This window comes from Micromonospora sp. WMMA1947, from assembly GCF_027497355.1.
In the GTDB taxonomy this organism is placed as follows: domain Bacteria; phylum Actinomycetota; class Actinomycetes; order Mycobacteriales; family Micromonosporaceae; genus Micromonospora.
The window spans coordinates 5,866,098-5,907,500 of the sequence record NZ_CP114909.1; the positions used below are offsets into that span (position 1 = coordinate 5,866,098).

34 protein-coding genes, 1 tRNA gene and 2 rRNA genes are annotated in these 41,403 nt (G+C 72.6%); 7 read left to right on the top strand and 30 right to left on the bottom strand.

All coding sequences use genetic code 11. The annotated features are described in order from the left end of the window. Window positions 1-384: 384 nt before the first annotated feature. Window positions 385-978 (bottom strand): hypothetical protein, encoded by a 594-nt coding sequence (locus O7604_RS27500; RefSeq protein ID WP_281578284.1) that lies wholly within the window; start codon window positions 976-978, stop codon window positions 385-387. Between the two features lie 78 nt (window positions 979-1,056). On the opposite strand from O7604_RS27500, the gene O7604_RS27505 reads away from it, so the two are divergent. After that, complete coding sequence (locus O7604_RS27505) at window positions 1,057-1,299, top strand: hypothetical protein (protein WP_281578285.1); 243 nt, start codon at window positions 1,057-1,059, stop codon at window positions 1,297-1,299. 273 nt (window positions 1,300-1,572) lie between these two features. On the opposite strand, the gene O7604_RS27510 is transcribed toward O7604_RS27505, so the two are convergent. Next, window positions 1,573-1,752 carry a hypothetical protein gene (locus tag O7604_RS27510; protein ID WP_281578286.1) on the bottom strand — a complete coding sequence of 60 codons (180 nt, stop codon included), beginning with the start codon at window positions 1,750-1,752 and terminating at the stop codon, window positions 1,573-1,575. Between the two features lie 200 nt (window positions 1,753-1,952). On the opposite strand from O7604_RS27510, the gene O7604_RS27515 reads away from it, so the two are divergent. After that, entirely contained in the window at window positions 1,953-2,204 is a 252-nt protein-coding gene (locus O7604_RS27515) for a helix-turn-helix domain-containing protein (RefSeq protein WP_088947537.1), read from the top strand. Here the strand turns inward: O7604_RS27515 and O7604_RS27520 are convergent, their stop codons facing one another. Further along, complete coding sequence (locus tag O7604_RS27520; RefSeq protein ID WP_281578287.1) at window positions 2,205-2,432, bottom strand: hypothetical protein; 228 nt, start codon at window positions 2,430-2,432, stop codon at window positions 2,205-2,207. A 208-nt stretch (window positions 2,433-2,640) separates the two neighbouring features. Between O7604_RS27520 and O7604_RS27525 the strand changes: the two genes are divergently transcribed. Further along, window positions 2,641-3,822 (top strand): site-specific integrase, encoded by a 1,182-nt coding sequence (locus O7604_RS27525; protein WP_281578288.1) that lies wholly within the window; start codon window positions 2,641-2,643, stop codon window positions 3,820-3,822. Between the two features lie 114 nt (window positions 3,823-3,936). Here O7604_RS27525 and O7604_RS27530 read toward each other — a convergent pair. From O7604_RS27530 to ald, 9 genes are all read right to left on the bottom strand, one after another. Beyond that, window positions 3,937-4,010, bottom strand: a tRNA-Pro gene (locus O7604_RS27530). 155 nt (window positions 4,011-4,165) lie between these two features. Continuing rightward, window positions 4,166-5,575, bottom strand: a complete 1,410-nt coding sequence (gene der, locus O7604_RS27535) for a ribosome biogenesis GTPase Der (RefSeq protein WP_281578289.1) — start codon at window positions 5,573-5,575, stop codon at window positions 4,166-4,168. Between the two features lie 46 nt (window positions 5,576-5,621). Next, the gene (gene cmk, locus O7604_RS27540; RefSeq protein WP_269700365.1) at window positions 5,622-6,302 is read right to left on the bottom strand and encodes a (d)CMP kinase; all 681 of its coding nucleotides are present in this window, start codon (window positions 6,300-6,302) and stop codon (window positions 5,622-5,624) included. 173 nt (window positions 6,303-6,475) lie between these two features. Further along, a complete protein-coding gene (locus O7604_RS27545) occupies window positions 6,476-7,246 on the bottom strand; it encodes a pseudouridine synthase (protein ID WP_281578290.1) in 771 nt (256 codons plus the stop codon). Continuing rightward, window positions 7,233-8,240: an SMC-Scp complex subunit ScpB gene (gene scpB / locus O7604_RS27550; RefSeq protein WP_269700367.1), complete on the bottom strand. Its 1,008-nt coding sequence runs from the start codon at window positions 8,238-8,240 to the stop codon at window positions 7,233-7,235. The genes O7604_RS27545 and scpB overlap by 14 nt, the downstream gene beginning before the upstream one ends. 4 nt (window positions 8,241-8,244) lie before the next feature. Beyond that, window positions 8,245-9,255 carry a ScpA family protein gene (locus O7604_RS27555; RefSeq protein ID WP_269700369.1) on the bottom strand — a complete coding sequence of 337 codons (1,011 nt, stop codon included), beginning with the start codon at window positions 9,253-9,255 and terminating at the stop codon, window positions 8,245-8,247. A gap of 41 nt (window positions 9,256-9,296) precedes the next feature. Next, window positions 9,297-10,220: an AAA family ATPase gene (locus tag O7604_RS27560; protein WP_013285595.1), complete on the bottom strand. Its 924-nt coding sequence runs from the start codon at window positions 10,218-10,220 to the stop codon at window positions 9,297-9,299. 194 nt (window positions 10,221-10,414) lie between these two features. Next, window positions 10,415-11,386, bottom strand: a complete 972-nt coding sequence (locus O7604_RS27565; protein WP_269700371.1) for a tyrosine recombinase — start codon at window positions 11,384-11,386, stop codon at window positions 10,415-10,417. A gap of 11 nt (window positions 11,387-11,397) precedes the next feature. Then, a complete protein-coding gene (gene ald, locus O7604_RS27570; RefSeq protein ID WP_260032712.1) occupies window positions 11,398-12,513 on the bottom strand; it encodes an alanine dehydrogenase in 1,116 nt (371 codons plus the stop codon). 171 nt (window positions 12,514-12,684) lie between these two features. Here ald and O7604_RS27575 point away from each other — a divergent pair, with 171 nt between their 5' ends. After that, a complete protein-coding gene (locus tag O7604_RS27575) occupies window positions 12,685-13,056 on the top strand; it encodes a TM2 domain-containing protein (protein ID WP_332367293.1) in 372 nt (123 codons plus the stop codon). Window positions 13,057-13,123: 67 nt separating this feature from the next. Here the strand turns inward: O7604_RS27575 and O7604_RS27580 are convergent, their stop codons facing one another. The 9 genes from O7604_RS27580 to recN all read right to left on the bottom strand — a co-directional run bounded on the left by O7604_RS27580 (window position 13,124) and on the right by recN (window position 25,863). Beyond that, a complete protein-coding gene (locus O7604_RS27580) occupies window positions 13,124-13,729 on the bottom strand; it encodes an NUDIX hydrolase (RefSeq protein WP_269700373.1) in 606 nt (201 codons plus the stop codon). Then, on the bottom strand, window positions 13,726-15,456 hold the full coding sequence (locus tag O7604_RS27585; RefSeq protein ID WP_269700375.1) for a CTP synthase: 1,731 nt from the start codon (window positions 15,454-15,456) through the stop codon (window positions 13,726-13,728). Before O7604_RS27585 ends, O7604_RS27580 begins: the two co-directional genes overlap by 4 nt. 256 nt (window positions 15,457-15,712) lie before the next feature. Continuing rightward, window positions 15,713-18,091 (bottom strand): hypothetical protein, encoded by a 2,379-nt coding sequence (locus O7604_RS27590; protein WP_269700377.1) that lies wholly within the window; start codon window positions 18,089-18,091, stop codon window positions 15,713-15,715. Next, complete coding sequence (locus tag O7604_RS27595) at window positions 18,091-19,224, bottom strand: glycosyltransferase family 4 protein (protein ID WP_281578291.1); 1,134 nt, start codon at window positions 19,222-19,224, stop codon at window positions 18,091-18,093. Before O7604_RS27595 ends, O7604_RS27590 begins: the two co-directional genes overlap by 1 nt. Continuing rightward, on the bottom strand, window positions 19,221-20,918 hold the full coding sequence (locus O7604_RS27600; RefSeq protein WP_281578292.1) for a lipid II flippase MurJ: 1,698 nt from the start codon (window positions 20,916-20,918) through the stop codon (window positions 19,221-19,223). The genes O7604_RS27595 and O7604_RS27600 overlap by 4 nt, the downstream gene beginning before the upstream one ends. Window position 20,919: 1 nt before the next feature. Then, window positions 20,920-21,783 carry a hypothetical protein gene (locus O7604_RS27605; protein ID WP_047894135.1) on the bottom strand — a complete coding sequence of 288 codons (864 nt, stop codon included), beginning with the start codon at window positions 21,781-21,783 and terminating at the stop codon, window positions 20,920-20,922. 59 nt (window positions 21,784-21,842) lie between these two features. Beyond that, the gene (locus O7604_RS27610; protein WP_269700383.1) at window positions 21,843-22,784 is read right to left on the bottom strand and encodes a copper transporter; all 942 of its coding nucleotides are present in this window, start codon (window positions 22,782-22,784) and stop codon (window positions 21,843-21,845) included. A gap of 27 nt (window positions 22,785-22,811) precedes the next feature. Next, window positions 22,812-23,990, bottom strand: coding sequence for a putative cytokinetic ring protein SteA (gene steA / locus O7604_RS27615; RefSeq protein WP_269700385.1), 1,179 nt, complete (start codon window positions 23,988-23,990; stop codon window positions 22,812-22,814). A 118-nt stretch (window positions 23,991-24,108) separates the two neighbouring features. Further along, complete coding sequence (gene recN, locus O7604_RS27620) at window positions 24,109-25,863, bottom strand: DNA repair protein RecN (RefSeq protein ID WP_269700387.1); 1,755 nt, start codon at window positions 25,861-25,863, stop codon at window positions 24,109-24,111. 79 nt (window positions 25,864-25,942) lie between these two features. Between recN and O7604_RS27625 the strand changes: the two genes are divergently transcribed. Further along, a complete protein-coding gene (locus O7604_RS27625) occupies window positions 25,943-26,917 on the top strand; it encodes a helix-turn-helix domain-containing protein (protein WP_269700389.1) in 975 nt (324 codons plus the stop codon). A 46-nt stretch (window positions 26,918-26,963) separates the two neighbouring features. Here O7604_RS27625 and O7604_RS27630 read toward each other — a convergent pair whose 3' ends face one another. The 5 genes from O7604_RS27630 to O7604_RS27650 all read right to left on the bottom strand — a co-directional run bounded on the left by O7604_RS27630 (window position 26,964) and on the right by O7604_RS27650 (window position 33,716). Continuing rightward, window positions 26,964-30,692 carry a S8 family serine peptidase gene (locus O7604_RS27630; protein ID WP_281578293.1) on the bottom strand — a complete coding sequence of 1,243 codons (3,729 nt, stop codon included), beginning with the start codon at window positions 30,690-30,692 and terminating at the stop codon, window positions 26,964-26,966. Window positions 30,693-31,159: 467 nt separating this feature from the next. Further along, window positions 31,160-32,044: an NAD kinase gene (locus O7604_RS27635; RefSeq protein ID WP_269700393.1), complete on the bottom strand. Its 885-nt coding sequence runs from the start codon at window positions 32,042-32,044 to the stop codon at window positions 31,160-31,162. Then, entirely contained in the window at window positions 32,041-32,889 is an 849-nt protein-coding gene (locus tag O7604_RS27640) for a TlyA family RNA methyltransferase (protein WP_269700394.1), read from the bottom strand. The genes O7604_RS27635 and O7604_RS27640 overlap by 4 nt, the downstream gene beginning before the upstream one ends. Before the next feature lie 21 nt (window positions 32,890-32,910). Continuing rightward, complete coding sequence (locus O7604_RS27645) at window positions 32,911-33,138, bottom strand: hypothetical protein (RefSeq protein ID WP_194799848.1); 228 nt, start codon at window positions 33,136-33,138, stop codon at window positions 32,911-32,913. Beyond that, a complete protein-coding gene (locus O7604_RS27650) occupies window positions 33,135-33,716 on the bottom strand; it encodes a hypothetical protein (protein ID WP_281578294.1) in 582 nt (193 codons plus the stop codon). Before O7604_RS27650 ends, O7604_RS27645 begins: the two co-directional genes overlap by 4 nt. Before the next feature lie 111 nt (window positions 33,717-33,827). On the opposite strand from O7604_RS27650, the gene O7604_RS27655 reads away from it, so the two are divergent. Continuing rightward, window positions 33,828-34,163 (top strand): SCP2 sterol-binding domain-containing protein, encoded by a 336-nt coding sequence (locus O7604_RS27655; protein WP_269700399.1) that lies wholly within the window; start codon window positions 33,828-33,830, stop codon window positions 34,161-34,163. Window positions 34,164-34,176: 13 nt separating this feature from the next. Here the strand turns inward: O7604_RS27655 and O7604_RS27660 are convergent, their stop codons facing one another. Together O7604_RS27660 and O7604_RS27665 are read right to left on the bottom strand one after the other, a co-directional pair. Next, entirely contained in the window at window positions 34,177-35,244 is a 1,068-nt protein-coding gene (locus O7604_RS27660) for an HAD-IIA family hydrolase (protein WP_269700401.1), read from the bottom strand. Beyond that, on the bottom strand, window positions 35,241-36,203 hold the full coding sequence (locus tag O7604_RS27665; protein WP_281578295.1) for a Replicase polyprotein 1ab: 963 nt from the start codon (window positions 36,201-36,203) through the stop codon (window positions 35,241-35,243). Before O7604_RS27665 ends, O7604_RS27660 begins: the two co-directional genes overlap by 4 nt. Between O7604_RS27665 and O7604_RS27670 the strand changes: the two genes are divergently transcribed. Beyond that, a complete protein-coding gene (locus tag O7604_RS27670; RefSeq protein ID WP_281578296.1) occupies window positions 36,180-37,772 on the top strand; it encodes a hypothetical protein in 1,593 nt (530 codons plus the stop codon). The genes O7604_RS27665 and O7604_RS27670 overlap by 24 nt on opposite strands. Before the next feature lie 94 nt (window positions 37,773-37,866). Here the strand turns inward: O7604_RS27670 and rrf are convergent. Continuing rightward, window positions 37,867-37,983, bottom strand: a 5S ribosomal RNA gene (rrf, locus tag O7604_RS27675). 75 nt (window positions 37,984-38,058) lie between these two features. Then, window positions 38,059-41,168: ribosomal RNA gene (locus O7604_RS27680) — 23S ribosomal RNA — on the bottom strand. Window positions 41,169-41,403 lie beyond the last annotated feature (235 nt).

The following is a 41,403-nucleotide window of genomic DNA, read 5'->3' on the forward strand; positions in this document are numbered from 1 at the left end:
CCCCGACACCCTGACCACCCGCCACAACCTCGCTTACTGACGCGGCATGGCGAAGAGGTCCGATCACAATCTGTAACAGCGGCTGGCTGATAGCGGAGAACTCGCACAGAACGAATACGCAACCCTGCCAGTCCGCACCGACGCCGGTGGTAGCCGACGCGCTCGGCTACCACCAGACCAGCACCGCCCGCCAGGTCGCCAACGCAGGCGGCACGTGGAGCCGCTAGGCACTCGATCGAGCCGGGCCAGATAGAGGCCTGGGTCTCGGGTCAGCTCCCGGCGGTAGCGGTGCACCCGGCTCCTGAGCGAGCCCGGTACGCACTCTGCCGGCAGGGGATGGACCATGTCTACTTCTCGCCCGGCCTCCCGGAGCGGCTCGCTGACCTAATCCGCCTCGACGCCGCCTGACAACCCGTCCACGGCGCCCGGCTCGCAGGGGTCTTTGTCCGATTTCCTCAGCACCTTATCCTTGATATTCTTCAGCCCAGGTACGACCCTTTCGTCCAGCAGCTTCTTGGCGTGGGGAGCCGCCTTGTAGATTCCATAGGCCGAACCCGCCAGAACGGCAAGGCCAGCGGCCGCGACACCAGCCTTTTTCCCGCTGGATGTCGCATTCGCGGCATTGTCGACGACGGTATCCGCATCGACGCCGATGTCGTTGGCAACCGTCTTGGCCACTCGCTTCGCCGCCCTCGCCGCGGAGACCGCCTCCTGGGCCTTGCGCTTGAGGTCGTCGGTGACGTGCAGTTCGTCGACGATCGCGTCATCCCAAGTTCTGGTCGTCCAGTCCCGGTTGTACCAGCTATAGCCGCCGGGGCCGCGGTGATAGTCCTTCTCGAACGCGTATTTCGCCCCCTTTTCGGTCACTCCGTAGGCGCCCGGAGCACCTTCCAGGTAGCCCAGCTCCTTCAGGATCACGTTCATTACCTGGCTGGTCACTCCATAGAGCTGTCCCAGTGCAGTGGCAGATTTACTCACGTTCGAAGATGTTACTGACGGCGCTCAATGCGGGCGGCAGACAGCCGAACCAGCTCGGGCCTGGCGCACGGCGCGGTGATGGCCAGCCGCCTGGTGGAGGCCTTCCACGAACGGTCGAAGGTGGCGGCGGAGACGGTGCTCGGTGTCCCGGTCCAGCGACTCACGACGGCGATCAGCCGGGCGGTGCTGCTACCCGATGAAGCCGTCACCACCGCCGCCACGGACCTCGGCGTCGTCGCGATGGAGGCGATGGGCGCGTACGCGGCAGACAGCTTGTACCGGCCGAAGGAGGTGCCGCACGGCCCTGACCGGGGGCGCTGAGCGCCAGGGCCAACGGCCGGTCGCCAGCAACCAATGCGAATCCAGCAGCACCAGCAGGTCGCGACGGACCGCCCGCCGTGGGCAGCCACTCGCGACGATCGGCCGGCCGGTCGGCTTGGCTCTGACGCTGAAGCGCGCTGCCGGCATCGAGAGGCGTCGACCGGATGACGATCCCGCAGCCTGAAGGACCTATCCGGTAGCGGCCCGGTCGGATTCTTCGGCAACGCAGCGGACATCATCTCGGAAGCCGCTGCCTGGTATCCCGACACCTACTCACGGGAAGCCTCGGAACACCCCGTCCGGGTCCGCCGCGTCGGCGAACTCGAAGAAGTCCATGTTGCCGATCGAGAGGTTGTCCTCGACGCTCCACATCTCAGCCGGTAAGACCCGGAACCAGCGACCCGGCTCGTGGACCAGGTCCAGCGCGCAGGGCGTGTCCGGCAGGGTCAACATCGATGCAGTCTTGCAGCAGCGGGATGGGTTCCTCCGATCCGTGCCCAGCGCTACCGGTACTGCTGGTTGTCTGCTACCACGTCGGCGGTAGCGCGCCCGGAAATGGTCGGCCGGGATCGTCGTGTCAGGGCATGCCAATTGGTGCCTCGACAGCCGGTCGCCTCGGCGTCCACTCCCCTCACCCTGGAGGATTGGGCAAGATGATCACCAGCTCGCTGACCCACGAGGAACTGCTGCGACTCCCCGCGATTGTCGACCTGTCCACCGCTGCTCGCGCCCTGGGCGTCGGGCGGACGAAGGCCTACGAGCTCGCGAAGCAGGACGTGTTTCCGTGTCCGGTGCTTCGGATCGGGACGTCCTACCGCGTACGCACCGCAGACCTGCTGAGGCTGGTCGGCATCGACCGGCACGGCGCCGATCAGGAGGACTCATCGGACCGGACGCGCGGTTGATCAGTCGGTTTGCCCTGACTCCTGCGGCACAGCCCATCCCGGTCGATACCGCCCGGCGAGCACGTCGTCGACGAGCAGCGCGACAATCCCGGACGGCGTGAGATCGGGCCGCATCACCGCCAGCCTCTCCATCTCCGAAGGCGTGAGCCGGATCTTGACTTGCTGATCCCGCTTCTCGCGCGCCGGCAACGGCGGCAGGTTCTCGGCGACAGGACGCTGTCGCGGCATGCCTCAACTCCTCGGCGAACTCTCGAACGGCTAGATGACGAGTCGAGGTTCCCACATTCCACGTCGCCTATCACCAACCGCCATCTCACACACCAACCCGGGACCACATCTTGGTACCGCTTTTCGGTACCATTACAACAAGTGCGCAGTAGCTTCACGCACGGAAGCAGGGCTCAGCCCATCCCTCCCTAGAAGGAACAGGACCGACGTGAGCGCCTCGGACCCGATCAAGAAGATCACCCTTCGCAGCGGCAAGACCCGCTACCGCTTCGTCATCGACGTCGGGCGCAAGCCGGACGGACGTCGGGACCAGCGGACCTACACCTTCGACACCAGAAAGGAGGCTAAGGCGGAGTACGCGCGGATCAAGCACGAGACCGACCGAGGCACGTACGTCAAGCCCGGCAAGATCACCGTCGACGAGTTCCTCGACGAGTGGTTGACGTCGGCCACCCGCGATGTCGAGAAGGCCACCGCGGCGAACTACCGCGACGCACTCCTCCCGGTCCGGGCCCGTCTCGGTGGTAAGCCGCTCCAGGACATCACCGAGGCCGACATCGAGGCGCTGATCGACTGGATGTTGACGGAGGGCCGGCGCCGCGGCGGCAAGCCGGGAACGGGGCTGGGTGTCCGGTCGGTGCGTCTGACTCTCGGCCGGCTCCGGACGGCACTGAACGTCGCGGTTCGCCGCCAGCTCGTGGTGCGGAACGTCGCAGCGTTCGTGGCTATCCCGAGGGCAGCGGCGAAGGCTGCCATTGAGGCGCGGGCGGAGCGCAAGCCCTGGACCCAGGAGGAGGTGAAGGCGTTCCTGACCGGCATCACCGCCGAACGCCTCTACGCCCCCTGCCTGCTGTCGCTGATGGGCCTGCGGCCCGCTGAGGCATGTGGCCTCCGCTGGTCCGATGTCGACTTCGAGGCCGGCACGATCGCGGCCGGGGAGAACACGCGGACGCTCGTCGATGGCGAGGTCGAGGAGAAGGAGGCCAAGTCGGCGGCCGGCAAACGCGGCCTGCCGATGCCGGCGACGGTCGCCAAGGCGCTGAAGGCGTTCCAGACCCAGCAGAAGAAGGAACGACTGAAGGCGGGCGACGTCTACGTCGACAGCGGATATGTCCTGGTCGACGAACTCGGCCAACCGCAGCGCACCGACTGGCTTCGCCGCCGGCTGTATGAGCTGATGGCTAAGGTCGGAGTCCGTAGGGTCCGACCTTACGACGCCCGGCACGCCTGCCTGACCTACCTCGCTGGCGCCGGAGTACCGGACGTCGTGCTGGCGGCCTGGGCCGGTCACGCGGACGGCGGCACGCTGGCCAAGCGGGTCTACGTCCACCCGGACAGCAGCCACCTCAAGGTGGCGGCCGAGCACCTCGAATCGGGCCTGTTCGGCTGACTCCCGTGACACGAAACTCGGCAGTACGCGCGTACGTGATGAATTGTGAGACGGAACAGCAAGAAGGCCTCGACCCACCGAAGTGAATCAAGGCCCTGACCTGCTGTTTTACTGTCGGGACGGCCGGATTCGAACCGACGACCCCTTGACCCCCAGTCAAGTGCGCTACCAAGCTGCGCCACGTCCCGATGCCCCCGCCAGGTCTCCCCCGCGGCAGCCGGTACAGCTTAGCGCAGGATCTTCGTACCGTGCGCAGAGGCCCCTCCCGCGCCGCACGCCACACCCCCTAGAGCGTCCTAGGAGGGTGGGCGCGACAACGACAGGGCGGCCAGCAGGGAGCGGGTCAGCCGTGGGCCTTGCCCCGGCCGCCGGGGCCCAGCTTCTTGCGCGGGCGTACCGAGATCTCGATCGGGCTGCCCTCGAAGCCGAACTCCTCGCGGAGCTTGCGCTCGACGAAGCGCTGGTAGCCGGCGTCCAGCGGACCGGTGGTGAACAGCACGAAGCGCGGCGGGGCCGCCCCGGCCTGCGTGGCGAACAGGATGCGTGGTGCGCGTCCGCCGCGTACCGGGTGCGGGGTGGCCTGGACCAGCGCGGTGAGCCACTGGTTGAGCTGCGCGGTGGGGATGCGCGTCTCCCAGCTGGCGAGCGCCTTGCGCAGCGCGGGTGCGAGCTTGTCGACGGCGCGGCCGGTCTTCGCGGACAGGTTCAGCCGGATCGCCCAGGGGATGCGGCGCAGTTCCCGGTCGATTTCCTTGTCCAGGTAGTAGCGGCGGTCGCCGTCGACCAGGTCCCACTTGTTGAACGCGATGACCAGCGCCCGGCCCGACTCGACGACCATGGTGAGGATCCGCTGGTCCTGCTCGCTGATCACCTCGCTGGAGTCGAGCAGCACCACGGCGACCTCGGCCGCCTCGATCGCCGAGGCGGTACGAAGGCTGGCGTAGTACTCGGTGCCGCTGGCCTTGCCGACCCGCTTGCGCAGGCCGGCGGTGTCGACCAGCTGCCAGGTCTCGCCGCCGATCTCGACCAGGCTGTCGACCGGGTCGACTGTGGTGCCGGCGACCGAGTCGACCACTGCCCGCTCCTCGCCGGAGAACCGGTTGAGCAGGCTGGACTTGCCCACGTTGGGGCGGCCGACCAGTGCGACCCGGCGCGGGCCGCGCGGCCGGTTCTCCACGATCTTCGGCGCCTCGGGCAGCGCGTCCATGATGGCGTCGAGCAGGTCGCCGGAGCCGCGGCCGTGCAACGCCGAGACCGGGAACGGCTCACCGAGGCCGAGCGACCACAGCGAGGTGGCCTCCATCTCGATGGTGGTGTTGTCGGCCTTGTTCGCGATGAGGATGACCGGCTTGGCGCTGCGGCGCAGCATCTTCACCGCTGCTTCGTCCACGTCGGTGGCGCCGACCATGGCGTCCACCACGAACAGCACCACGTCGGCGGTGCCCACCGCGATCTCGGCCTGGGCGGCGATGGCCGCTGCCCGGTCCTTGGCGTCGGGCTCCCAGCCGCCGGTGTCCACCACGGTGAACGACCGGCCGTTCCACTGCGCGTCGTAGGGCACGCGGTCCCGGGTCACGCCGGGGATGTCCTCCACGACCGCTTGGCGGCGGCCGATGATGCGGTTGACCAGCGTGGACTTGCCGACGTTGGGGCGGCCGACCACTGCCACCACCGGCTGCGGACCGGCCGGCTCACCGGAGTCGACCTCCGGCTCGCGCAGCTCCACCCAGCCACCGAAATCGTCGTCACTCATGCCGAGCCGCCCTTCGTTCGCGTCTGCGGCACCTGCGAAAACCCGCTCACGCGACACCCCGCTCCGTGAGCATCTCCCGCAGTCGGGCCACGACCTCGTCGATGCCCAGCTCGGTGGTGTCCAGCACCACCGCGTCGGGGGCCTGCTGCAGCGGGTTGACCTTGCGGGTCGAGTCGAGGCGGTCCCGGCGGGCCAGGTCGGCGGCGGTCGCCGCGACGTCGGCGGCGTCCTCGGCGCTGCGCCGCTTCGCGCGCGCCGCCTCGGAGGCGGTCAGGTACACCTTCAGGTCCGCGTCCGGCGCGACCACCGTGCCGATGTCCCGGCCTTCGACCACGATCCGGCCCGCGTCGGCGATCACCCGCCGCTGCCGGTCCACCAGCAGCTCGCGTACGGCGGCGACGGCGGCCACCGCGGAGACGGCTGCGGTCACCTCGGAGCCGCGGATGGCGGTGGACACGTCGGTGCCGTCGACGGTCACGGCGTACCCCTGGGGGTCGGTGCCGATGCGGAGGTCGGCCTCGGCGGCGACCTTCGCGACCGACTCGGCGTCGGTGAGTTCCACGCCGGAGCGCAGGACCGCCCAGGTCAGCGCCCGGTACATGGCGCCGGTGTCGAGATAACGGGCGCCGAGGCCCGTCGCCAGTCGCCGCGACACGGTGGACTTCCCCGAACCGGACGGCCCGTCCACAGCGACCACGCATCGCCCGGCCGGTACGTTTTCCTCCACCGTTGTCCTCCTCAGCCCGTACCTCGCAGGTCGCCCGGTGTGTCCGGCGCCGTTGAGCGGATGGTTCTGTCGTCAATCATGCCCGCGCCGCGCGGGCGTCCCGCCGGGCCGGCGTGTGCCGGGCCCGCGGACCGCGTCGAAGCCTACCGGGAGCCGTACCCCGATCGTCGGGGTCAGTCACCCACCGTCTTGAACAGGGCGGCGACCTCCGCGTTGGTGAGCCGCCGCATCCGCCCGGTGCGCAGGTCGCCGAGCTTGATCGGACCGATCGAGGTACGGATCAGACGGCTCACCGGGTGTCCCACCTCGGCCATCAGGCGCCGGACGATGTGCTTGCGCCCCTCGTGCAGGGTCAGCTCCACCTGGGCGGTTTTGCCGAGCGTGTCGACCAGCTTGAACCCGTCGACCTTCACCGGCCCGTCCTCCAGCTCGACGCCGGCGGTCAGCCGCTTGCTCAGGTTGCGCGGGATCGGCCCGGCCACCTCGGCGAGGTAGGTCTTGAGGACCTCGTACGACGGGTGCATGAGCTTGTGGGCGAGGGTGCCGTCGTTGGTGAGCAGGAGCAGGCCCTCGCTGTCGGCGTCCAGCCGCCCGACGTGGTAGACCCGCTGCTCCAGCCGCGCGCCGATGAAGTCGGCGAGCTCGGTGCGGCCCTTCTCGTCGGCCATGGTGGTGACCACGCCGCGCGGCTTGTTCATCGCCACGTAGACCAGGCGGACGTCGGCCTGCAGCCGCTCCCCGTCGACGACGATCACGTCGCGGGCCGGGTCGGCCTTGTCGCCGAGCTGCGCCACCCGCCCGTTCACGGTGACCCGGCGCCGGAAGATCAGGTCTTCGCAGGCGCGCCGGGAACCCACCCCCGCGGCGGCGAGCACCTTCTGGAGGCGCTCGGCGCCCTCGTACACGGGGGCGTCGGGCTTCGGGGCACGGTCATCGCGTCGCATCGGCAAGCTCTTCTACGTCGTCGGGAAGGAACGGGGCGAGCGGCGGCAGGTCGTCCACCGAGTTCAGCCCCAGCTTCTCCAGGAACATGGTGGTGGTCCGGTAGAGGTAGGCCCCGCTGTCCGCTTCGGTGCCGCACTCCTCGACCAGGCCGCGACCCACCAGGGTACGGAGCACCCCGTCGCAGTTGACACCCCGGATGGCCGAGATGCGCGAACGGGTCACCGGCTGCCGGTAGGCGACCACCGCGAGGGTCTCCAGCGCGGCCTGGGTCAGCCGCACGGACTGCCCGTCCAGTACGAACCGCTCCACGTACGTCGCGTATTCCGGCCGGGTGTAGAGACGCCAGCCACCCGCCGCCCGGCGCAGGTCGAACCCGTGCCCGGCCGCGGTGTATCCGGCGGCGATCTCGTCGAGCATCGCGCCGACCCGCTCCGGGGCCTGTTCGAGGACCTCGGCCAGGACCATCTCGCTGACCGGCTGGTCCACCACGAGCAGGATGGCCTCCAGGGCGCCGCGCAGCTCCGCGTCGTCCAGGACCGGCGCGGGCGGCGGTTCCGGCGCGGCTCGCCGCCGTCCCCGCTTCGGGGGTACGCCGTCAGCCCCCGCTCCCCCGCTCACCCGGTCCCCCGGTTCCTGCGCAACCGCGTCGCCGTCCCGCCGGCCGTCGCCGCCGGCCCCGCTCTCCCCCGAGATCTTGGTACGGTCCCGCCCTCCGGAGGGCGCTCCCGTACCAAGATCCGCCCCGGCCGCTGCGATCTTGGGAGGAACGGGCCCCTCCGAGGGCCCTTCGCTTCCAAGATCCGCCGAGGAATCCGGTGTCGCGTCGAGATCCGCTTCCCGGGAGTCGGCGGTGTCCGGGGTCTCGGGTTCGGGCTGCTCGGCGGCCGTGTCGGAGTCGTCCGGGGCGGGCCTGGGTGGGGCGGGGCGCTCCCACGGGGGCACCCATGCGGCGGCCTGGTCGGCCAGGGAGTCGCGGCGTTCCTCGTCGCTCATCCGTTCACTCCTGCGTCGGTGCGGGTTCGTCCGCCGCCTCGGCGGGCACGGCGGCGTCGGATGCGTCGGCATCGCTCGGCGCGGCGGCGTCCGCGACGGGGGTGGACGTGGTCGTCGGTTCGGGGCTGCCGGCGTACTCGTCGACTGTCAGCTCGGCCTCGCCGTCGACCGGGCCGGTCCAGCGGACGGTCAGTTCCTCGAGCGCCTGCTCCTGCACGAAGGCGACGAGGCCCTGCCGGTACAGCTCCAGCAGCGCCAGGAACCGGGCCACCACCTCGAGCGTCATCTCGCAGTCGGCGCAGAGCAGCGAGAACGTGGCGACCCCGGCGCGGCGCAGCCGGTCGGCGATGATGCCGGCGTGTTCCCGGACGCTGACCCGGACCATGTGCACGTGCGCGATGGACACCTCGGGCACCGGCTTCGGGCTCATCGCCTTGACCGCGAGCGCGCGCAGCCGCTCCGGGCCGATGCCGAGCACCAGGTCGGGCAGCGCCTCGGCGTACCGCGGTTCGAGGGTGACCGCCCGCGGGTAGCGCCGGCCGCCGACCGCCTCCAGCTCGGCGATGTGCGCGGCGGCCTCCTTGTACGCCTTGTACTGCAGCAGCCGCGCGAACAGCAGATCCCGCGCCTCCAGTAGCGCCAGATCCTCCTCGTCCTCGACCTCGGCCGAGGGCAGCAGCCGGGCCGCCTTCAGGTCGAGCAGGGTGGCGGCGACGAGCAGGAACTCGCTGGTCTCGTCCAGGTCCCACTGGTCGCCCATGGCGCGCAGGTACGCGATGAACTCGTCGGTGACCTTGTGCAGCGCGACCTCGGTGACGTCCAGCTTGTGCTTGCTGATCAGCTGGAGCAGCAGGTCGAACGGGCCGGTGAAGTTGTCCAGCCGGACCGTGAAGCCACTCGTCTGTTCGCCGGTGCCCGGGTCGGCGGGCACCACACCGTCGACCTCGGCGGCCAGCTCCGCGGCGACGGCGGGGTCGCCGGGGCCGTGCGGCGGGTCGAGGGGCGGTGCGGTCACCGGGAAACCGTAGACGACGCGGCGGGCGGCCGGCGTGCGCCCTACCGGTCCGCCTGGGCGGCGATGACCTCCCGCGCGAGCTGCCGGTAGTTGCGCGCGCCGGAGGAGGCCGGGTCGAGGGTGGTGATCGGGGCACCGGCCACCGTGGACTCGGGGAACTTCACCGTCTTGGTGATGACGGTCTGGTAGACCTTGTCGCCGAACGCCTCGACCACGCGTTGCAGCACCTGGCGGCAGTGGGTGGTGCGGCTGTCGTACATGGTGGCGAGGATGCCTTCGAGTTCCAGGTCGAAGTTGAGCCGTTCCCGCACCTTGTCGATGGTGTCCAGCAGCAGCGCGACACCGCGCAGGCTGAAGAACTCGCACTCCAGCGGGATGAGTACGCCGTGCGCGACGGTCAGCGCGTTGATCGCCAGCAGGCCCAGCGAGGGCTGGCAATCGATCAGGATGAAGTCGTACTCCTTGCGGATGGTGCGCAGCACCCGCGCCAGGGCCATCTCCCGGGCGACCTCGTTGACGAGCTGGATCTCGGCGGCGGAGAGGTCGATGTTGGCGGGCAGCAGGTGCAGCCCGGCCACGTCGGTCTTGATGAGGACGTCCTCGGCGGTGACGTCGTCCTGCATCAGCAGGTTGTAGACCGACAGGTCCAGGTTGTGCGGGTTGACGCCCAGGCCGACGGAGAGGGCACCCTGCGGGTCGAAGTCGACGAGCAGCACCTTGCGGCCGTACTCGGCCAGCGCCGCACCCAGGTTGATGGTCGTCGTGGTCTTGCCGACGCCACCCTTCTGGTTGGCCATCGCGATGATCCGCGCGGGGCCGTGCCGGTCGGTCGGCATGGGTTCCGGGATCGGCTTGCGCATGGTGTACGCGGCCGGGTCGGCGGGGCCCAGATCGGCGCCGAGCGTCGCCTGCTGCTCACGGAGCTCCGACGTCCAGGTCTCGGCACGGTCACCGTTTCCTGCCATGTCCTCGTTGCCCCCTCCCGACGACCACCCGGCGTCGGAGCCGTCCGACGTCCCTCGCGGCGCCGCTGCGCACCTCCGGTCCGTCGCACCTGGAGGCCCGCGCCGATGCCGACTGTACGCCACCGGCCAGCAGCGCGTTCGGTAGCGGGTCGGCGTGTCGGCCGCCCGTCAGCCGGGCCTCACGACGCCGGCGCTCAGCGAGCCCGGGGGTGGGCGGTCGCGTACACCTCGCGCAGCCGCTCCACCGTCACCAGTGTGTAGACCTGGGTCGTGGTCACCGAGGCGTGGCCCAGGAGTTCCTGCACCACGCGCACGTCCGCGCCGCCGTCGAGCAGGTGGGTGGCATACGAGTGGCGCAGCGTGTGCGGGGAGACCGCGTCGGGTCCGTCGACCGGCAGGCCGGCCCGGGCGGCGGCGGTGCGCAGCACGACCCAGGCGCCCTGCCGGGTGAGCGGGCCGCCGCGCGCGTTGACGAACACCGCGTGGGTGCCGCGTCCGGCGGCGAGCAGCGCCGGGCGGCCCCGGACCAGCCAGGCGCGCAGCGCGTCGGCCGCGTACCCGCCGACCGGGACCAGCCGGGTGCGGCCGCCCTTGCCGCGCAGCAGCACGGTGCCGGCGTCCAGGTCGAGGTCGTCGACCGCCGCGCCGACCGCCTCGGAGATGCGCGCGCCGGTGCCGTACAGGAATTCCAGCAGCGCCCGGTCGCGCAGCGCGCGGGCGGCGGCGTCGCCGGTGGCGCCGGGCAGGCCGGCGGCGGCCAGCAGCCGCAGGACCGCGTCGACGGGCAGCGCCCGGGGCAACCGGCGCGGCGGCGCGGGCGGGCGGACGTCACGGCTGGGGTCGGCGCCCGTGAGTCCCTCGCGCAGCGCGAAACGGTGCAGGCCGCGTACCGCGCTGGCCGCGCGGGCGGCGGAGGAGACGGCGAGCGGCGGGTGGTCGTCGTCGCCCGCGCGCAGCCGGGCCAGGTGGGCCTCGACCTGCGCGGGCCCGGCCGCGGCCAGGTCGTCCACCCCGGCCGCGGCCAGGGTGGCGAGATAGCGGTCCAGGTCGCGGCGGTACGAGGCGAGCGTGTTCGCGGACAGGCCGCGTTCGACGGTGAGGTGGTCCAGGTAGGTCCGGACCGCACGGCGCAGGGCCGGCGCGGGTTCCGCGCCGGCCGCGCGCACGGCGGCGTCGGTCAGCTCAGCACCTCGTCCAGCGGCAGCACGTCCATGCCGTGCGCCTCGGCGACCGGGCCGTAGACGACCTTGCCGGCGTGGGTGTTCAGGCCCAGCGCCAGCGCCGGGTCGTTGCGCAGCGCCTGCTGCCAGCCCTGGTTGGCGAGTTCGAGGGCGTACGGCAGGGTGACGTTCGTCAGCGCGTAGGTGCTGGTGTTCGGCACCGCGCCGGGCATGTTCGCCACGCAGTAGAAGATCGAGTCGTGCACCTTGTAGGTCGGGTCGGCGTGCGTGGTCGGGCGCGAGTCCTCGAAGCAGCCGCCCTGGTCGATGGCGATGTCGACGAGCACGCTGCCCGGCTTCATCCGGGAGACCAGTTCGTTGGAGATGAGCTTCGGGGCCTTCGCGCCGGGCACCAGCACCGCGCCGATGACCAGGTCCGCGTCGAGGACGGCCCGCTCGATCTCGTACGCGTTCGAGGCGACGGTCTGCAGGTGACCGCGGTAGATGGCGTCGGCCTGGCGCAGCCGGGCCACGTTCTTGTCCAGCAGCAGCACCTCGGACTGCAGGCCCAGCGCGATGGCGGCGGCGTTGAGGCCGGACACGCCCGCGCCGATGACCACGGTCTTCGCGGCGTAGACGCCGGAGACGCCGCCGGGCAGCACGCCGCGCCCGCCGCCGGTGCGCATCATGTAGAAGGCGCCCACCTGCGGGGCGAGCCGGCCAGCCACCTCGGACATCGGGGCGAGCAGCGGCAGCGACCGGTCGGGCAGCTCGACGGTCTCGTACGCGATGCCGGTGACCTTGCGGTCGACGAGCGCGTCGGTGCACTCGCGGGAGGCGGCCAGGTGCAGGTAGGTGAAGAGCACCTGCCCCTCGCGCATCCGGTGGTACTCCTCGGCGATCGGCTCCTTGACCTTGAGGACCAGCTCGGCGGTGTCCCACACCTCGTCGGCGGTGGCCAGGATCTTCGCGCCGGCGGCGGCGAACTCGTCGTCGGTGATGCTGGAACCGACTCCGGCGCCGGCCTCCACGAAGACCTCGTGGCCGTGGCGGGTGAACTCGTTGACGCCCGCGGGCGTGATCGCCACCCGGTACTCGTGGTTCTTGACCTCGCGGGGGATTCCGACCTTCACGATGCAGACACCTTCCTCCGGGGCTGCTCACCCCCGACTGCGCGGCGCCGCGCCGGCTCCGTTGCCGGCGCGGTACACCGGTCCCGCCGGCGGCAGTCTAGAACCGTGGGAAGCCCACGGACGGCGACACTGTGACATCCGGTGCCCGCTGGTGCTGACGGTGTGTCAGGCATGCCGCAGGCTGGCCGGTGGAGACGCCATCAGCCGACAGGACAGAGTTCGGTAAATATCCTTCCACGACCGGGGTGCCGGGGCCGACAGGACGCGAGTGGATCACTATTGTGTCCGCTCATGACCACTCCTTACCAGCAGTACCCGCAGGGCGTCTCGGACAAGAGCAAGGTCGTCGCGGGTGTGCTCCAGATCCTCCTCGGCGGCTTCGGCATCGGCCGGTTCTACATGGGCGACACCAAGACCGGTGTCATCCAGCTCATCGTCACGCTCGTGACGTGCGGTATCGGCGCGATCTGGGGCCTCGTCGACGGCATCCTGATCCTCGTCAACGGTGGCGTCGACGGGCAGGGCCGCCCGCTGCGCGACTGAGCGCAGACACACGAAAGGGGCCGCGCGGTGCGTCGCACCGCGCGGCCCCTTCGTCGTCCGTCCCGGATCAGCGCGGCAGCGGCGCCTCGGGGCGGCGCAGCTCGCTGAAGCCGGTGTCCCGGGCGCGGGCGGCGGCGAGCAGCCCGGCCACGCAGGACGCGTTGGTGATCTCACCGGCCAGCACCATCCGCACCGCCTCGTCGAGGTCGACGCGGACCACCTGGAGGTCGGCCTCCTCGTCGTGCCGGTCGTGCCGCTGCTCGGCCGGCACGTCGGCCAGGTCGCGGGCCAGGAAGACCCGCACCACCTCGTCGGTGAACCCGGGCGAGCTGTGCAGGTCGACGAGCACGTCGACGCGCCCGGCGGTCAGGTCTGCCTCCTCGGCCAGCTCCCGCAGCGCGGCGGCGGCCAGGTCCTCGCCGCCGACGTCCATCAACCCGGCGGGCAGCTCCCACAGGTGCCGGCCGACCGGGTGCCGGTACTGGCGGATCAGCACCACCTGACCGGCCTCGTCCAGCGCCACCACGGCGACCGCGCCGACGTGCCGCACGTAGTCCCGGGTCGCGCTGCCGCCGCCGGGCATGGTGACGTCGTCGCTGACCACGGAGAAGATCCGGCCGGACCAGATCGCCCGGTGGCCGGTCACCTCGTACCGGTGCTCGACGCCGCTCACTTGGCCGGCGCCTTCGCGCCACCGCCGCGGCCGGGCTTCTTCGACGCGCCGTCCAGGTCCACCGGCAGCTGGTCGGCCTGCGAGTACGCCACGGCGGCGCCGACGAACGCGGCGAACAGCGGGTGCGGCCGGGTGGGACGGCTCTTGAGCTCCGGGTGCGCCTGGGTCGCCACGAAGAACGGGTGCAGGTTGCGGTCCAGCTCGACGAACTCGACCAGCCGCCCGTCCGGCGAGGTGCCGGAGATGGTCAGCCCGGCCTTGGTGAGCTGGTCCCGGTAGGCGTTGTTCACCTCGTACCGGTGCCGGTGCCGCTCGCTGACCTCGGTGCTGCCGTACGCCTCGGCGACGATCGAGCCCTCCGCCAGCTTCGCCGGGTACGCCCCGAGCCGCATGGTGCCGCCCAGGTCGCCGCGCCCGGCGACGATGTCCTCCTGGTCGGCCATGGTGGCGATGACCGGGTGCACGGCCTCCTCGTCGAACTCCAGCGAGTTCGCCCCGTCGAGGTTGGCCAGGTGGCGGGCCACCTCGATGGTCATGCACTGCAGGCCGAGGCAGAGGCCCAGCAGCGGGATGCCGTTCTCCCGCGCGTACCGGGCGGTGCCGACCTTGCCCTCGATGCCGCGGACGCCGAAACCGCCGGGGATCACGATGCCGTCGACGCCGGCCAGCGCGGCGGCGGCGCCCGCCGGGGTCACGCAGTCGTCGCTGGGCACCCACTTGAGCTGTACCCGGGCGCGGTGGCCGAACCCGGCCGCCCGGATCGCCTCGCTCACGGACAGGTACGCGTCGGGCAGGTCGACGTACTTGCCGACCAGCGCGACGGTGATCGTGTGCCGGGGCTGGTGCACCCGCTCCAGCAGGTCGTCCCAGCGGGTCCAGTCCACGTCGCGGAACGACAGGCCGAGCCGGCGCACCACGTACGCGTCGAGGCCCTCCCGGTGCAGCACCTTCGGGATGTCGTAGATGCTCGGCGCGTCCGGGGCGGCGGTGACCGCCTCCCGGTCGACGTCGCAGTACAGCGACAGCTTCTCCTTGACCTTGTCCGGGATCTCCCGGTCGCAGCGCAGGACCAGCGCGTCGGGCTGGATGCCGATGCTGCGCAGCTGCGCCACCGAGTGCTGGGTCGGCTTGGTCTTCAGCTCGCCCGACGGCGCCAGGTACGGCACCAGCGACACGTGCAGGTAGAAGCAGTTGTCCCGGCCCAGGTCGTGGCGGATCTGCCGGATCGACTCCAGGAACGGCAGCGACTCGATGTCGCCGACGGTGCCGCCGACCTCGGTGATCACCACGTCGGGTACCTGGCCGTCGGCGTCCGGGTCGGCCATGCCGCGGATGCGGGCCTTGATCTCGTTGGTGATGTGCGGGATGACCTGAACCGTGTCGCCGAGGTACTCCCCGCGCCGCTCCTTGGCGATCACCGCCGAGTAGATCTGGCCGGTGGTGACGTTGGCCTTGCCGGAGAGGTCCCGGTCGAGGAACCGCTCGTAGTGGCCGACGTCGAGGTCGGTCTCGGCGCCGTCCTCGGTGACGAAGACCTCGCCGTGCTGGAACGGGTTCATCGTGCCGGGGTCGACGTTCAGGTACGGGTCGAGCTTCTGCATCACCACGCGCAGTCCGCGCGCGGTGAGCAGACTGCCGAGGCTGGAGGCGGTGAGGCCCTTACCCAGCGAGGAGGCGACGCCCCCGGTGACGAAAATGTGCCTGGTCGTCCGTGCTGTAGGGGCCAAGGCCTGCTCCCGTGTCGTCCGTAGCGGTCGTGCGAACCGCCGTGCCGATCAGCAGAGTGATCACGCGATCCACGGGATTCCACGGTAACACCATCCGGACCGTGAGCCGGCGTCGCACTCGCTGTCGGCGCATGTGGGGCCGGTGCCGGCCCTTGATCGACCCCACCTCGCCGATGTGGTGCCTTCCGCCGGGCCTCGACCCCGCCACCTCCCCGAGCCGGCGGGGCGGCAGACCTGGCGGGCCGCGCGGGCGGGGTCAGCCGGCGGGGATCTCCGAGGACGCCGGGGTCGGCTGCGCGGGCACCCGCGCCCCGCGGGCCGTGCCGGCGGCGCGCGGCCCGTCCGGCGCCTCCGTGCCGGCGGAGTCCGCGCCGTCCGGTCCGACCGGCTCCCCGGCCTCCCCCGGGTCGCCGGCAGCCGGCCGACCACCACCCGCACCGTCGCCGGCCGGGGCGTCGCCGGCCGCGCCGCCCCTGGAGGACTTGTCCGGGCCGCCCGGTGGGACCGCGCCCGTCTCGCCGCCGCCACGCCCGCTGTCGGGCACCGTACGGTCGGTGGAGTGGTCGAGCACCCGCAGCGCCGCCAAGGCCGCCATCGGCACCACGAGCGCCGCCGCCGCGCCCGCCACGTCCAGCGCCGACCCGCCGAGGACACCGCCCAGCCCGACCGCCACGCCGGTGCCGGCCATCGCCGCCCGGATCGCCGGGTAGATGCCGAACAGCCGCAGCAGCCCGCCCCACGGCTGGAGCAGCGCGAGCCAGACCAGCGCGGCCCCGGCCAGGGCCAGCACTGTCAGCGGGCTGTTCACCAGCGTCTGGATGTTGGCGCTGCTGGACCGGTGCACGGTGAGCCCGCCGGTCCCGTCGCCCACAGCGGCCAGGAACCGGCCCAGGCTGCCCCGCTCGTCGGCCGGACGGCCGAGGTCGACCAGGGCGAAGCCGACGGTGACCGCCAGCGCGGCCATGGTGGCCCAGGCCAGCCGGCTCACGGTGAGCCAGCCGCCGCTGCAGATCGCGGCCGCGACGCTCACCCCGGCGGTGAGCGCGATCGCGCCGATCGAGTCGGCGCCCAGGTACGGGCTGCCCACGACCACCACGGCCAGCCCGCCGACAGTCACCATCACCATCGGCCGCCAGCCCTTGCGGAACCGCTGGGCGAGCCAGCCGCCGCACAGCAGCGCCCCGGCGATGAACACGCCCAGCCCGACGGTGCCGAGCCCGGCGTACCGGCCGCCCTCCAGCGCCGAGTAGCCGACCACGCCGTTGAGCTGCAACCGGGAGCCGGTGAGCACGTCCACGCCGACGACGAGCGTGGCCAGCCCGGCGACCGCGCCGAGCGGGCCGAGCGTGCGCTCGTGCCCCGGGCTGAACCGGACCAGGGCGGTGCCGCCGACGATCAGCAGCGCGGTCACCGAGGCGTACCAGAGCCCGGCGTGGTCCCCGCGCCACCAGGGCACGGCGTCGGCGAGCAGCGCCGCGGGCACGGCGAGCGCGGCGGCGATCAGCATCAGCTCCACCACGGCGACGATGCGCGGGGACACCGGTTCCGGCCCGTGCGGGCCGGCGAGGCGGCGGGCGCGGCGCAGCAGCGGCAGCACCGCCACCGCGAGGGCCAGCTGCGCGGCGGCCAGCAGCGTGAAGAACCAGCCGGCGACGCGGCGCTGGGCGGCGGCCTCCCGGTCCGCGTCGGCGGGCGCCTCGATCGCGGCCCGCAGGTCGTCCGGCCGGTCGTCGACGGTCACCGCGGGCCGCCCGAGGAACGCCCGTTCCGGCATCGGCTTGTCGAGCACGGCGAGCACCGTCGGGGCCAGGTCGATCAGTTGCAGGTAGCCGGACCGGGCGGTGCTGGGCGAGGTCAGCCAGCCGCCCTCCCAGCCCGGTCCGTCGGCGATCGCGACGTGCAGCCGCGCCGGGGATTCGGTGTCGGACACGCCCGCGACGAGCACCAGCGACCGCGGTGGCCGGGCGGCGAGCACCCGGGCCAGCCGGGCGTCGGCCTGCCGTGCCTGCGCGGCCCGTGCGGCCGGGTCGTCGTCGTCGACGGTGCCGACGTCGACGATGCTCAGCACGCAGGAGCCGAGCAGTTCCGCCGGGTTCTCGGGGAGCGTGGGCGCGTACCTGTCGACCCGGCCGAACGGGCGGGCGGCGGCCACGGCGGCGCCCGGCCCGACCGCCACCGAGCAGCGCACCGACTCGGCCAGCGCGCCGGGTGTGGCACCCCAGGACAGCTGCTCCTGGTTGTGCACGACCGCGCTGGGCTGGTCGGGCAGGTTCGCGCCGATGCCGTCGGGCCGTTCGACAGTGACAGCGGTGGCCGGGCAGCCGCCGCCCGGGCGGGTGCCGGGCCAGGCGGCGAAGTTCCCCGCGCCGAGCGTGAGCCAGCCGTCGACCGGGCAGGTGGGGCGGTGCGCGGAACGTACCGAGAGGGACCCGATCGCGCCCTGCTCGGCCATTCGCCACAGTGTCGGCGTGTTCTCCGGGTCGACGTCGTCCCACCGCAGGCCCGCCGCGCCGACGAGCACCACGTAGTCGGCGTTCGGCCGGGACGCGCCGTCGTCCGGGCGGGCGGACAGCGCGGTGATGCCCAGCGCCACCACGACCAGGGTCAGCAGCACCGGGGTCAGTCTGCGCAGCATCAGCGGTTCCCGGTGGAGAGCTGGGGTGTCAGCTCGGCGTAGAGGCCGGCGAGCGCGGCCACGGTGTCCGCCTCGGTGGGCCAGGTCGCGGCCCGCGCCGTGCCGCGACGGGCCAGGTCGTCCCGGCGTACGGGGTCGTCGAGCAGGTCGCGCACCGCCGCGTCGATCGCGTCCACGTCGCCGGGCGGCACCAGCACGGCCGCGTCTCCGACCAGGTCCGGCAGCCCGCCGACGGCGGTCGCGACGAGCGGTACGCCGGCCCGCAGCGCCTCCTGCGCGAACAGCTGGCGGGCCTCCCAGTCGCTCGTCACCACCGCCAGGTCGGCGCCGCCCAGCAGGTCCGCCACGTCGGTACGATGCCCGAGCAGCGTCACCGGCGCGCGGGCGGCCGAGATCCGGGCGGCCAGCGGCAGGTACGCCGGACCGCTGCCGGCGATCACGACGAGCGGGGCGGGGGTGCGGGTCCGCCAGCGGGCGGCGGCGTCGATCAGCACGTCGTACCGCTTCTGCGGGTGCAGCCGGCCCACCGAGAGGATCAGCGGACGGTCGGCGGCCACGTCGAACTCGGCGCGTACCGCCGCGCGGCGGCGGCGCGGCGCGGGCAGCGCCGGCGCGGCGACCGGGGCCAGGCGGGCGTCGGCGGCGCCGAGCGCGGCGGCGCGGTCGACCAGGTCGGCGGAGGCGCCCAGGGCGACCCGCACGGACCGGGCGACGACCCGCTCGACCAGCCGGGACACCGCGCCGCGCAGGCCACCGGCGAGGACCGCGTTGTGCCAGGTGACCACGAGCGGCGCGGCGGGCCGGGCGAGCGCGGCGACCAGGCCGGCGCGCAGCCCGTGCGCGTGCACCACGTCGACCGGTGTGTCCGCGAGCGCCCGGCGCAGCGCGGTGACCGCGCGCGCGTCGCCCGGCGTGGGGCTGGCCGGAATCTCCACCGGCGTGAACCGCGCTCCGGCCCCGGTGAAGTCGAACTGTTCCTCGGTGGCGGCCGGGCCGCAGACCAGCACGGACGCGCCGGCCTCCGTCAGCCCCCGGCTGATCGAGCGGACGTGCTGCCCGACCCCGCCGGTGCTGGAGGCGAGAACCAGGGCCACCGACCCGGGCCAGCGCGGTGCCGGCGAGGCGTCCGTCATGAGGAAACGGTCTCCCTTCCGTCACCCCGCTCGCCGGGGTGCTGCTGCGCCGGCGGGCCGTCGTCCCCGCCGGCCGGGCGTCGCCGGCGTAGCCGGCGGGTCACGGTCGCGAGCAGCGGCCGCAGGTCGCGAGCGTCGGTCAGCCAGGCGACGGCGAGGAACAGGACACCGACCACGACCCCGGACAGCATGCCCTGCGCGAGGGCCCACGGTGTCGTCGGGGTGCCGTCACCGAGCCCGGCGAGTCCCGCCGCGACGGCCGCCCCGCCGGCTGCGGCGACGACGGCGGCGAGCAGCCCGGCGGCGCCGGCCCGGCCGGCCCCGGCCAGCGCCTCGCCGCCGGCGGCCCGCCGGACCGCGGCGATCAGCAGCGCGCCGAGCAGCAGCATGCCGGCCGAGGTCGCCAGCGTCACCGCGAGCACCCGGTCGGCCAGCGGTGCCACCTGGGCGGCCACCACGGCCAGCGCGGGCACGCTGAGCCAGCCCAGCGCCGTGGCGACGGTGGCCGCGCGGGTCTCGCCCCGGGCGTACAGCGCGCGGGTGAGGACCGCGAACAGGCCGTAGCCGACCAGGCCGGGCGCGAACCCGGCGATCCCGGCCGCCGCGGTGCGCGCGTCCAGGGGATCGGAGAAGAAGAAGTGCCCGACCGGGATCGCGGTGCCGACGAGCGCGGCGGCGCCGAGCAGGCTGAGCAGCACGACCCCGCGTACCGCCGGGGCCAGCGTCTGCCGGTAGGCGCGCTCGTCGCCGGTGGCCCGCGCCGCCACGAGCGTCGGGTACGCGGCCACCGCGAGCGGCACCGCCAGCACCGCCCAGGGCAGGAAGTAGACGGTCTGCGCGAGGTTGTAGACGCTGACGTCGGCGGTGCGGCCGTACGTGACCTGGTTGAGCGCGACCACCAGGGCGATCTGCTGGGCGGCCACGGTGACCGCCCCGGCGACCACCAGACCGCCGACCCGGGCGCGGGCGTCGGCCGGGAAGCGGTAGCCCGGACGAATCCGCAGCCGCAGCCGGCGCACCGGGATCAGCAGCGACAGCGAGAGCACCACCACGCCGAGCGTGGTCCCGGCAGACAGCAGCAGCTCGCCGCCGCGACCGGCCTCCCCGATCGTGGCCAGCCGCCCCTCGGCAGCGGTGAAACCGAGGTAGACGGCGATGACCGTGACGCTGGACAGCAGCGGCGCGATCACCGGCCAGGCGAAGCGGCGGTGCGCCTGGAGCACGCCGGTCAGCACGATCCCCACGCCGTACAGCGGCAACTGCGGCGCGAACACCCGCAGCATCCGCGCGCCGGACGCCTGCTGGGCCTCGCTGAGACCGTTTCCGATCAGGCCGGGCAGCGGGTCGGCGGACACCGCCAGCAGCACCGCCAGCGGCACCAGCAGGCTCAGCGTCCAGGTCAGCAACGCGCCGGTGGTGGCGGCCACCGCGCGCCGGTCACCCGCCTCGACGGCGCCGGCCAGCAGCGGTACGACCAGACTGGCGAGCGCCCCGCCGGCGACGATCTCGAAGATGAAGTTCGGGACGTAGTTGGCCACCAGGTAGGCGCCGCCGAGATCGGTCGGGCCCAGCATCCAGGTGAACACGGCGGTACGGCCGAAGCCGGCGAGCCGGCTGAGCACGGTGAGGACGGCGATGAGGGCGGCCGCCCCGGCGACCCGGCCGGCGGCGGCGAGAGGAGCCGGTTTCGTCACGTCAGTCCGGGAGCCGGCCCAGCTCGTCGAGGTGCCGCAGCCCCGGCGTGGACGCGATGACCTGGGTGAAGCTGACCTTCTCGCTGGCCGCGGTGAGCGCGGCGAGCACGGCCAGCACACCGGCCCGGCCCAGCGGCCCGGTACGCGCGGCCAGGCTCACCCCGAGCAGCGCGCCGAGCGCGTTGGCGCCGCTGTCGCCGACCATCACCCGCTCACCGAGGTCGTCGCCGACCAGCGCGGCCGACGCTCCCACCGCGCCCGCCGCGACGCCGCCGTACGGGCCGGTGGTCAGCGGCGCGCCGAGCAGCATGCCGGACTTCAGCGCCCGGCCGGGCCGCAGGTCGAGCAGGTTGACCAGGTTGGCGGTGCCGGCCACCACGCCGGCGCCGAGCAGCACGTCGAGCCCTCGGCCGAACGCCCCGGCCCGCCGGCGGCGCGGGTGCGCGGCGACCCGCCGGTCGGCGGCGAGCAGCGCGGCGGCGCCCAGCCCGGCCACGCCCACCCCGGCGACCTTGACCATCCCGGCGGTGACCTGACCCTCGCGCAGCGCGGCGAGGTGCCCGGCGAACCCCTTGGCGGCCTTCTGCTCGGGGCGCGCGCCGACCACGTCGTCGTAGAGGCCGACAGCGCCCGCGCCGAGCCCGGCGACGAGTGCGGCGGCGCCGGCCGGGGCGCTACCGGCGCCGAGCGCGGCTCCGGTGGCCGCGCCGACGGCCAGGGCCGGACCGGCGGCCAGGGTCACGGTGCGGCCCCGGTAGTTGGTGCGCTCCAGCGCCGGCCCGCCCGGCGACGTGCGCGTCTGGCGCAGCACGTAGCGGGCGGCCAGCGCGCCCGCGCCCACAGCGAGCAGCCGACCCAGTCTCACGGGACCTCCTCGATCCGGACTTCGAACGCGACGCGGCACGGACCGGGCGGCCCGCAGGGTCACCGGGGCAGTGTAGGCACCCGGGAGGTGGCGTTGTCGCCCACGCCGTACTGGCCGGTCTTCTTGTCGGTGAGCTGCTGCGCCAGGGCGAGGCTGGTGCCCAGCTGGCCCTGCACGGTGTTGGCGTTGTCGACGGTGGAGATGGTCTGCGACAGCACCGGGTCGCCGCGGACCACGGAGACCAGGTTCCCGCCGGTCGAGCCCATGCCGGCGACCACGAGCGCGCCGGCCCGGTCGAACTGCTCGGCGATCTTCACCACCGACTCGTCCTTCTTCGCGGAGTCCTTGTCCACGTACGGCTGGCCGGTGACCATCACCACCGCCTCGGCGGCGGCGGAGATCTTGTCTGCCGGGGTGAGGTACCCGGCGGTGGCGTACTGCTCCAGCACGGCGCGCCGGTCGGCCTCGCTGACCGGCGGGCTTCCGGCCGGGCGGTCGACCAGGACGTTCGCCAGCAGGGCGCTGGAGGTCTCCACGCCGTGCCCGTTGCCGGGCAGGTTGCCGGTGGGGGCGCTGTTCGGCCGGGCCGCGGTGACCGCCAGTTCCAGCAGGTTGTTGTTGCTGTCCGGGTTGACGAACTTGTCCTGCACGTCGATGCGGCCGGTGACGTCGGCGCCGGCGGTCTGGAGCATCTTCACCACGCCGTCGGCCTGGTCCCGGCCGCTGGGCAGGGTGAGCACCAGCACCCGGCGGCCGGTCAGCTTGCCCGGCAGGACGAGCTGGGCCATCTCGGCGGCGAATTCCTCCTCGGTCTCCAGCTGCTTCTGCATGCTGTTGACCGACTGGCGCATCAACGAGTTGTCCTTGCGCAGGCCGTTGACGTTCTCCCGGAGCGAGTCGGCGACCGGGCCGTTGAGGGCGGCGGTGCCGACCACCAGGCCGATCGCCAGTGCCAGGAACACCGCGGTCAGGGACACCACGTGGTAGCGAAAGTTGATCACGCTTGCAGCCTCTTGATCGTCGGGGAGCTAAAAGAGCTGGCCGAGCTGGAACACGAAATTGTCCCACCATTCGGAGACCACGCCCAGATACGCCTTCCCGACGGTGGAGACCGCCACCGCGGAGGCCATCGCGGCCACCGCCGACAGGACCAGCAGCAGCAGCGACGACCCGGAGATGCTCTGCCGGTAGAGCCGGCTGACGCCCTTGGCGTCGACCAGCTTGCCGCCCACCTTCAACCGGGTCAGGAACGTCGACGCCATGCCGCCGCGCCCCTTGTCGAGGAACTCCACCAGGGTGGCGTGGGTGCCGACGGCCACCAGCAGCGAGGCGCCCTTCTCGTCGGCGAGCAGCATGGCCAGGTCCTCGCTGGTGGCCGCCGCCGGGAAGGTGATCGCCGGTACGCCGAGCCCGTTGACCCGGGCCAGGCCCGGCGCCCGCCCGTCCGGGTAGGCGTGCACGATCACCTCGGCGCCGCAGCGCAGCACGTCGTCGGTGACCGAGTCCATGTCGCCGATGATCATGTCGGGCGTGTAGCCCGCCTCGACCAGCGCGTCGGCCCCGCCGTCGACGCCGATCAGCACCGGCTTGAACTCCCTGATGTACGGGCGCAGCACGTCCAGGTCGGCCTTGTAGTCGTAGCCGCGCACCACGATCAGGCAGTGCCGGCCCTGGATGTGGGTCTGGATCTCCGGTACGCCGACGCCGTCGAGCAGCAGGTCGCGTTCCTGCCGCAGGTAGTCCATCGTGTTGGCGGCGAACGCCTCCAACTGCACCGACAGGCCCTCCCGGGCGTCGGCCATCGACTTGGCCACGGTTTCGGCGTCCTGCAACGTGCCGTGCGCGACCGGCTCCTCGCCGGCGAAGACGGTGTTGCCCTCGATGCGGACCCGGTCGCCCTCGCGGACCTGCTCGAAGACGCTCTCACCGAGATCGTCCAGCAGCGGGATGCCGGCCGAGATCAGCACCTCCGGACCGAGGTTGGGATAGCGGCCGGAGACCGACGGCTTGGCGTTGAGGACCGCCGCCACACCCACCGCGACGAGCGAGTCGGCTGCCACCCGGTCCAGGTCGACGTGGTCGATGACCGCGATGTCGCCCGGCCGCAGCCGCCCGACCAGCCGTTTCGTCCGGCGGTCGAGGCGTGCGGTGCCGACGATGGAGCCCGGCTCCGGGTTCCGGCTCCGGCGCAGTATGGGTAGACGCATCGTGACCATCCTGGCATGTGAGGCAGGTTTTGCTGTCGCGACATGCCTGAGCAGGGCCGCCTACCCAGGGAAGCACACCGGAACGCGTGCCGGTGTGCTTGCGCTCACAATCGGGGTATCACGGACGCCTTTCCTTGGCCGCCACGGCCAGGAGTTCCTCGGCATGGGCGATACCCAGATCCGAGTCCGGCAAACCGGCGAGCATCCGGGCCAGTTCCCGGGCGCGTTCGGTGTCCTCCACCACGCGCACCCCGCTGGTGGTGACCGCTCCCCCGGTGTCCTTGGCCACCACCAGGTGCCGGTCGGCGAACGCGGCGACCTGCGGCAGGTGCGTGACCACCAGCACCTGGTGGCTGCGGGCCAGCCGGGCCAGCCGGCGGCCGATCTCCACCGCGGCCTGGCCGCCGACACCGGCGTCGACCTCGTCGAACACCAGCGTGGGCGGGCCGCCGGAACCGGCGAAGACCACCTCGATGGCGAGCATCACCCGGGACAGCTCGCCACCGGACGCGCCCTTCTGCAACGGCAGCGCCGGCGCGCCCGGGTGCGCCAGCAGCCGCAGCTCCACCTCGTCGGCGCCGTCCGCGCCGACGCCGGTCTCCACGCCGTTGACCGGCAGGCTCGGCTCGGACCGGCCCGCCGGGCGCGGCAGCACCGCCACCTCGATGCGGGCGTGCGGCATGGCCAGCCCGGCCAGCTCGACAGTGACCTCCTCGGCGAAGCGGACCGCGGCCTCCCGGCGGGACGCCGACACCCGGCCGGCGAGGTCGGCCACCTCACCGGCGAGCCGGGTCGCCTCGCGGTCCAGCTCGTCCAGCAGCTCGTCGGAGGTGTCCAGATCGGACAGCCGGGTGCGGGCCCGCTCGGCCCACGCCACCACGCCGTCGACGTCGTCGGCGTACTTGCGGGTGAGCGCGCGCAGCGCGGCCCGCCGCTCGTAGACGGTCTGCAGGCGGGCCGGGTCGGCGTCCAGCGCGGCCAGGTAGGCCGACAGCTCCGCGGCCACGTCGGTGACCAGCGTGGCCGCCTCCTCCAGCCGGGCCGCCAGCTCGCCCAGCGCCGGGTCGGTGCCGGCCTGCGCCTCGAGCGTGCGCCGCGCGGTGCCCAGCAGCGCCGTCGCGTCCGGCGTCTCGTCGGTCACCTCGCCGCCGGCCACGCACTGCTGCGCCACCTGTGCGGCGGTGCGCAGCCCTTCGGCGTGTTCCAGCCGCTGCGCCTCGGCCTTCAGCTCGTCGTCCTCCCCCGGCTGCGGGTCGACCCGGGTGATCTCGTCCAGGCCCAGGCGCAGCAGGTCGGCCTCCTGGTTGCGCTCGCGGGCGTTGCGCCGCCGGTCGGCCAGGTCGTCGACGACGGTGCGCCACCGGGCGTACGTCTCGCGCAGCGCGTCGAGCAGCTTCTCGTGCTCCGGCCCGGCGAACCGGTCGAGCGAGGCGCGCTGCTCGGACGGGCGCAGCAGCCGCAGCTGGTCGGACTGGCCGTGCACGGCGAGCACCTGCTCGCCGACCTCGCCGAGCGTGGACACCGGCATGGACCGCCCGCCCAGGTGCGCGCGGGAGCGCCCCTCGATGGTCACGGTGCGGCTGAGCAGCAGCGAGCCGTCCTCGTCGGGTTCGCCACCGGCGTCGACGATGCGGGCGTGCACCGACTCGGCCACCCGGCCGCCCAGGCGCAGCCGGCCCTCCACCACGGCGCGGCCCGGCTGGGCGCGCACCCGGCCGGCGTCGGCGCGGCCGCCGAAGAGCAGGCCGAGGCCGGTCACCACCATGGTCTTGCCGGCGCCGGTCTCGCCGGTGATGACGTTCATCCCCGCGGCCAGCGGCAGCGTGGTGTCCTCGATGACGCCCAGTCCGGTGATGCGCAGCTCTTCCAGCACAGCACCCGACAGTAGCCCCGCCGTGTGACAGTTGACCAGCCGGCAGGTCGCGGCGCGGGCACCCGTACAGTTCAGCCCCGTGCTGGAGGAGATCGGCCTGACCTCGGACGAGGAGGAGCTCTACCGCAGCCTGGTGCGGGCGAACACGGCCCGGATCGGTGAACTCGCGCAGCGGCTGGGCCGGCCGCGCGCGGAGGTCGCCGCCCGGCTGGACACGTTGCGGGACAAGGGTCTCGTGCTGCCGACCGGGCCGGAGCCGGACGCCCCGCTGCGGCCGCTCGCGCCGGACGTGCCGCTCGGCGAGGCGCTGCTGCGCCGCCAGTCCGCGCTGGAGTCGGCCCGCGCCGCGGTCAGCCGGCTCGCCGAGGACTACCGGGCCGGGATGCGCCGCCACGACGCCGCGCACCTGGTCGAGGTGGTCACCGGCGCGCGGGCGCTGCGCGAACGGCTGCGCGAGCTGCAGAACGGCGCGCGCGAGGAGGTGCTCTGGTTCTGCCGGGCGAACCCGCTGGCGATGCCGGGACCGGAGAACGTCGAGGAGTTCGACGCGCTCGCCCGGGGCGTGCGCTACCGGGCCATCTACGAACGCGCGATGCTGCTGGAGCCGGGCGCGCTGGCCGACGTCGAGCGGGGCGTACGCGCCGGGGAGCAGGCCCGGGTGCTGGACCGGCTGCCGGTGCGACTGGCCGTCGTGGACGGTCGTACCGCGGTCTGCCCGCTGGTGCCCGACCGTGACGGCGGGGAGCCGACCGCCGCGGTGATCGGCCGCAGCCAACTGCTGGACGCGCTGGTCGCGCTCTTCGAGAGCCACTGGCTGATGGCGACGCCGCTCGGCCCCTCCGGCGACCGGGCCGCGACCGGCTACCAGCCCGACGGCGACGAGGTGCGGCTGCTGTCGCTGTTCGTGGCCGGAGTACCGGACAAGTCGATCGCGTCACAGCTCGGGGTGAGCCGGCGTACCGTGCAGCGGCGGCTGGCCGACCTGATGGCCGCCGCCGGTGTGGACACCCGGCCCGGGCTGGCGTTCCAGGCCGCCCGGCGCGGCTGGATCTGACCGGGGCCGGGGCGGGACGGCCCCAGGACCGCCCCGCCCCGGGATCTCACCGCAGCCCGTACGCGTCGATCACGGTCTGCGTGACGGTGCTGCCGGCCCGGTCCCGTGCCGAGACGCGCAGCGACACCGTGCCGCGCCCGGCCGGCACCTCGGCGGTGAACCGGGTGCCGGAGCCGCGTACCGGCGCGTTGCGCCAGGTGCGTCCGCCGTCGAACGACACCTCCGCGCGTACCGTCGTGCCGGCCGGCGCGGGCAGGCCGGCGGGGTGGCGCAGCGTCAGCCCGACGGTGTGCTTCCGTCTGCCGGGCACCTCGCCGCGCAGGTCGGCCGGTACCCGGTAGTCGACCTGGAGCAGCGGCAGCGGCCGGGCCGCGTCGCCGGCCGGGCGGGCCGAGGTGAACTCCCACGCGGTCTCGGTACGGGTGGCCCACCGCCACTGGGCCGACGACCGGGCCGTGGTCACGTCGAGGCGGTAGCGGGCCGGACCCGCGGTGGCAGGCACCGGCGCCCAGCCGGCGGAGAGGTCGGCGATCGGCCGGCCGTCCCGGCTGACCCGGCGGGTCACCGTGTCCTGCTCCTCCGACCGGTTGTCCACGCCGGCGTGACCGTCGGCGTCGACGAACTCGGCCACCCGCAGGTCGAGCGTGTCGCCGGTCCGGCTCGGCCCGGCCGCGCCGGCCGGCACGGCGGGACGCACCAGCGGCGCGTGCCACGACTCGGTGGTCCGGTCGGTGGCCGCGTAGCGCCGGGGCCGGTCGGACAGGCCGCCGGTCAGCGTCCCCATGTTCGAGAACATCAGCCGGTGCAGCACCCGGTGCTGCCACCACGAGTCGCCGGAACTGACGTACTCCCGGCGGGTCGTCCCGGTACGCACCATCCGCTGGTCGTCGTTCCAGGAGAACTCCTGCCAGGGCCGCCACCCGAAGCGCTGCTCGGTGGCCCAGTCCAGCCCGCCGGTGTGGCCGTATCGCGCGGTCACCTCGGCCGTGTTGGCGGCGGTGACCCGGTGGGTGATCCGCTCCGGCACCCGGCCCTTCGACACCTGGAACACGTCGTAGAGGTACGGGCTGTCCACGGTGAGCGTGAGATCCATCCGGGCCCGGCCGGTACGCGCCGCCGCGAGCAGCCGCTGCCCGTCGTCGTACGCCACCGCCAGCGCGGGCGCGGGCAGCCGGTCCCCGGTCGGACGCCACACCGTCCACGCGCTCTGGTCCGCCGGCCGGACGATCAGCACCGCCTTCGCGCCGGCTGCCGCCGCGGCGGCCACCTGCTCCTCCTCGGACCGGTCGGCGGACGCGGTGAGCAGCGCCGCCGCGCCCCGCACCCCGGCCAGCTCGCCCGGTGCGCCGGTGCCGGCGGCGACCAGGCGCAGCCGCTGCCGCCCGGCCGGGGCCGGTGACTGGCCCATCAGGTTGACGTCCAGCGCGCCGGACACGCCGCTGACGTCGATGTCGACCATCGGCGCGACGAGCTGCCAACGCGAGGAGAACTCGAACTCGCCGCGGCGCACCGGCCGGGTCGGCGTGACGTTGAGCTGCTGCACCGTGCTGAACGTCATCACGCCGTGGTCGACCTGCCGGCCGTTGCCGAACACCCGGTGCTGGTAGAAGCTGAGGATCGCCCGCTGCTCGGACGGTTTCGGCGTCTCGATCCGTACCGGCGTGCCGCGCCGCGGGTCGAGCACCACGGTGAGGTCCCGGTCCACGATCAGCTCCGGGTCGGTCACCAGGGTGAGCTGCTCGTCCAGCGGCGCGCCGTGCTCGATCAGCGCGTGCAGCAGGTACGGCCCCTCCTCCACCTGGATCCGCCACTCGTCGCCGACGCCGAGCCAGCCCAGCGCGTCCGACTCCGGGTGCTCGCCGAACAGCGTCACCACCGGCGCCGATCCGGGCCGCCCGGCCAGGTCGAGCGCGCGCAGCGTCACGGTGTGCTGCGGGCCGCTGAGCGTGAGCCCGACCGCGGTACGCACCGTCACGCCATCCGCGCCGGTGGCCACCAGCCACCCACCGTGCGGGCCCCGGTCCAGCCGGGCCGGGTCGGCGCGCAGCGGCACGTCCACGCCGCCGCCGGCCGGCACCGTCACCGTGGCGGCGTCGAGCGTCAGGCCGTCGGTCTCGGCCGCGCCGCTGTCCAGGTTGCGCAACTCCAGCGCCAGACGCAGCGTCTGCGCGCCGGCCGTGCCGTTGACGTAGCGCACCGTCCGGGTCGCGGCCGGCCCGCCGGTGGTCAGCCGGCCGAAGTCGGCGGTCGCCGTGCCGTACACCCGCTGGCCTAGCGCGCGGGCCACGTCGACCCGCCCGGAGCCCTGCTCGAACACCGTCGCGCCGGTGCTCGGCCGGGTGGTGCTCACCAGCGCGTCCTTCAGGTCCGCGGCGGTCCACCCGGGGTGTTCCTGGGCCAGGACGGCGGCGGCGCCCGCGACGTGCGGCGTGGCCATCGAGGTGCCCGAGGCGCGGGTGTAGGCGTCGTCGACGGGCGTACCCATCGAGGTGCCGGCGGCGCGGGCCGCGACGATGCCGACGCCGGGCGCGGTGATCTCCGGCTTCAGGCCGTTGTCGCCCAGGCGCGGGCCGCGGCTGGAGAAGTCGGCGAGCACGTCGTCGCGGTCGACGGCGCCGACGGTGAGCGCGGCGGTGGCCGCGCCGGGCGCACCGACGCTGCGCGGCTCACCGTCGTTGCCGGCGGCGATGACGAACAGCGCGCCGGTTTCGGCGGTGAGGTCGTTCACTGCCTGGCTCATCGGGTCGGTGCCGTCGGTGGGCGCGCCGCCGAGGCTCATGCTGACCACCTTCGCGCCGGAGCGCGCGGCCCACTCCATGCCGGCGATGATGCCGGAGTCGTAGCCGGAGCCGGAGTCGTCGAGCACCTTGCCGACCAGCAGCCGCGCGCCCGGTGCGACGCCCTTGCGCAGCCCCGCGGAGCCCGCGCCGCTGCCGGCGACGGTGGCCGCCACATGGGTGCCGTGGCCGTGGCCGTCGCGGGCGCTGCCGCCGCCGGTGAAGTCGCGCGCCTCGGCGATGCGGCCGGCCAGGTCGGGGTGGCCGGCGTCCACACCGGTGTCGAGCACCGCGACCCGCACCCCGGCGCCGTCGCGGCCGGCCGACCACGCGGCCGGTGCACCGATCTGCGGGACGCTGTGCTCCAGCGCCACCCGGGCCCGCCCGTCGAGCCAGACGCGCTCCACGCCCGCGCCGAGCCGGACCGGTCCGGCGCCCTCGGCGCGCGCCTGCGGCGCCTCCCGCAGGGACGTCCACAGCGCGCCCAGGTCGTCCTTGCCGACGCGCAGCGCGGCGCCGTTGATGCTGGACAGCGGACGGGACTCGGCGGCGACGGCGAGCGGGCGCACCCGCCCGGAGGCCGGTTCCCGGTAGCGCACGATCAGCGGCAACTCCTCGAGGGCCGCGTCGCCGTAGCCCTGCTCGGCCAGTTCCTGCACGTCGAACAGGTCCGGGTCGAGCACGCCCGCCGACACGTACGGCACGACGTCGGCGGGCAGCACCCGCAGCCCGCCGTCGACCTGCGTGGTCTGGAAGACGATCCGGTCACGGCCCGGTCCGGGGTGGACCGTGGCGGCGATCCGGCCCGGCGCGGCCCGGACCAGCTCGACCCGGTCGCCGGTGATCAGTGTGATGCGGGCGGGCGGCGCGCCCGGGGCTGATGTGCCCGGGGGCGGGCCGGCAGGCGGGGCGGGCGGGACGGCGGACGCCGGTACGGCGAGCCCGACCACAAGCGCCCCGGCCGCGCCGGCGGCGAGCCAGCGGGGGAACCGGTGCATGTGACGCTCCTCTACTCCGAGGCCGGCCTCGTGGGGCCGGCGATCGGAGTCTGCGACGGCGTCCGCCACCCGGTCACCGGGTACGGGCCGCCGCACCGGCGACATGTCGCCAGGTGGACACGAGCACGACGCAGTGGAGGCCGGGACGCCGGAGACCGCATCGCCCAGCTCGCGTGCCGCCGCTTCCTCCGGCGGCGGCCCTGCGACCTGTCGGCCCGGCCGGGGTCGACACCCGACCGGACGCGGCGTGCCGGTCCGCCCGCCGCGGCCGGCTTCGACGCTCCGGCGTCCCGACCGTCGCGGCCCCGACCACCCCCTGGCCGAGCCCGCGACAGGTGGGCCGCATCCGGGAAGCGGCGGGCCTCACCGCCGCGCCCGGACTCACCTCATCGCGGCCCGTAGCCAACCGTAACGCGCGCCGGCGCCGGGACCGGTGGGCCGAACGGAGATTTTCGCTGAGCCGCTGGTCAGCGACGGTTGCCCCGCCAGCCCTGGACGGGTAGGTCGAACTTGGCCACCAGCCGGTCGGTGAACGGACGGGCCCGCAGCCGCACGATGCGCACCGGCAGCGTGCCCCGGCGCACCGTGACCCTGGCGCCGGGCGGCAGGTCGTAGACGCGCCGCCCGTCGCAGCAGAGCACGGCCAGGGTGGTGAACGGGTCGACGGTGATGACGAACGTCGACGTGGGCGCGGTCACCAACGGGCGGCTGAACAACGCGTGCGCGCTGATCGGCACCAGCAGCAGCGCCTCCACCTCGGGCCAGACCACCGGCCCGCCGCCGGAGAACGCGTACGCCGTCGAACCGGTCGGGGTCGCGCAGATCACGCCGTCGCAGCCGTACCGGGACAGCGGCCGGCCGTCCACGTCGACGAGCAGCTCCAGCATCTGGGCGCGTTCGCCCTTCTCCACGCTGATCTCGTTGAGCGCCCACGACTCGATGGTCGGCCCGCCCTCGAACTCGGCGGTGACGTCGAGGGTGAGCCGTTCGTCCACCGTGTAGTTGCGGTCGACGACGTCACGCACGGCGGTGTCCAGGTCGTCGATCTCCGCTTCGGCGAGGAAGCCGACCTTGCCCAGGTTGATGCCGAGCAGCGGCACCTTGGTCGGGCGGGCCAGCTCGGCGGCGCGCAGGAACGTGCCGTCCCCGCCGAGCGCGAACACGATCTCGGCGCCCTCGGCGGCCTGCGGGCCGGTCACCGGCACCACGCCCGGCAGGTCCAGGTCGTCGGCCTCCTCGGCCACCACCCGTACTTCGAACCCGGCGGCGATCAGGTCGGCGGCCACCGCGCGGGCGTGCTCGGTGCTGCGTCGACGGCCGGTGTGCGTGACCAGCAGCGCGGTACGGCTCACCCGGACACCTCCTCGGTCGTGGCCGCCGTCGCGGCGGCGCCCTGCGGGCCGGCGGCCACCACCGCGCGGACCCGCTCCGGATCCGCGGCGGGCGCGTCCCCGCGCAACCATACGAAGAACTCGACGTTGCCGCTCGGCCCGGGCAGCGGGCTGGCCGCCACGTCGGCGAGGCCGAGGCCGAGCCCGGCAGCGGCCGCGGCCACGTCGAGCACCGCCTCGGCGCGCAGCGCCGGGTCGCGGACCACGCCGCCGGCGCCGACGCGCTCCTTGCCGACCTCGAACTGCGGCTTGACCATCAGCGCCAGGTCACCGCCGGGCCCGGTGCACGCCGCAAGCGCGGGCAGCACCAGCCGCAGCGAGATGAACGACAGGTCGGCCACCGTCAGGTCGACCGGGCCGCCGATCGCCTCCGGCGTGAGGGTACGCACGTTCGTGCGCTCGAACACCCGCACCCGCTCGTCGGTCCGCAGCGACCAGGCGAGCTGCCCGTAGCCGACGTCCACGGCGACCACCTCGGCGGCGCCGCCGCGCAGCAGCACGTCGGTGAAACCACCTGTCGACGCCCCGGCGTCCAGGCAGCGCCGGCCGGTGACGGTCAGCCCGCCGGGGGCGAACGCGGCGAGCGCGCCGGCCAGCTTGTGGCCGCCCCGGGAGACGTACTCGTCGGCCGGGTCCTCGCCGGTGACCAGCAGCGGATCGGCCGGGTCGACCATCGCCGCCGGCTTGCGCGCCCGCACTCCGCGCAGCTGGACGCGACCGGCCTCCACGAGCGCGGCGGCCTGCTCCCGGGAGCGGGCCAGCCCGCGCCGGACGAGTTCGGCGTCCAGCCGGGTACGACGAGCCATCAGGTGTGTCTCCGCCTCTGCTCAGGCCTGGTCGATGGTGGCGAGGGTCTCGCGCAGCGTCTCGTACGCCGCCTCGTACTGGGCGATCTGGTCGGCCGGGGCGAGCGCCTCGGCGTTGGCCATGCCGAGCACCGCCGCGTCCACCGCCGGGTGGCTCGCCTCGCCGACCTCCTCGACCGGCGCGGGCCGTACCCCAGGCGGCGGTCCGGGCCGCGGACCCGGTGGCGGGCCGGGCCGGGGCGCGGTCACGAGCCGGCCGCCCGGCGCCCGGTGGCCTTCTTCGCCGGCGCGGATTCCGGGGTACGGGAGACCGTGGCCGGTGGCTTCTTCGCGATCGCCTTCTTGGCCACCGTCTTCTTCGCCACCGCCTTCGTCGGTGTCGTGGCCGGGGCCTTCGCGGGTGTCGTGGCCGGGGCGTCCGGCGGCGTGGCAGAGGCCGCCTCTGCCGGAGACGGCTCCGGCCTCGACGGCCCAGCCCCGGACGGCTCGGGCCCGGACGGCTCAGTGGCGCCCGGTTCGAGAGGGCCCCTCGCCTCGCGCAGCTGCCGCTCCAGGTCGTGCACCCGGCGGGTCAGCTCGGCGACCTCGTCGGCGGTGGCCAGGCCGACCGCGCCGAGCGCCCGGTCCACCTCGAAGCGGACCAGCTTGGTCAGCGACTCCCGGTTCGCCAGGCCGGTCGCGACCAGTTCCTCGGCGAGCGTCTGGAGCTGGGCGGCCGTCGCGCCGCCCTGGCCGACGACGCGCATGACCGCGTCCTGTGCCTTCTTCCGGGGCGCCTCCGTCAGGCCCATGGCCAGCTCGAGGTAGGCGCGCCACGCGTCCTGCATGCCTGAGTCCTTCCGCGGGGCGAGGTGTGCAGGTGCCACGCTACCGGGCACCCCGGACGCCCCATTGCGGTACGGTGCCGGGAACGGCGTGGTTCGTGGTGAGGAGACGATGTGGCCAGCGTGGACGAGTGCCGGCAGGCGTTGCACGATCTGGCCGCGCGGCTGGACCGCAACGCCGAGGCACAGGGCCGCATCGACCTCGACCGCACCCTGGCCTGCCGGATCACCGACCTCGGCACCGCGTTCCACGGGCGCCTGGAGGGCGGCCGGCTGGTCGACCTGGCCGACGGCGACGACCCGAAGGCGAAGATCGCGCTGAGCACCGGCAGCGACGACCTCGTCGCGCTGGTGAACGGCCGGCTCGACGTCATGTCGGCGGTGGCCTCCCGGCGGGTCTCGATCAAGGCGAACCCGTTCGACCTGATGAAGCTCCGCAAGCTGCTCTGAGCGGCCCGGCGCCTCAGTCGTCGAGCCCGAACGCGGCGAGGGCCTCCTGTGCCGCCGGGGACTGCGCCCGTACGCGCGGCTCGGCCGCCGTCGACCAGGCAGCCGCGCAGAGCGCGGCGAGCGCGTCCAGGGGCGGTCCCGCGCCGTCGAGCACCAGGTCCGCGCCGGCCTCCGTCACCGACCAGCCCCCGTCGGTCGCCCGGCCCGGCACCGCCACCACCGCGGCCGGGTCGAACAGCCCCGCCAGGTCGAACGAGACGTACGCGGGGCGGCGCTCCTCGGGTGCGGCCAGCAGCTCGGCGGCGTCACTGACCCCGGTGAGCACCAGCAGGCTGTCCAGCCCGGCCCGGCGGGCCCCCTCGATGTCGGTGTCCAGCCGGTCACCGACCACGAGCGTGCGCCCGGTCCCGGCCCGCCGCGCGGCGGTGGTGAACAGCGCCGGCTCCGGCTTGCCCACCACCACGTCGGGGTCGCGGCCGAGCGCGGTCCGCAGCACCGCGACGAGCGAGCCGTTGCCCGGTAGCGGACCGCGCGGGCTGGGCAGCGTGCGGTCGGTGTTCGTGGCGTACCAGGGTGCGCCCGCGCGGACCGCCAGGGACGCCTCGGCCAGGTCGGACCAGCCGACCTGCGGGCCGTAGCCCTGGGCCACCGCGGCGGGCTCCTCGTCAACCGTGGACACCGGCCGCAGGCCCACCGCCCGCAGCTCGGCGCGCAACGCCTCCGCGCCGACCACGAGCACCGGCGCGCTCTCGGGCAGCCGGTCCCGGAGCAGTTCGGCGGTGGCAGCCGCGGAGGTGAGCACCTCCGCCGGCTGCGCCGGGACGCCCATGCCGGTGAGCAGGTCGGCCACCTCGCTGGAGCGGCGGGAGGCGTTGTTCGTCGCGTACGCGACCGCGCGCCCCTCGGCGTGCAGCCGGCCGACCGCCTCGACCGCGCCGGGGATGGGCCGGTCGATCAGGTAGATGACGCCGTCGAGGTCGAAGACCACGAGCGAGTACGCGTCGACGAGCCGCCCCGCCCCGGCGCGGTCGGGTTCGCCCCGATCCGCGCCGGAGGCGGTGTCACCGGCGTACCCGGTCATCGGCGCTCCGCCGCCTCGCCCTCACCGGCCGCGGCGCCACCCGGCGCGGGCCGGTCGCCGTCGGCCTCGTCCGCGGTGGTGACCTGGTCGGCCGGGGTGGCCGCAGCCGGCGCCCCGGTCTCGGCGGCCGTCGTGACGGCGGCGGCCGGGGCGTCGGCGGCGATCGAGCCGGCCTCGGTGCCGGTCAGCTCGTCGTCGGCGAGGTCGTCGGCGTCGCCGCTCAGCCGCGCGTCGTCATCCCGGTCGTCGTCGTCATCGTCATCGTCATCGTCATCGTCATCGTCGTCATCGTCGTCGTCATCATCGTCATCGTCGTCATCGTCGGCCGACGCCTCGGACGTGTCCGCGTCGTCGTCCGGCTCGTCGTCGCCCTCGATGACCACGCCGTCCAGTTCCAGCAGCCGCTCGGCGGCGTCGGTCTCCCCCTCGGAGTCGACGTCGGCGGCCCGGGAGAACCACTCCCGCGCCTCCTCGCGCCGGTCCACCGCCAGCAGGGCATCCGCGTACGCGTACCGCAGCCGCGCCGCCCACGGCTCGGTCGAGTCGCCGGTCAGCTCGCGCACCTGGAGCATCGCCACCGCGGCGTCCTTCTGCCCGAGGTCACCGCGCGCCCCGGCGGCCACGATCAGCAGCTCGACCGCGACGGCCTGGTCGAGCTTGTCCCGGTCCGCGCCGCGGAACAGGTCGATCGCCCGCTCGGGACGGCCCAGCGCCCGCTCACAGTCGGCCAGTACCGCCAGGTGGCTCTGCAGGCCGCTCATCCGGTGGTACGTCCGCAGCTCGGCGATGGCCGTCTGCCACTCGCCCGCGTGGTACGCGGCCAGCCCGACAGCCTCCCGCACGGCGGCGATCCGCGAAGCGAGCCGGCGGGCCGCCATGGCGTGCGCCAGCGCCAGCGCCGGGTCCTCGTCGATCAGCAGGCCGGTCGCGACCAGGTGCCGGGCGACCGTCTCCGCCACCGGCTTGGCGAGGGAGAGAAGCTCCGCCCGGACGGCCGAGTCGAGGTCGCTCGCGACGACGTCGTCGGGCAGCTCCGGCGCCTCGCCGGTACGCCCCTCGCCGCGCTCGTCCTGGCGCTCCCGCTGCGGGCCGTAGCTGCCGCGGCGGTCGTCACCGCCCGGCCGGTCACCGTAGCCGCGGCGCTCACCGTCCCGCTCGCCCCGGAAGCCACCCGGCCGCCGGTCGTCACGTCGGTCGTCGCGCCGGAAGCCACGGTCGCGGTCGCCGCCACGGTCGCGGTCGCCGCCGCGGAACCCGCCGTCGCGGCGCTCACCGCCGGCGTAGCCCTCCCGGCGGTCGCCGCCCTGGTAGCCGCCCTCGCGACGGTCGCCACCACGGAAGCCACCCTCACGGGCGCCGCCTTCACGACGATCCCCACCACGGAAGCCACCGTCACGGTCACCGCCTTCACGACGATCCCCGCCACGGAAGCCACCCTCGCGACGGTCGCCTCCCCGGAAACCACCCTCGCGACGATCACCACCGGCGAAGCCGCCCTCGCGGCGGTCACCACCACGGAAGCCACCGTCGCGGCGCTCACCGCCGGCGTAGCCCTCCCGGCGGTCGCCGCCCTGGTAGCCGCCCTCGCGACGGTCCCCACCACGGAAACCGCCCTCACGACGATCACCACCGGCGAAGCCGCCTTCACGACGGTCACCACCGCGGAACCCGCCTTCACGGCGGTCGCCACCACGGAAGCCACTGTCCCGGGTGCCGCCTTCACGACGATCCCCGCCACGGAAACCGCCCTCGCGGCGGTCGCCGCCCCGGAAACCGCCCTCGCGGTCACCGCCGCGGAAACCGCCTTCGCGACGGTCACCGCCCGGACGGCTTCCACTCCGGAAGCCACCCTCACGGTCACCACCGCGGAAGCCACCCTCGCGGGCCCCGCCTTCGCGACGGTCTCCACCGCGGAAACCGCCCTCGCGGCGGTCGCCGCCCTGGTAGCCGCCCTCGCGGCGGTCGCCGCCCCGGAAGCCGCCTTCACGACGGTCGCCGCCCTGGTAGCCGCCCTCGCGACGGTCACCACCACGGTAGCCACCGTCGCGGGTACCGGCTTCGCGGCGATCGCCGCCGCGGAACCCGCCCTCACGACGCTCGCCGCCCCGGAAACCGCCGTCACGGTCACCACCGCGGAACCCGCCTTCGCGACGGTCACCGCCCGGACGGCTTCCACTCCGGAAGCCACCCTCACGGTCGCCACCACGGAAGCCGCCTTCACGACGGTCACCGCCGCCGAAGCCACCTTCACGACGGTCACCACCACGGAAGCCACCCTCGCGGCGGTCGCCGCCCTGGTAGCCGCCCTCGCGGCGGTCGCCACCACGGAAGCCACCCTCACGACGGTCGCCACCGCGGGCGCCACTGTCGCGGTCGCCACCACGGAAGCCGCCCGGGCGGTCGTCGCGGCCGCCCCGGTACGAGGGACGGTCATCGCGACGGCCGTCGCGGCCGGCGTCACCACGCCCCTGGCCACGGTCGGCGCGATCCTCGTAACGACGGGGGCGGTCCCCGCCCTGGGGTCCTGAGCTCACAGGTACATCCTTCCTGATGGCGTTTCCGCCGAGAACGCTAACGCAGTCGAGGGCCGCCCCTGCTGGGGCGGCCCTCGACTGGAAGTTTGTCCGGCGGTGTCCTACTCTCCCACACCCTCCCGAGTGCAGTACCATCGGCGCTGGAGGGCTTAGCTTCCGGGTTCGGAATGTTACCGGGCGTTTCCCCTCCGCCATGACCGCCGTAACTCTATGAACATGTCAACCAACCCTGGTGGGTGGTGGTTTGTTCAGAGTTGCACAGTGGACGCGTAGCAGCTTGGTAGTCAAGTCCTCGGCCTATTAGTACCGGTCAACTGAACCCGTTACCGGGCTTACATTTCCGGCCTATCAACCCAGTCGTCTAGCTGGGGGCCTTACCCCACAATGTGGGTGGGATACCTCATCTTGAAGCGAGCTTCCCGCTTAGATGCTTTCAGCGGTTATCCCTTCCGAACGTAGCTAACCAGCCGTGCCCCTGGCGGGACAACTGGCACACCAGAGGTTCGTCCGTCCCGGTCCTCTCGTACTAGGGACAGCCCTTCTCAAGTATCCTACGCGCACGGCGGATAGGGACCGAACTGTCTCACGACGTTCTAAACCCAGCTCGCGTACCGCTTTAATGGGCGAACAGCCCAACCCTTGGGACCTGCTACAGCCCCAGGATGCGACGAGCCGACATCGAGGTGCCAAACCATCCCGTCGATATGGACTCTTGGGGAAGATCAGCCTGTTATCCCCGGGGTACCTTTTATCCGTTGAGCGACACCGCTTCCACATGCCAGTGCCGGATCACTAGTCCCGACTTTCGTCCCTGCTCGACCTGTCAGTCTCACAGTCAAGCTCCCTTGTGCACTTGCACTCAACACCTGATTGCCAACCAGGCTGAGGGAACCTTTGGGCGCCTCCGTTACCCTTTAGGAGGCAACCGCCCCAGTTAAACTACCCACCAGACACTGTCCCTGAACCGGATAACGGTCCGAAGTTAGATACCCAAATCAACCAGAGTGGTATTTCAAGATTGCCTCCACCCATACTGGCGTATGGACTTCACCGGCTCCCACCTATCCTACACAAGCTAATTCAGATACCAATGTCAAGCTATAGTAAAGGTCCCGGGGTCTTTCCGTCCTGCCGCGCGTAACGAGCATCTTTACTCGTAATGCAATTTCGCCGGGCCTGTGGTTGAGACAGTGGGGAAGTCGTTACGCCATTCGTGCAGGTCGGAACTTACCCGACAAGGAATTTCGCTACCTTAGGATGGTTATAGTTACCACCGCCGTTTACTGGCGCTTAAGTTCTCCGCTTCGCCCCGAAGAGCTAACAGGTCCCCTTAACGTTCCAGCACCGGGCAGGCGTCAGTCCATATACATCGAATTACTTCTTCGCATGGACCTGTGTTTTTAGTAAACAGTCGCTTCCCCCTGCTCTCTGCGGCCATACAACGCTCCACCCGCGCGGGGCTTCACGTCTCCGGCCCCCCTTCTCCCTAAGTTACGGGGGCAATTTGCCGAGTTCCTTAACCACAGTTCGCCCGATCGCCTCGGTATTCTCTACCTGACCACCTGTGTCGGTTTGGGGTACGGGCCGCTAAGAACTCGCTAGAGGCTTTTCTCGGCAGCATAGGATCACTGACTTCACCTGAATCGGCTCGGCATCACGTCTCAGCCCTGATGGTGTGCGGATTTGCCTACACACCGGCCTACACGCTTACCCCGGCACAACCACCGGCCGGGCTCAGCTACCTTCCTGCGTCACCCCATCGCTTGACTACTACCCGCCAGGTTCCCACGCTCCCCACCATAGGTCCGAAGACCGCCGGCAGTTCGGGTGGTTAGCACAACGAGGTTCGTCAGGGTCGCTCTTTCGCGGGTACGGGAATATCAACCCGTTGTCCATCGACTACGCCTCTCGGCCTCGCCTTAGGTCCCGACTCACCCAGGGCGGATTAGCCTGGCCCTGGAACCCTTGGTCATCCGGCGGAAGGGTTTCTCACCCTTCTTTCGCTACTCATGCCTGCATTCTCACTCGTGCCGCGTCCACAACTGGGTCACCCCGCTGCTTCACCCCCGGCACGACGCTCCCCTACCCATCCACACACCTGCATACCCCATCAAGGAGGCACGAAGTTGAAATGTGAATGCCACAGCTTCGGCGGTGTGCTTGAGCCCCGCTACATTGTCGGCGCGGAACCACTTGACCAGTGAGCTATTACGCACTCTTTAAAGGGTGGCTGCTTCTAAGCCAACCTCCTGGTTGTCTATGCGACCCCACATCCTTTTCCACTTAGCACACGCTTAGGGGCCTTAGCTGGTGATCTGGGCTGTTTCCCTCTCGACTACGAAGCTTATCCCCCGCAGTCTCACTGCCGCGCTCTCACTTACCGGCATTCGGAGTTTGGCTGATTTCGGTAAGCTTGTGGGCCCCCTAGACCATCCAGTGCTCTACCTCCGGCAAGAAACACGCGACGCTGCACCTAAATGCATTTCGGGGAGAACCAGCTATCACGGAGTTTGATTGGCCTTTCACCCCTAACCACAGGTCATCCCCCAACTTTTCAACGTTGGTGGGTTCGGCCCTCCACGCGGTCTTACCCGCGCTTCAGCCTGCCCATGGCTAGATCACTCCGCTTCGGGTCTAGAGCATGCGACTAAAAACGCCCTATTCAGACTCGCTTTCGCTACGGCTCCCCCACACGGGTTAACCTCGCCACATGCCACTAACTCGCAGGCTCATTCTTCAAAAGGCACGCCGTCACCCCGCAAGGCTCCGACGGATTGTAGGCGAACGGTTTCAGGTACTATTTCACTCCCCTCCCGGGGTACTTTTCACCATTCCCTCACGGTACTCGTCCGCTATCGGTCACCAGGAAGTATTTAGGCTTACCAGGTGGTCCTGGCAGATTCACGGCAGATTTCAGGAGTCCGCCGCTACTCGGGAACACCCACAGAAGACCAGCAACTTTCACCTACCGGACTATCACCGTCTACGGTCAGCCATTCCAGACTGTTCGACTAGCCACTGATTTTGTAACTTCTCCAACAGATGTCAGTCTGTTGAGCAGGGTCCCACAACCCCGACCACGCAACCCCTGACAGGTATCACACGCCGCCGGTTTAGCCTCAATCCGCTTTCGCTCGCCACTACTCACGGAATCACTAATTTGTTTTCTCTTCCTACGGGTACTGAGATGTTTCACTTCCCCGCGTTCCCCCCACACACCCTATGTGTTCAGGTGCGGGTGACATCACATGACTGATGCCGGGTTTCCCCATTCGGACACCCTGGGATCACAGCTTGGTTGACAGCTCCCCCAGGCCTATCGCGGCCTCCCACGTCCTTCATCGGCTCCTGGTGCCAAGGCATCCACCGTTCGCCCTTGACAACTTGACCACAAAGATGCTCGCGTCCACTGTGCAATTCTCAACAAACAACCAACCCACAACCCACAGCCCCACACCTACAACCACCACATGATCACGGTTTGCGAGACCAGGCCGCGCCTGGCGCCTCACGCCCCCGGGAACATCGTCCACACGGGGCATCTCAAGGCTCTGAAACAACAACCACTCGGGTTGTTCCTTCAGGACCCAACAGGGTGCTTACATCCGCCACCAGCCGCACCACA

Bases quoted from the DNA above. Each gene is read 5' to 3' on its own strand.
- O7604_RS27505 (WP_281578285.1), top strand. From the start codon at position 1,057: ATGGCCAGCCGCCTGGTGGAGGCCTTCCACGAACGGTCGAAGGTGGCG.
- O7604_RS27510 (WP_281578286.1), bottom strand. From the start codon at position 1,752: ATGTTGACCCTGCCGGACACGCCCTGCGCGCTGGACCTGGTCCACGAG.
- O7604_RS27515 (WP_088947537.1), top strand. From the start codon at position 1,953: ATGATCACCAGCTCGCTGACCCACGAGGAACTGCTGCGACTCCCCGCG.
- O7604_RS27520 (WP_281578287.1), bottom strand. From the start codon at position 2,432: ATGCCGCGACAGCGTCCTGTCGCCGAGAACCTGCCGCCGTTGCCGGCG.
- der (WP_281578289.1), bottom strand. From the start codon at position 5,575: ATGAGTGACGACGATTTCGGTGGCTGGGTGGAGCTGCGCGAGCCGGAG.
- O7604_RS27545 (WP_281578290.1), bottom strand. From the start codon at position 7,246: ATGCGACGCGATGACCGTGCCCCGAAGCCCGACGCCCCCGTGTACGAG.
- scpB (WP_269700367.1), bottom strand. From the start codon at position 8,240: ATGAGCGACGAGGAACGCCGCGACTCCCTGGCCGACCAGGCCGCCGCA.
- O7604_RS27560 (WP_013285595.1), bottom strand. From the start codon at position 10,220: ATGGCAGGAAACGGTGACCGTGCCGAGACCTGGACGTCGGAGCTCCGT.
- O7604_RS27575 (WP_332367293.1), top strand. From the start codon at position 12,685: ATGCCGCAGGCTGGCCGGTGGAGACGCCATCAGCCGACAGGACAGAGT.
- O7604_RS27590 (WP_269700377.1), bottom strand. From the start codon at position 18,091: ATGCTGCGCAGACTGACCCCGGTGCTGCTGACCCTGGTCGTGGTGGCG.
- O7604_RS27595 (WP_281578291.1), bottom strand. From the start codon at position 19,224: ATGACGGACGCCTCGCCGGCACCGCGCTGGCCCGGGTCGGTGGCCCTG.
- steA (WP_269700385.1), bottom strand. From the start codon at position 23,990: ATGCGTCTACCCATACTGCGCCGGAGCCGGAACCCGGAGCCGGGCTCC.
- O7604_RS27630 (WP_281578293.1), bottom strand. From the start codon at position 30,692: ATGCACCGGTTCCCCCGCTGGCTCGCCGCCGGCGCGGCCGGGGCGCTT.
- O7604_RS27640 (WP_269700394.1), bottom strand. From the start codon at position 32,889: ATGGCTCGTCGTACCCGGCTGGACGCCGAACTCGTCCGGCGCGGGCTG.
- O7604_RS27650 (WP_281578294.1), bottom strand. From the start codon at position 33,716: ATGCAGGACGCGTGGCGCGCCTACCTCGAGCTGGCCATGGGCCTGACG.
- O7604_RS27660 (WP_269700401.1), bottom strand. From the start codon at position 35,244: ATGACCGGGTACGCCGGTGACACCGCCTCCGGCGCGGATCGGGGCGAA.